At 71.4% G+C, this 55,040-nt stretch carries 58 protein-coding genes and 1 pseudogene (2 of these 59 cut by a window edge); 27 read left to right on the forward strand and 32 right to left on the reverse strand.

Annotated elements, in window-relative coordinates:
- Positions 1 to 1,108 carry the 3' portion of a Tol-Pal system beta propeller repeat protein TolB gene (gene tolB / locus R3F55_12175; GenBank protein ID MEZ5668169.1) on the forward strand. 242 nt of this gene lie to the left of the window's left edge, so only the last 1,108 of its 1,350 coding nucleotides appear in the window; the start codon falls outside the window, past its left edge; it ends in the stop codon at positions 1,106 to 1,108.
- A gap of 36 nt (positions 1,109 to 1,144) precedes the next feature.
- Here tolB and R3F55_12180 read toward each other — a convergent pair whose 3' ends face one another.
- The 8 genes from R3F55_12180 to R3F55_12215 form a co-directional block, all read right to left on the reverse strand.
- Positions 1,145 to 1,447 (reverse strand): hypothetical protein, encoded by a 303-nt coding sequence (locus tag R3F55_12180; GenBank protein MEZ5668170.1) that lies wholly within the window; start codon positions 1,445 to 1,447, stop codon positions 1,145 to 1,147.
- A gap of 417 nt (positions 1,448 to 1,864) precedes the next feature.
- On the reverse strand, positions 1,865 to 2,287 hold the full coding sequence (locus tag R3F55_12185) for a hypothetical protein (protein MEZ5668171.1): 423 nt from the start codon (positions 2,285 to 2,287) through the stop codon (positions 1,865 to 1,867).
- A gap of 155 nt (positions 2,288 to 2,442) precedes the next feature.
- Positions 2,443 to 3,321 (reverse strand): ABC transporter ATP-binding protein, encoded by an 879-nt coding sequence (locus R3F55_12190; protein MEZ5668172.1) that lies wholly within the window; start codon positions 3,319 to 3,321, stop codon positions 2,443 to 2,445.
- Between the two features lie 118 nt (positions 3,322 to 3,439).
- Entirely contained in the window at positions 3,440 to 4,921 is a 1,482-nt protein-coding gene (locus tag R3F55_12195; GenBank protein ID MEZ5668173.1) for an MFS transporter, read from the reverse strand.
- A gap of 3 nt (positions 4,922 to 4,924) precedes the next feature.
- Complete coding sequence (locus R3F55_12200) at positions 4,925 to 5,548, reverse strand: TetR/AcrR family transcriptional regulator (protein MEZ5668174.1); 624 nt, start codon at positions 5,546 to 5,548, stop codon at positions 4,925 to 4,927.
- Between the two features lie 100 nt (positions 5,549 to 5,648).
- Positions 5,649 to 6,533, reverse strand: coding sequence for an ABC transporter permease (locus tag R3F55_12205; protein ID MEZ5668175.1), 885 nt, complete (start codon positions 6,531 to 6,533; stop codon positions 5,649 to 5,651).
- Positions 6,526 to 7,542, reverse strand: coding sequence for an ABC transporter permease (locus R3F55_12210; GenBank protein MEZ5668176.1), 1,017 nt, complete (start codon positions 7,540 to 7,542; stop codon positions 6,526 to 6,528). The genes R3F55_12205 and R3F55_12210 overlap by 8 nt, the downstream gene beginning before the upstream one ends.
- A 907-nt stretch (positions 7,543 to 8,449) precedes the next feature.
- Positions 8,450 to 8,674, reverse strand: a complete 225-nt coding sequence (locus R3F55_12215) for a DUF465 domain-containing protein (GenBank protein MEZ5668177.1) — start codon at positions 8,672 to 8,674, stop codon at positions 8,450 to 8,452.
- A gap of 229 nt (positions 8,675 to 8,903) precedes the next feature.
- On the opposite strand from R3F55_12215, the gene R3F55_12220 reads away from it, so the two are divergent.
- Together R3F55_12220 and R3F55_12225 are read left to right on the forward strand one after the other, a co-directional pair.
- A complete protein-coding gene (locus R3F55_12220; protein MEZ5668178.1) occupies positions 8,904 to 10,001 on the forward strand; it encodes an ATP-dependent 6-phosphofructokinase in 1,098 nt (365 codons plus the stop codon).
- Between the two features lie 20 nt (positions 10,002 to 10,021).
- Positions 10,022 to 10,501 carry a TIGR02444 family protein gene (locus tag R3F55_12225; GenBank protein ID MEZ5668179.1) on the forward strand — a complete coding sequence of 160 codons (480 nt, stop codon included), beginning with the start codon at positions 10,022 to 10,024 and terminating at the stop codon, positions 10,499 to 10,501.
- On the opposite strand, the gene R3F55_12230 is transcribed toward R3F55_12225, so the two are convergent.
- Together R3F55_12230 and R3F55_12235 are read right to left on the reverse strand one after the other, a co-directional pair.
- The gene (locus R3F55_12230) at positions 10,498 to 11,448 is read right to left on the reverse strand and encodes a hypothetical protein (protein ID MEZ5668180.1); all 951 of its coding nucleotides are present in this window, start codon (positions 11,446 to 11,448) and stop codon (positions 10,498 to 10,500) included. The genes R3F55_12225 and R3F55_12230 overlap by 4 nt on opposite strands.
- 139 nt (positions 11,449 to 11,587) lie before the next feature.
- Positions 11,588 to 11,965: an acyl-CoA thioesterase gene (locus tag R3F55_12235; GenBank protein ID MEZ5668181.1), complete on the reverse strand. Its 378-nt coding sequence runs from the start codon at positions 11,963 to 11,965 to the stop codon at positions 11,588 to 11,590.
- Positions 11,966 to 12,092: 127 nt separating this feature from the next.
- On the opposite strand from R3F55_12235, the gene R3F55_12240 reads away from it, so the two are divergent.
- The 4 genes from R3F55_12240 (at position 12,093) to R3F55_12255 (ending at position 14,521) form a co-directional block, all read left to right on the forward strand.
- Positions 12,093 to 13,034 carry a sugar kinase gene (locus R3F55_12240; protein ID MEZ5668182.1) on the forward strand — a complete coding sequence of 314 codons (942 nt, stop codon included), beginning with the start codon at positions 12,093 to 12,095 and terminating at the stop codon, positions 13,032 to 13,034.
- Between the two features lie 113 nt (positions 13,035 to 13,147).
- A complete protein-coding gene (locus R3F55_12245; GenBank protein ID MEZ5668183.1) occupies positions 13,148 to 13,672 on the forward strand; it encodes a hypothetical protein in 525 nt (174 codons plus the stop codon).
- Positions 13,669 to 14,103, forward strand: coding sequence for a hypothetical protein (locus R3F55_12250; protein ID MEZ5668184.1), 435 nt, complete (start codon positions 13,669 to 13,671; stop codon positions 14,101 to 14,103). Before R3F55_12245 ends, R3F55_12250 begins: the two co-directional genes overlap by 4 nt.
- Before the next feature lie 115 nt (positions 14,104 to 14,218).
- Positions 14,219 to 14,521 (forward strand): hypothetical protein, encoded by a 303-nt coding sequence (locus tag R3F55_12255; protein MEZ5668185.1) that lies wholly within the window; start codon positions 14,219 to 14,221, stop codon positions 14,519 to 14,521.
- A 50-nt stretch (positions 14,522 to 14,571) separates the two neighbouring features.
- Here the strand turns inward: R3F55_12255 and R3F55_12260 are convergent, their stop codons facing one another.
- The 4 genes from R3F55_12260 to R3F55_12275 form a co-directional block, all read right to left on the reverse strand.
- Positions 14,572 to 15,888, reverse strand: coding sequence for a calcium-binding protein (locus R3F55_12260; GenBank protein MEZ5668186.1), 1,317 nt, complete (start codon positions 15,886 to 15,888; stop codon positions 14,572 to 14,574).
- 139 nt (positions 15,889 to 16,027) lie between these two features.
- Entirely contained in the window at positions 16,028 to 16,969 is a 942-nt protein-coding gene (locus tag R3F55_12265) for a phosphatidate cytidylyltransferase (GenBank protein ID MEZ5668187.1), read from the reverse strand.
- Positions 16,966 to 17,595, reverse strand: a complete 630-nt coding sequence (locus R3F55_12270) for a lysophospholipid acyltransferase family protein (GenBank protein ID MEZ5668188.1) — start codon at positions 17,593 to 17,595, stop codon at positions 16,966 to 16,968. The genes R3F55_12265 and R3F55_12270 overlap by 4 nt, the downstream gene beginning before the upstream one ends.
- A complete protein-coding gene (locus R3F55_12275) occupies positions 17,583 to 18,236 on the reverse strand; it encodes a CDP-alcohol phosphatidyltransferase family protein (GenBank protein MEZ5668189.1) in 654 nt (217 codons plus the stop codon). Before R3F55_12275 ends, R3F55_12270 begins: the two co-directional genes overlap by 13 nt.
- Before the next feature lie 549 nt (positions 18,237 to 18,785).
- On the opposite strand from R3F55_12275, the gene R3F55_12280 reads away from it, so the two are divergent.
- On the forward strand, positions 18,786 to 21,059 hold the full coding sequence (locus R3F55_12280; protein ID MEZ5668190.1) for a transglutaminase domain-containing protein: 2,274 nt from the start codon (positions 18,786 to 18,788) through the stop codon (positions 21,057 to 21,059).
- An 18-nt stretch (positions 21,060 to 21,077) separates the two neighbouring features.
- Here the strand turns inward: R3F55_12280 and pyk are convergent, their stop codons facing one another.
- The 3 genes from pyk to hyi all read right to left on the reverse strand — a co-directional run bounded on the left by pyk (position 21,078) and on the right by hyi (position 24,700).
- The gene (gene pyk / locus R3F55_12285) at positions 21,078 to 22,505 is read right to left on the reverse strand and encodes a pyruvate kinase (GenBank protein MEZ5668191.1); all 1,428 of its coding nucleotides are present in this window, start codon (positions 22,503 to 22,505) and stop codon (positions 21,078 to 21,080) included.
- A 114-nt stretch (positions 22,506 to 22,619) separates the two neighbouring features.
- Entirely contained in the window at positions 22,620 to 23,918 is a 1,299-nt protein-coding gene (locus R3F55_12290) for a glycerate kinase (protein MEZ5668192.1), read from the reverse strand.
- A gap of 5 nt (positions 23,919 to 23,923) precedes the next feature.
- A complete protein-coding gene (hyi, locus tag R3F55_12295; protein ID MEZ5668193.1) occupies positions 23,924 to 24,700 on the reverse strand; it encodes a hydroxypyruvate isomerase in 777 nt (258 codons plus the stop codon).
- 124 nt (positions 24,701 to 24,824) lie between these two features.
- Between hyi and R3F55_12300 the strand changes: the two genes are divergently transcribed.
- Positions 24,825 to 25,649 (forward strand): N-formylglutamate amidohydrolase, encoded by an 825-nt coding sequence (locus tag R3F55_12300; GenBank protein MEZ5668194.1) that lies wholly within the window; start codon positions 24,825 to 24,827, stop codon positions 25,647 to 25,649.
- Positions 25,650 to 25,652: 3 nt separating this feature from the next.
- Entirely contained in the window at positions 25,653 to 26,783 is a 1,131-nt protein-coding gene (locus tag R3F55_12305) for a carboxylate-amine ligase (protein ID MEZ5668195.1), read from the forward strand.
- Between the two features lie 8 nt (positions 26,784 to 26,791).
- Here R3F55_12305 and R3F55_12310 read toward each other — a convergent pair whose 3' ends face one another.
- Entirely contained in the window at positions 26,792 to 27,034 is a 243-nt protein-coding gene (locus R3F55_12310) for a hypothetical protein (protein ID MEZ5668196.1), read from the reverse strand.
- Positions 27,035 to 27,265: 231 nt separating this feature from the next.
- Here R3F55_12310 and R3F55_12315 point away from each other — a divergent pair, with 231 nt between their 5' ends.
- From R3F55_12315 to R3F55_12335, 5 genes are all read left to right on the forward strand, one after another.
- Complete coding sequence (locus R3F55_12315) at positions 27,266 to 27,565, forward strand: DUF1244 domain-containing protein (GenBank protein MEZ5668197.1); 300 nt, start codon at positions 27,266 to 27,268, stop codon at positions 27,563 to 27,565.
- A 118-nt stretch (positions 27,566 to 27,683) separates the two neighbouring features.
- Positions 27,684 to 27,926 carry a DUF2312 domain-containing protein gene (locus tag R3F55_12320; GenBank protein ID MEZ5668198.1) on the forward strand — a complete coding sequence of 81 codons (243 nt, stop codon included), beginning with the start codon at positions 27,684 to 27,686 and terminating at the stop codon, positions 27,924 to 27,926.
- Positions 27,927 to 28,099: 173 nt separating this feature from the next.
- The gene (locus tag R3F55_12325) at positions 28,100 to 28,585 is read left to right on the forward strand and encodes a disulfide bond formation protein B (protein MEZ5668199.1); all 486 of its coding nucleotides are present in this window, start codon (positions 28,100 to 28,102) and stop codon (positions 28,583 to 28,585) included.
- Positions 28,582 to 29,172, forward strand: a complete 591-nt coding sequence (locus R3F55_12330; protein MEZ5668200.1) for a demethoxyubiquinone hydroxylase family protein — start codon at positions 28,582 to 28,584, stop codon at positions 29,170 to 29,172. The genes R3F55_12325 and R3F55_12330 overlap by 4 nt, the downstream gene beginning before the upstream one ends.
- Before the next feature lie 10 nt (positions 29,173 to 29,182).
- Entirely contained in the window at positions 29,183 to 30,160 is a 978-nt protein-coding gene (locus R3F55_12335; protein MEZ5668201.1) for a 2-dehydropantoate 2-reductase, read from the forward strand.
- Between the two features lie 25 nt (positions 30,161 to 30,185).
- Here the strand turns inward: R3F55_12335 and R3F55_12340 are convergent, their stop codons facing one another.
- The 6 genes from R3F55_12340 to R3F55_12365 form a co-directional block, all read right to left on the reverse strand.
- The gene (locus R3F55_12340) at positions 30,186 to 31,130 is read right to left on the reverse strand and encodes a DMT family transporter (protein ID MEZ5668202.1); all 945 of its coding nucleotides are present in this window, start codon (positions 31,128 to 31,130) and stop codon (positions 30,186 to 30,188) included.
- The gene (locus R3F55_12345; protein MEZ5668203.1) at positions 31,127 to 32,059 is read right to left on the reverse strand and encodes a DMT family transporter; all 933 of its coding nucleotides are present in this window, start codon (positions 32,057 to 32,059) and stop codon (positions 31,127 to 31,129) included. The genes R3F55_12340 and R3F55_12345 overlap by 4 nt, the downstream gene beginning before the upstream one ends.
- A 141-nt stretch (positions 32,060 to 32,200) precedes the next feature.
- On the reverse strand, positions 32,201 to 32,776 hold the full coding sequence (locus tag R3F55_12350) for an HNH endonuclease (GenBank protein ID MEZ5668204.1): 576 nt from the start codon (positions 32,774 to 32,776) through the stop codon (positions 32,201 to 32,203).
- A 163-nt stretch (positions 32,777 to 32,939) separates the two neighbouring features.
- Positions 32,940 to 33,773 carry a trypsin-like serine protease gene (locus R3F55_12355; GenBank protein MEZ5668205.1) on the reverse strand — a complete coding sequence of 278 codons (834 nt, stop codon included), beginning with the start codon at positions 33,771 to 33,773 and terminating at the stop codon, positions 32,940 to 32,942.
- 3 nt (positions 33,774 to 33,776) lie between these two features.
- On the reverse strand, positions 33,777 to 34,433 hold the full coding sequence (locus R3F55_12360; GenBank protein ID MEZ5668206.1) for an alpha/beta fold hydrolase: 657 nt from the start codon (positions 34,431 to 34,433) through the stop codon (positions 33,777 to 33,779).
- Positions 34,434 to 34,437: 4 nt separating this feature from the next.
- Entirely contained in the window at positions 34,438 to 35,190 is a 753-nt protein-coding gene (locus R3F55_12365) for a DNA-3-methyladenine glycosylase 2 family protein (protein ID MEZ5668207.1), read from the reverse strand.
- Positions 35,191 to 35,310: 120 nt separating this feature from the next.
- Here R3F55_12365 and gluQRS point away from each other — a divergent pair, with 120 nt between their 5' ends.
- Positions 35,311 to 36,192 (forward strand): tRNA glutamyl-Q(34) synthetase GluQRS, encoded by an 882-nt coding sequence (gene gluQRS, locus R3F55_12370; GenBank protein ID MEZ5668208.1) that lies wholly within the window; start codon positions 35,311 to 35,313, stop codon positions 36,190 to 36,192.
- On the opposite strand, the gene R3F55_12375 is transcribed toward gluQRS, so the two are convergent.
- On the reverse strand, positions 36,171 to 36,737 hold the full coding sequence (locus R3F55_12375) for a DUF2889 domain-containing protein (protein MEZ5668209.1): 567 nt from the start codon (positions 36,735 to 36,737) through the stop codon (positions 36,171 to 36,173). The two genes, gluQRS and R3F55_12375, sit on opposite strands and share 22 nt — an antisense overlap.
- An 88-nt stretch (positions 36,738 to 36,825) precedes the next feature.
- The gene (locus R3F55_12380) at positions 36,826 to 37,614 is read right to left on the reverse strand and encodes a SprT family zinc-dependent metalloprotease (GenBank protein MEZ5668210.1); all 789 of its coding nucleotides are present in this window, start codon (positions 37,612 to 37,614) and stop codon (positions 36,826 to 36,828) included.
- A gap of 102 nt (positions 37,615 to 37,716) precedes the next feature.
- Here R3F55_12380 and R3F55_12385 point away from each other — a divergent pair, with 102 nt between their 5' ends.
- The 6 genes from R3F55_12385 to metE all read left to right on the forward strand — a co-directional run bounded on the left by R3F55_12385 (position 37,717) and on the right by metE (position 45,359).
- The gene (locus R3F55_12385) at positions 37,717 to 38,676 is read left to right on the forward strand and encodes a DMT family transporter (GenBank protein MEZ5668211.1); all 960 of its coding nucleotides are present in this window, start codon (positions 37,717 to 37,719) and stop codon (positions 38,674 to 38,676) included.
- Complete coding sequence (locus tag R3F55_12390) at positions 38,673 to 40,202, forward strand: glycosyltransferase family 39 protein (GenBank protein ID MEZ5668212.1); 1,530 nt, start codon at positions 38,673 to 38,675, stop codon at positions 40,200 to 40,202. The genes R3F55_12385 and R3F55_12390 overlap by 4 nt, the downstream gene beginning before the upstream one ends.
- Before the next feature lie 258 nt (positions 40,203 to 40,460).
- Positions 40,461 to 41,150, forward strand: coding sequence for a PAS domain-containing protein (locus R3F55_12395; protein ID MEZ5668213.1), 690 nt, complete (start codon positions 40,461 to 40,463; stop codon positions 41,148 to 41,150).
- Positions 41,135 to 42,118 (forward strand): metalloregulator ArsR/SmtB family transcription factor, encoded by a 984-nt coding sequence (locus tag R3F55_12400; GenBank protein MEZ5668214.1) that lies wholly within the window; start codon positions 41,135 to 41,137, stop codon positions 42,116 to 42,118. The genes R3F55_12395 and R3F55_12400 overlap by 16 nt, the downstream gene beginning before the upstream one ends.
- Before the next feature lie 7 nt (positions 42,119 to 42,125).
- The gene (gene metF, locus R3F55_12405; GenBank protein MEZ5668215.1) at positions 42,126 to 43,046 is read left to right on the forward strand and encodes a methylenetetrahydrofolate reductase [NAD(P)H]; all 921 of its coding nucleotides are present in this window, start codon (positions 42,126 to 42,128) and stop codon (positions 43,044 to 43,046) included.
- Positions 43,047 to 43,070: 24 nt separating this feature from the next.
- On the forward strand, positions 43,071 to 45,359 hold the full coding sequence (gene metE, locus R3F55_12410; GenBank protein MEZ5668216.1) for a 5-methyltetrahydropteroyltriglutamate--homocysteine S-methyltransferase: 2,289 nt from the start codon (positions 43,071 to 43,073) through the stop codon (positions 45,357 to 45,359).
- Positions 45,360 to 45,363: 4 nt separating this feature from the next.
- On the opposite strand, the gene R3F55_12415 is transcribed toward metE, so the two are convergent.
- The 5 genes from R3F55_12415 to R3F55_12435 form a co-directional block, all read right to left on the reverse strand.
- Positions 45,364 to 45,858 (reverse strand): class I SAM-dependent methyltransferase, encoded by a 495-nt coding sequence (locus R3F55_12415; protein ID MEZ5668217.1) that lies wholly within the window; start codon positions 45,856 to 45,858, stop codon positions 45,364 to 45,366.
- Positions 45,855 to 46,346, reverse strand: a complete 492-nt coding sequence (locus R3F55_12420) for a class I SAM-dependent methyltransferase (GenBank protein MEZ5668218.1) — start codon at positions 46,344 to 46,346, stop codon at positions 45,855 to 45,857. The genes R3F55_12415 and R3F55_12420 overlap by 4 nt, the downstream gene beginning before the upstream one ends.
- The gene (locus R3F55_12425; GenBank protein ID MEZ5668219.1) at positions 46,343 to 46,816 is read right to left on the reverse strand and encodes a Crp/Fnr family transcriptional regulator; all 474 of its coding nucleotides are present in this window, start codon (positions 46,814 to 46,816) and stop codon (positions 46,343 to 46,345) included. Before R3F55_12425 ends, R3F55_12420 begins: the two co-directional genes overlap by 4 nt.
- Before the next feature lie 52 nt (positions 46,817 to 46,868).
- On the reverse strand, positions 46,869 to 49,526 hold the full coding sequence (locus R3F55_12430; protein MEZ5668220.1) for an ABC transporter ATP-binding protein: 2,658 nt from the start codon (positions 49,524 to 49,526) through the stop codon (positions 46,869 to 46,871).
- A 229-nt stretch (positions 49,527 to 49,755) separates the two neighbouring features.
- Complete coding sequence (locus R3F55_12435; GenBank protein MEZ5668221.1) at positions 49,756 to 50,097, reverse strand: hypothetical protein; 342 nt, start codon at positions 50,095 to 50,097, stop codon at positions 49,756 to 49,758.
- 185 nt (positions 50,098 to 50,282) lie between these two features.
- On the opposite strand from R3F55_12435, the gene R3F55_12440 reads away from it, so the two are divergent.
- On the forward strand, positions 50,283 to 50,408 hold the full coding sequence (locus R3F55_12440) for a hypothetical protein (GenBank protein ID MEZ5668222.1): 126 nt from the start codon (positions 50,283 to 50,285) through the stop codon (positions 50,406 to 50,408).
- Between the two features lie 19 nt (positions 50,409 to 50,427).
- Here R3F55_12440 and R3F55_12445 read toward each other — a convergent pair whose 3' ends face one another.
- Positions 50,428 to 50,823, reverse strand: a complete 396-nt coding sequence (locus R3F55_12445) for a hypothetical protein (GenBank protein MEZ5668223.1) — start codon at positions 50,821 to 50,823, stop codon at positions 50,428 to 50,430.
- 149 nt (positions 50,824 to 50,972) lie between these two features.
- On the opposite strand from R3F55_12445, the pseudogene R3F55_12450 reads away from it, so the two are divergent.
- The 4 genes and pseudogenes from R3F55_12450 to R3F55_12465 form a co-directional block, all read left to right on the forward strand.
- A pseudogene (locus R3F55_12450) lies at positions 50,973 to 52,225 on the forward strand (glycosyltransferase).
- Positions 52,225 to 53,364, forward strand: coding sequence for a glycosyltransferase family 4 protein (locus R3F55_12455; protein ID MEZ5668224.1), 1,140 nt, complete (start codon positions 52,225 to 52,227; stop codon positions 53,362 to 53,364). Before R3F55_12450 ends, R3F55_12455 begins: the two are co-directional and overlap by 1 nt.
- A 53-nt stretch (positions 53,365 to 53,417) precedes the next feature.
- Entirely contained in the window at positions 53,418 to 54,038 is a 621-nt protein-coding gene (locus R3F55_12460; GenBank protein ID MEZ5668225.1) for a histidine phosphatase family protein, read from the forward strand.
- Between the two features lie 9 nt (positions 54,039 to 54,047).
- On the forward strand, positions 54,048 to 55,040 hold the 5' portion of the coding sequence (locus tag R3F55_12465) for a glycosyltransferase (GenBank protein MEZ5668226.1). It continues 141 nt past the right edge of the window; only the first 993 of its 1,134 coding nucleotides appear in the window; it begins with the start codon at positions 54,048 to 54,050; the stop codon falls past the right edge of the window.

Here is a 55,040-nt window from a genome sequence, read left to right on the forward strand (position 1 = left end):
CGCCCCGATCGACCAGGGCCGTTTTCCGCAGCAGCCCGACGCGCTGCAGCTGACCCCCAATTTCAGTGCCTGGCAGGGCATCAACGCCCAGGCGCTGGTCAGCGGCGCCGCGACCATCCAGGGCGACGGCCAGCTCGGCGTCGAGTTCCGGCTGTGGGACGTGTTCGGCGGCGACCAGCTGGCCGGCTTCGCCTATACCACCGAGCCCGACAACTGGCGCCGCATCGCCCACATCATCGCGGATGCGATCTACAAGCGGCTGACCGGCGAGGAAGGCTATTTCGATTCGCGGGTGGTGTTCATCTCGGAGTCCGGTCCGGCGTCGAACCGGATCAAGCGGCTGGCGATCATGGACCAGGACGGCGCCAACCTGCGCATGCTGACCGACGGCAGCTATCTGGTGCTGACGCCGCGCTTCTCGCCGTCGACGCAGGACATCACCTACGTCGCCTATATCAACAACCAGCCGCGCGTGTACCTGTTCAATATCGACAGCGGGGCGCAGGAGATCCTGGGCAACTTCCCCGGCATGACCTTCGCGCCGCGGTTCACGCCGAACGGCCAGTCGGTGCTGCTCAGCATCGCCCAGGGCGGCAACAGCGAGATCTATCAGCTGTCGCTGGCCGGCCGCCAGCTGAACAGGCTGACCAACCATCCGGCCATCGACACCGCGCCGTCGATGAGCCCGGACGGCAGCCGCATCGTGTTCGAATCCGACCGGTCCGGCTCGCAGCAGCTCTATGTGATGGGTGCCGGCGGCGGCGATGCCCAGCGGATCAGCTTCGGCGACGGGCGCTATGCCACGCCGGTGTGGTCGCCGCGCGGCGACCTGATCGCCTTCACCAAGATCCTGGGCGGCACCTTCTATATCGGCGTGATGCGGCCGGACGGCAGCGGCGAGCGCCTGCTGGCCGACGGCTATCTGGTGGAAAGCCCGACCTGGGCGCCGAACGGGCGGGTGCTGATGTACTACACCCAGGGCCCGACCAGCTCCAGCGGCGCCACCTCCAGTGCGATCTACAGCGTCGACGTGACCGGACGCAACGTGCAGCGGATCAACACCGGCGGCGACGGGTCCGACCCCGCCTGGTCGCCGCTGCTGCCCTAGTCTCGCGGGCCCGGCGGCCGCACGGTCGCCGGGCCGCTACTGCACGAAGTTGGCCTCTTCGCCGATGTCGACCTGAAGCGCGATCGTCTTGCCGTGGATCGCCGGCAGCTTGCGGGCATTGCGCGGCAGCGGGATGTTCAGCTCCAGGCAGAACTTGACCAGCAGGCGCAGCACCTGGGCGCGGTCGAGGGTGAAGCTGAACTCGCCGCCGCCGGCCTGCTTGGTCCGGCGGCAGATCACGACCAGGCCGGCATCGCGCTCCGGCGTGATCGACACGAAATCCTCGACGTCGTCCAGTTGCGAGCCGCCGCGCAGGAACGAGCGCGTGGCGTCGTGCATCTCGGATTCGCTCAAAATGATTCGGCGCAATTCGGTTGGCATGAAAGGCTCTTGTCATTCGCCCGAAGCGGGGGGTTGCGGACGGCAGATAGACGCAATTGATAAGTCAGGCGGTCGGCCTACCCCATGATAGAAAGCGGCTACACCGATGACTCGAAACGATATTTCTTGTTCCCGTTGCATATCTGCAACAACATTCACGTGTTTCGGCCATGCGCAGGGCCTTTCACCCGAGGCGATAGTCGCGCATACGAATGTACACTTCTTGGGCGGAAATGATGGGTCGGGCGGTAGCTCCGGCCGGCGAGATCGGCGAAGCGGCCGTCATCGGGCTTGTCCGCCAGCGCTCTGCCGCGCGTCGGGGCCGGGCCGGCCGGCTGGACGTGTGCGGTGTCGAGTCCGGTCCGCGCGGCGCGGTCAGATCAGGGTGGAGTTGTCTTCGATCTCGACCGGCGCGGCGGAGGCGGGCAGGTCGCGCAGGGCCTGGGTGCGGCCGTCAAAGTCCGCGGTCTCCGGGCCGCCGAGATTGACCTGCAGCGCGATCGAGCCAGACGCCGGCACCGCCTTCTTGCGGGCGCTGCGCGCGAGCGGGATGTTGTTCTCGAGGCAGAAGCGGATCAGCAGCGCGGTGGCGTGCTCGACCGACAAGAGCACGCTGGTCTCGCGCTCGGCGCCGCCGTCGCGCCGAACAACGCGCGCCGCGATCGACCCGTCGCGGTTGCCGCTGACGGCGATGGTCGAGACGATGCCGAACTCGTCGTGATTCGCCCGCAGATACGAACGCACCGCGACCAGGAACTCATCCGGCTCGAGGATGATCCGCCTCAGTTCGATCGCCATCGATACGCTCCCTTCGTCAGCCGGAAACTGCTAGGCCAAAGGAGTTGAGGAACCGTGAAACCCGCTGATCGCGCACGATAAATACCGCATCGCGCGACCGTTGCGAAACCAACGATTCAGCTGTCGGGCGCCTGGCCTCGCGACCGGCGAAGCCGCTATGCCGACCGGTCGGCCGCGGAGCGGTCGCCGGCTCGCGCCTCGGCCCACAATTGTGCATTCAGGGCGGCCGGGACCGGTACCAGCGCCTCGGCCGGGCGGTCGTAGCGCGGCGTCGCGGCCAGCAGGGCGCGGGTATAGGGGTGGCCGGGCCGTTCGATCACGTCGCGGATGCCGCCCGTTTCCACCACCCGGCCGGCGTGCAGCACGACCACGCGGTCGCACAGCTTGGCGACCACGCCCAGGTCGTGGGTGATGAACAGCACCCCGGCGCCGGTCTCGCGCTGCATGTCGCGCACCAGCCGCAGCACCTGGCGCTGCACCGTCACGTCGAGCGCGGTGGTCGGTTCGTCGGCGATGATCAGCTTGGGGGTGCAGGCGAAGGCGATGGCGATGAGGACGCGTTGGCGCATGCCGCCGCTGAGCTCGTGCGGATACTGCCGCAGCACCCGGTCGGGCGCCGCGATATGGACCGCCTCCAGCAGGGCGCGGGCGCGGGCGCGGGCCGCCGCGCGGCCGAGCGCGGTGTGCAGCCGCATGACGTCGGTCATCTGCGCCTCGATCCGCAGCACCGGGTTCAGGGCGGTCATCGGGTCCTGCGGGATCAGGGCGATGTCGCGGCCGAGCAGCGCCCGGCGGCGGCGGTCGGCGATGGCGAGCAGATCGGTTTCGAAGAAGCGCACGCGGCCGGCGACCACGCGCGCCCGTCGCGGCGCCTCCCCCCGCACGATGCGCCCGATCATCGACTTGCCGGCGCCGGACTCGCCGACCAGGCCGACCACCTCGCCGGGCGCGACCGCCAGGGACACGCCGCGCAGGATGCGCGTCGCGTGCGCGCCGCGGCCGATGTCGAATGTCAGCTTCTCGATATGCAGCATGCCGGTTCGCCGTTCGCGCGGGCCGGTACCGGCGCCGCCGCGGCCATCATCCCAGGTGCGGGCCGCGGCATCAATCCGGGGCCGCGCCGGGCACGCTGCCGTACCCGGCGGCGCGGTGTCAGGCCTCCTGCGGCGCGGGTTGCGGCGGCGCGGCGCGGGCGTGGCGCGCCAGGGCCAGCGACAGGATGGCGAGCAGGACCAGCACCGTCGGAAAGGCGACGAACTGCATGGCGAAGGCATTGGTCAGCGCGCCGACGAAGGCGGCGTGATCGGGCGCCTGGCCCAGGCTGGAGAAGAAGATCTCGCCCGCGATGGCCACGCCCAGTGCCATGCCGATCTGCTGGAACGACTGCAGTGCGCCGGAGCCCGAGCCGGCGTCGCGGGGCGGGATCGTCATCAGCACGGTCTGGAACATCGGCCCTATGGTCGAGCCCATGCCGAGCCCGATCACCAGCAGCGCCGGCGCCAGGTGCCAGTGGTCGACCGTGTCGACGACGCCGCCGACCAGCGTGCGCAGCCAGACGAAGCCGGCGAGCGCGATCATGGCGCCGATTGCCACGCGCGGCCGCAGCGCGCGGGATCCGAGCCGGCCGTTGACCAGCGAGGCGAGGAAAATGCCGACCGGCATCGGTGTCGTGGTGTAGCCGGACTCGAAGGCCGAGAAGCCGAAGCCCGACTGCAGGAAGATCGCGAAGACCAGGAAGAAGCCCGGCATCGAGGCGAACATCGTCATCGTCATCGTGGTGCCGACCAGATAGGCCGGGTTGCGGATCAGGCCGAACGGCAGCAGCTGGGGCCGGTCGCGGCGCAGCTGGCGGCGCTGCCACAACAGGAACAGGCCGGCGGCCGGGGCCGCCAGCGCCAGCATGACGAACACCCAGGCCGGCCAGCCCAGCTCGCGGCCCTCGATCAGCGGGAACAACAGGCACAGGACGACCGCGATCGCCATCGGGATGCCGATCCAGTCGATGCCGATGCCGCGGTGGCCGGCGAGCGACGGGATCAGCCGCAGGCCGGCGACGACCGCAAGCGCGCCGATCGGCAGGTTGACCAGGAAGATCGGCCGCCAGTCGAGCCCGAACAGGTCGGCGTTGATCAGCAGGCCGCCGACCAGCGGCCCGGCGACCGCGGCGAGACCGGCGTTGAGGCCGAACAGCGAGAAGGCGGCGCCGCGTTCCTTGGCGGTGAACAGCACCTGCACCAGCGCTAGCGTCTGCGGCATCATCATCGCCGCCGACAGGCCCTGCAGCACGCGGGCGGCGATCAGCCAGCCGATGGAGGGGGCGGCGCCGCAGAGGCCGGAGCAGACCGTGAAGCCGGCGATGCCGGCGAGAAACACCGTCTTGCGCCCCAGCATGTCGCCGAGCCGGCCGAACGGCAGCAGTCCGACCGCGAAGGCGAGCACATAGGCCGCGACGATCCACTCGAGGTCCGCCGGCGACGCCCCGAGATTGCGCTGCAGCGTGGGCAGGGCGACGTTGACGATGGTCACGTCGACCAGGTTCATGAACGCGGCCAGCAGCAGGATGAACATCGCCGCCCAGCGGCGGGGATGCGGCTGCTCCGGCAGGCTGGGCGCCGCGTGCGCATGCTGTGTCATGGTCTACCTGTCGTTGTCCGGCCGGGTCGGGTTGCATACCGAGCGGACCAGCTCGTCGGCGAGCGCCGCGAACTGGTCGCGCGAAGGACCGCCGAAGTGCCGCGCGCTGGCGAGCGCGCCGGTGATGATCTGCGCCATCAGCGCCGGGTCCATGTCGGCGCGGAACAGGCCGCCGTTGCGGCCCTCCGCCAGGATGTCGGCGAACTGCTGCTGCCAGCGCATCCGCATGCGCAAGACGATCTCGCGCACCTGCGGGTCGCGCTTGGAGCGGGCGATGAGCTCGCCGAACACGAACATCACCTCCGGCCGGTCGAACAGCAGCTCGGCGTAGTCGGCGAATTCGGCTCGCAGGCGGCCGACGGCGTCGAGGCCGTCGCGCGGCCGCGCCAGGTGCTGCTGGTGGAAGTCCACCTTCAGCGAATGGGCGACCAGCTCGATCAGCGCCTGCTTGGTCGGCACGTGATAGTGCAGCGTCGCCACGTTGATGCCGACCCGCTCGGCGATGTCGCGCGTGCGCAGGCCCTCGAAGCCCTTTTCCAAGATCAGTGCGCGCGCGGCTGCCGCGATCGCGCGCCGCCGGTCCTCGCTGCTTTCCCGCCGGCCGGCGGCGTCACTGGTCGGAGTCATGGTTCGACTGCCCCTCAATCAATCATTTGATTGAGGTAAGCTGCCGCGTGCGTCAAGCGGAATCTCGGATGCAGGGTCGTGGGAGGAGAGGCGCGTCGCCTCAGCGCCGCAGCACGGGGTCCAATGCGTTGCGCAGGCCGTCGCCCAGCATGTTGAGGGCGATGACGGTGAGCGCGACGCAGGCCATCGGCAGCGCCATCAGCCACCAGGCCTGGTTCACGTTGGCGCGGCCCTCGGCGATCATGCCGCCCCAGGTCGGCGCGTCGCCGGAGACGGAAAGGCCGACGAAGCTGAGAATCGCCTCGACCACAACGGCGATGCCCATCTCCAGGGTCAGCAGCACGATCAGCAGGGGCAGGACGTTGGGCAGCACCTCGCCCAGCATGATGCGCCAGCGCGCCAGGCCCATGGTCCGCGCGGCGGTGACATAGTCCTGGGCGCGCTGAACCATGACCTCGGCGCGGACCACCCGGCAGAAGCGGGTCCAGTCGACGATCACGATCGCGATGATCACCGCCTGCAGGCCGGCGCCGATCACGGCGACCAGCACCACCGACAGCAGTACCGGCGGGAACGCCATCCAGATGTCGACCAGGCGCGAGATGGCCATGTCGGCCTTGCCGCCGTAGAAGCCCGCGACGAGGCCGAGCAGGGTGCCGAGCACGCAGGCCAGGCTGGCCGCCAGCAGCGCCACCACCAGCGCAATGCGCGCGCCATAGATCAGCCGGGAGAGGATGTCGCGGCCCAGGCTGTCGGTGCCGAGCAGGTAGCCGGGGTCGGCCAGGTCGTCCCAGAACGGCGGCAGGAAGAAATACAGCAGGTCCTGCTCGACCGGATCGCGCGGCGCCAGCCACGGCGCGAGCAGCGCGCACAGCGCCAGCGCGCACAGCACGACGGCGCCGAACAGCACCCGCGGGCTCGCCGCCAGCGCGCGCCAGGTCGCCGCATGGGGGGCACGCACGGGCGCGAGCGCCGTATCAGCCATGGCGCAGCCGCGGGTTCAGCAGCGCATAGCTCAGGTCGACCAGCAGGTTGACCAGGATGAACAGCACCGCGAAGGTCAGCACGACGCCCTGGATCAGCGGCAGGTCGCGGTTGATCACGGCATCGATGGCCAGCCCGCCGACGCCGGGATAGGTGAAGATCTTCTCGACCAGCACCGTGCCGCCGACCAGGAAGGTGAACTGCACCCCGGTCAGGGTCACGGTGGGGATCAGCGCATTGCGCAGCGCCTGGCCGACGACGATGCCCCAGCGCGTGTGGCCCTTGACCCGCGCCAGCACGACATAGTCCTGCGCCAGCGCCTCCACGACCGCGCCCTTGAGCACGCGGGCGATCACCGCGACCAGCGGCAGCGCCAGCGCGATCGACGGCAGCACCAGGTGGGAGAGGATGTCGCCGACCACGTCGAAGCGCCCGCGCACCAGATACTCGAACAGCAGGAAGCCGGTGGCGGGCTGCAGCTCCAGCTTCGGGTCGACCCGCAAGGAGATCGGCAGGTTGAAATTGTCGACCATCAGCACGCCGACCACCAGGATCAGCAGCAGGCCCCACAGGAAATCCGGGATCGCCTGCACGACCGCGATGATGCCGTCGATCGCCGCCTCGACCGGCCCGCGGAAATAGGCGCCGGCGATGGCCAGCCCGCCGCCGGAGAGGATGGCGAGCAGGATCGCGACGATGCAGAGCTCGAGCGTGGCCGGCAGGGCGCCGAGCACCAGCCCAAGCACGTCGCCGCGCAGGCTGATCGAGGTGCCGAAGTCGCCCCGCGCCACCTCGCCGACCCAGATGAAGAACTGGCTGGCGATGTCGCGGTCCAGGCCGTACAGCGCCCTCAGGCGGGCGACGTCGGCCTCGCTGGCGCCCGGCGGCGTCATCATCGCGATCGGGTCGCCGGGCACCACCCGCAGCACCACGAAGGCGATCACGGCGACGCCGAGCAGGGTCGGCACTGCCAGCAGCAGGCGGTTCAGCAGAAAGTGCAGGGATGCCATCGCGCCGGCGAGCCTAGCCGGTGCATCGCGCTTGGCAAGCGGGGAAAGAAGGCGCCCGGAGCGCCATCGCTGGCGGTCCGGGCGAGGTGACGCCGATCGCGGGCCGGTCGAGGCGTGGACCGGCCCGGCGGTTGTGGCCGGCATTGCGCGGACGGCGGGTGCAGGTCCGCCCGCGCACAGGCGGAAGCCGGCCGGGCAACGCCGAGGCTGGCGCCGGCATCGGCGCCGCGCTGTGGCCTGTCGCACAGATCAATCGAAGGTGATGGCGCCCGCACCCGAAAAAAAGGCCGCCCGGGTGGGGCGGCCAGAGAGGCGTTCGGAGGGAGGAGCATTGGAAGCTCACCACGGTATCTGGGGTGCGGCCCGCCGTTTCGCTGTGACCGTCGGCACAGCGCTGTGACGGGCCGCACGCGGGCCGGCGCCGGCCAAAAAAAACCGCCGCCCGTTGGGGCGGCCGAAGAGGTGTTCGGAGGGAGGAGCATGACGATGCTCGCTGCGGTATCTGGGGTGCGTGCGACGGCTGTGCCGTGATCGGCGCCACAGCCCGGTGACGGCGGACACACCGGGCGGCGCGCGAAAAAAAGGGCCGCCCGGGTGGGGCGGCCCAAAAGGCTGTTCGGAGGGAGGAGCATGACGATGCTCGTGAAGTCATATGGGACCGCATGGGCCTGACCGGTGTGACGGCCGGCACAGGACGCGCATTTCGCGCGGGCAACGCGGATCGGCCAAAAAAAGCCGCCCGAAAATGCGGGCGGCGAAAGGTGTTCGGAGGGAGGAGCATGACGATGCTCCACACTGAACATGGGATCAGTAATGCTAGTCTGGCGCGATCCGCGCGATTGCGCTGTGGCGAAAGCCACAGGTCGCGATTCGACTTCGCGAAGGCCCGCTGACCGCTGAGCGCCGGTCAGGCAATGATGTCGGGATAGCGCCCGCTCTCCAGCCGCGAGATCTCGTCTCGCAGCTTGAGCTTGCGCCGTTTCAGCCGCTGCACCTCGAGCTGGTTGATCGCACCGGCCTCGGCCAGGCGGGCAATGGCGTCGTCGAGCACGCGATGCTCCCGCCGCAGGATGGCGAGCCTTTCCTCAGGCGTCTGCGCCGGGTCCTGCGGGTCGTCGGGCGAGTCGGCCATCGGCCGCGATGCTCCCTGTTCGCGTCCGTCCCCGGTCCCCGCCGACCGGGCCCGTGTCAGCGATCACTTGACGGCGGGCCGCACACGCGGCACGTGAACGTCGGCGGCGGCGGGCCGGCACCGGCGCGTGGCCGCCAGCTTATGGCGGGCCGGGCCGGCGCGCAACGCCGGCCAGCGGCCCGGCCGGGCGGTGACGGGCCGGTGCGGCACGGCAGGAAATGGGGCGGCGATGACCAAGCGGATCGGAATTCTCACCAGCGGCGGCGACTGTGCCGGCCTGAATGCCGTGATCCGCGCCGTCGTCTCGCGCGCCGTCGGGACCTATGGCTGGCAGGTGCTCGGCATCACCCAGGGCACCCGCGGCATGATGGAACGCCCGGTGGCCTACAAGCGGCTGGAACTGGCGGATTTCTCCGGCCACATCATGCGCATGGGCGGCACCATCCTCGGCACCACCAACAAGGGCGACCCCTTCGCCTATCCGATGCCGGACGGCAGCCGCAAGGACCGCGCCGACGAGGTGTGCGCCGGCTATCGCGAACTCGGGCTCGATGCGATCATCGTGATCGGCGGCGACGGCTCGATGGCGATCCTGCGCAAGCTGGCCCAGCGCGGCGGCTGGAACATGGTCGCGATCCCGAAGACCATCGACAACGACGTCGGCCTCACCGAGGTGTCGATCGGCTATGCCACCGCGGTCGACGTCGCCACCGAGGCGCTGGACCGGCTGCAGCCCACCGCGGCCAGCCACGACCGGGTGATGGTGCTGGAGGTGATGGGCCGCGACGCCGGCCATATCGCGCTCAGCGCCGGCATCTCCGGCGGCGCCGACGTGATCCTGATCCCCGAAATTCCGTACAGGGTCGAGCAGGTGGCGGAGCACATCAAGGCGATCCGCCGCCGCGGCCGCAATTTCGCGCTGGTGGTCTGCGCCGAGAGCGCGCGCACCGAGACCGGCGAGAAGGTGACCATCACCCAGTCGCAGGGCGAGGTGCGCTATGGCGGCGTCGGCCAGTATCTGGGCGCCAGGATCGCGGAGATGACCGGCGCCGAGACGCGGGTGACGGTGCTCGGCCATGTCCAGCGCGGCGGCCAGCCCAGCTCCAGCGACCGCCTGATCGCCTCGGCATTCGGCGTGCATGCGGTCGACCTGATCGCCGAGGGCAGGTACGACCGCATGGTGGCGTGGCAGAACCGGCGGGTGGTCGACGTGCCGATCACCGAGGCGATCGAGAGCTACCAGGCGGTCGATCCGACCGGCGACATGCTCAAGACCGCGCGCGGGCTGGGCATCTATGTCGGCAACGAGGCGCGGGCCGGGACCTGAGCCGGGCGGCAACGGCGGCGATGACCGATGACGGCGCGGCGGACCTGTGGGCGTTCTGCCTGCGCGTCTACGCGGCGCCCGGCGTCGCCGACGCCTGCCTGCGGCTGCAGGACGAGGCGGGCGCCGACATCCCGCTGCTGCTCGCCGCATTGTGGTCGGCGACGGAAGGGCCGGGTGCGCTCGACGCGGCGGCGCTGGCCGCGCACGATGCCCATGTCGCGCCGTGGCGCGACAACGTGGTCCGGCCGCTGCGCCGGGCCCGGCGCTGGATGAAGGGCGCAGGCCATGCCGGCCATCGGCTGCGCGATCGCGTCAAGGCCGACGAACTGGCGGCGGAGCGGCATCAGCTGGCGATGATCGCGGCCTGGCTGGGCGGCGCCGGCGTCGATGCGTCGGCCGGCGCGGACGCACCGCTCGAAGCCCTGGCCCGCTGGCTGGGCCGCGACGGATCGCGGGCCGACCCGGCCGACCTCGCCCTGGTCGCTGCGGCCGCCGGCTAGCCTTCCAGGGCGGCGTTGTAGGCGACGTAGACGGCTTCCGCCTGGCCGGCGGCCTCGGCGAAGCGTTCGACGCGATCGACCAGCTCGATGAAGCTCTTCGGGGTGTCGTCGTCGAGGGCCTGGGCCAACGCAGCGTGGGCGATCTCGAGCCGGCGCAGGGCCTCGGACGGGTCGCTGGCGCGCAGGGCGTCGAGGTTGTTGGACAGCGCCACCGCCAGCTCGCCGGCGGCATAGCGGTCGCCGGCCCCGGTGCGGTTGAACAGGGCGATGGTCGCCTCGATCTCCTGCGGTCCGCGGGCCAGCCGTGCGGCGTGGGCGGCGGCGACGTCGGCCGCCAGCGCTGCGGCGAGCTGCGCGACCGCGGGATCGGTGCCGGCGACGACCGCGCGCAGCGCCTCGATGCGCGCGAGGTCGCCATAGACCCCGGCCAGCAGGTCGCCGACCATGGTCACCGCCTCGGCCGGGCGTGGCATTGCGGCGGCACCGGGCAGCGCCTCGGCCGCCGCCGCCAGCGTGCGGCCCCGATACTCGGCGTCGAAAGCGGCGGCACGCAGCGGATCGCCGTCCTCGGCCTCGAGCACGGCCTGCAGTGCGCCGACATAGGCCGTCAGCGCGTCCATCGCCGCACGACGCTGGGCCGCCTGCGCCGCATCGACGGCGAAACCGGCCTGGGCCTTGGCCCAGATCTCGGCACAGCGGCCGGACGACGGATCGATCAGCGACCGGTCGAGGGCGTCGCCGGACATCACCGCCGCAGCAAGGCAGGCCTGCCGCCGCGAATCCGGCGTGTCCTCGAACGGGCTGATCACGTCCTCGACCACCGCGGCGGTCTGGCCGGTGGCCGTGTTCAGCGTCGCCAATGGCTCGGCGTATTTCGTCGGGTCGGTGCAGGCGGCCAGCGCAAGCGCCGCGACCACGGCCGCCGTCCCCGGTGCAAGCTGTGTCATGGTGTCCCCACGCATCAGACCGTTGCCGTGCACGCTACCAGCGGGTGATGTACAAATCCTAATACACCGGCCCGGGCACCGACACTTCAAGTGAATTATGGCGTGGGCATGATCGGATGCCCGGCTGCACCGCCGGCGGCTACGGTCCGGGCAGGCGGATGGCCTTGCCGGCCTCGTCGACGGCGACCAGGGCAAAGCGGCCGCTGGCGCAGGAGGTGCGCGCGCCGGTCAGCAGGTCCTCGGCAACCAGCTCCGCCTCGACGGTGACGGTCGATCCGGACGCCTCCACCACGCGACCGATCAGCTCCACCAGCCGGCCCTGCGGCGCCGGCGCGGTGAAGGCGATGTCGGTGCTGGCCCGCAGCACCAGGCGGGCGCGGGTATGGCGGGTGGCGGCGACGAAGGCGATCCGCGCCAGTGCCGCCAGCTCGTCGCCGGCGAACATCGTGCCGTAGTGATTGGTCGTACGCGGGAACACCAGGTCGACGGAGCGCACTTCGGTCAGGGCTTGGCTCATACGGCACGTCCTGCGGTCGCGGTGGCGGGTAGGGCGCTGACAGCGGCCGCCAAACTGCCTAAGGTCGCGCCGCATAACAAGGGGCTGCGGACAGTGTGCGCGGCCCCGCATCCGCACCGGAACGACCATGGCCGAACCGCCGCTCCGCCTCGCCTGCATCGGCGAGTGCATGATCGAACTGACCGCCCGCGACGCCCGCACGCTGGACCTGCGCTTCGGCGGCGACACGCTCAACACCGCAGTCTATGCCGCGCGCCGGCTGCGGCAGGCCGGCCGCTTCGCGCAGGTCGACTATGTCACCGCCCTGGGCGACGACCCCTATTCCGACTGGATGGTGCAGAGCTGGGCGGACGAAGGGGTAGGCACCGGCACGGTGCTGCGCCTGCCCGGCCGGCTGCCGGGGCTGTACATGATCCGCACCGACGACAGGGGCGAGCGGACCTTCCACTACTGGCGCTCGGCTGCGGCGGCGCGCGACCTGTTGCGGGCGCCGCGGATGGCGGATATCGCCCGCGACCTCCGCGCCTACGACATGATCTATCTGTCCGGCATCACGCTGTCGATCTTCGACGCCGAGTCGCGCGCCATGCTGTTCGACCTGCTGGACGACGTCAGGCGCGTCGGGGCGCTGGTCGCCTTCGACGCCAACTTCCGCCCGCGCGGCTGGCCCGACGTGGAGGAGGCGCGCAAGACCATGGCGGCGGCCTGGCGGCGGACCGACATCGGGCTGCCGACGTTCGGCGACGAGCAGATGCTGTTCGGCGATGCGGACCCCGACGCCACCATCGCGCGGCTGCAGATGCTTGGCGTCCGCGAGGTGGTGGTCAAGCGCGACCGCGCTCCGTGCGTGATCGACCGCGCCGGCATGCGCTGGGAGATTCCTGCGGAATCGGTGGCCAAACCTGTGGACACCACCGCGGCCGGCGACAGCTTCAACGGCGCCTATCTGTCTGCCCGGCTGTGCGATGCGCTGCCGGCCGATGCCGCCCATGCCGGCCATCGCGTGGCGGCGGCGGTGATCCAGCATCCGGGCGCGATCATCCCGCTGGCGGCGATGCCGGCCACCTGAACCGCCGCCCCGCCGACGCAAGGGCTTGCGTACGGGAACCGTCCGCCGCACCATCCGTTTACTAACGTCGGACTCGGCCCGAGCCGCGGCCGCACAGGCGGGAGCTTTGACGGATGGCCTCCATCGGATCGACGGCCCTCGGCATCGCCGGCCTCGGCTTCGCGCTGACGATGGCCGGGTGCCAGGCCGCGCGCGGCCCCTCGGACGGCACCGGCCGGCAGGCCGGCGCGACCGCCGCCGTCGCGACCGGCGTGCCGCCGGCCACCCCGGCGTCCTGCACCGCCGACCTCGGCGCGCCGGCCGAGATCGGCGACGGCGGCCTGCAGCTCGTCGAGCGCCTGCGCGGCGAGACGCCGGGCTCCGAGCCCTTCGTGACCGCCGCCCTGCTGGCCGGCGCGCGTGCCGCCGCCGCGGGCACGTGGGAGCGCGCCTATGCCTTCTGCGCCCTGGTGCCGGACAGCGCGGCCTACGACCAGACCAAGGAGGCCGGACTGTGCCGCGCGCGTGCGGCGCTCGCGCTGGACGACGCCCATCTTCCGTGCGCGCTGGCGCTGGCCGGCCAGTGGGCGGCCGAGCAGGGCCGCATCGGCCTCGGTCTTGCCACCCCTGCGGCGGCGGAGGAGCCGCCGGCCAGTTGATCCGGGTCAACGCGACGCCGCGCCATCGCGTCCATCTTGTGCCGATCGATCTACGCTTGGCGGCGCGGCAATGGGGGGCGGCGATGCGGGCCGATGGACTGAGTTCGAACGCGATCCGGGCGATGCTGGTCGCCGCGCTGGTCGGCGCGGGCGGCGCGACGGCGCTGGCCCAGGGCAATCCGGAGTTGGCGCAGCCGCTGGTGGAGACGCGCTGCGCCGCCTGCCATGAGGTGCCTGGAATGGCGCCGCCGGCCGTGGCCGCACCGGACCACGGGCCGTCTTTCCTGGAGATCGCGGCCGACACGCAGACCTACTCGCGGGCGTGGCTGACCAGCTTTCTGCGGCGGCCGCACTACCCGATGACGACTTTCATCCTGACACCGGTCGAGGTGGACAATATCGTCTCGTTCATCCTGCAACTGCGGGACTGACGGAACCGGTGTCACGGCGGAGGAGGCGACGATGAATGCGGTCGGAGCGATTGCAGCGCGTGACACGGTGCGAGCGGCGGCGACCGCTCGCCGCGCGGCTCGGGCGGGCCTGGCGTTGGCCGCCATCGCCTTGCTGGCCGGCCCGGCCCGGGCGGAGGGCGATGTCGAGGCGGCACGCCCGATCATCGCCGATCGCTGCACGGTGTGCCATCACGTGCCCGGCTATCCGGCGCCGCAATACACCGCCGGCGGTGCCGCCGCCAGCTTCCAGGACATCGCCGACGGCAGCCAGTACGACACGCCGGAGAAGCTGACCGCCTTCCTGCACCAGCCGCACTTCATCATCCCGGGCTTCAGCCTGTCCGACGAGGACATCGACAACCTCGTCGCCTTCATCGTCGCGCTGCGGCACGAATAGACGCGGCCGGCCCCGCCGGGCGGCAGGGCCGGCCGCAGCGATCCTGAAGGTCAGAGCACGAAGTCGTTCAGCGGGTCGAGCTGGCCGCCGCTGACGCCCTGCAGGAAGACGCTGTTGTCGCCGATGGTGATCAGCGTGCCGGCCATGTTGTTGGTGATGACCAGGTCGGCATAGCCGATGCCCAGGGCCGAGAAGTCGAGCTGGTCCGCGCCCGGCTTGAAATCCTTGACGATGTCGTGGCCGAACGCGCCCTCGAACAGGAAGGTGTCGTTGCCGAAGCCGCCGATCAGCATGTCGTCGCCCAGCGCGCCGTTCAGCTCGTCGTCGCCGGCGGCGCCGTCCAGCGTGTTGTCCAGCTCGTTGCCGGTCAGGAAATCGGCGTAGCCGGAACCCTCGACATTCTCGAACTCGCCGATCAGGTCGCCCTGGGCGTCGCCGCCGGCGGCGGCGTTGTAGCAGGCGTCGGCCGGCGCCAGGCAGACGAAGACGCCGCCGGACGAGCCCGCATAGGACACGGTATCGATGCCATCGCCGCCGAGCAGCAGGTCGGCGCCGGCGCCGCCGTTGATCCAGTCGTTGCCATCGCCGCCCCAGGCATAGTCGTCGCCGTCGCCGGCATAGATGGTGTCGTCGCCGTAGAGCGGCACGGTGACCACCAGCCCGTTGGCGGTCTCGTAGCTGTACCAGCCGTCACCGACGATGTAGTCGTTGCCGTCGCCGCCCCAGATCCAGTCGTCCTCGCCGCCGCCCCAGATCTGGTCGCCCTCGCTGCCGCCGTCGATGAAGTCGTTGCCGAAGCCGCCGTACAGCCAGTCGATGCCGCTGCCGCCGAACAGGAAGTCGTCGCCGTCTCGGCCCTCCAGCTTGTCGTCGCCGGCCTGGCCGTTGATGGTGTCGTCGCCGTCGCCGGCAAAGACCCAGTCGTTACCCTCGCCCATGTCGATGAAGTCGTTGCCGGCGCCGACCTCCTCCAGCGTCCAAAACCGGTCGTCGCCGGCACCGCCATAGGCGGTGTCGTTGCCGGCGTCGCCATAGAGATGGTCGTTGCCCTCGCCGCCGTAGAGCAGGTCGTCGCCGTCGCCGCCATAGAGCAGGTCGTCGCCCGCCTCGCCATACAGGGTGTCGTAGCCGGCGTCGCCGCTGATCAGGTCCTTGCCGTTGCCGCCATAGGCGCGGTCGTCGCCGTTGCCGCCGCTGACATGGTCGTCGCCTTCGCCGCCCTCGAGCAGGTCGTCGCCGTCCCAGCCGTAGATGTTGTCGTTGCCGCCGAGGCCGCGGATGTAGTCCCCCTTCGATGTACCTGGCAGGTGCTCGGCGGCCTCCGTGCCGGTGATCGGGTTGAGGATCTTCAGTCGGATGATGGGCATTTTCCGTTTGCTCCGTTCGGGCGCCATGAGCGGCTCCGATTGCGCAGAAGTCGCTGGCGCATGAACGGCGGTTCATGTTCCGGAGAAAAATGTCCGGGCGGCCGCGGCAGGCGTGGCGCCGCCCCCGGCTTTGCGGCGGTCAGGTGAAGAAATAGCGGGTGACGTGAAAAAACAGCGGCGCGGCGAAGGCGATCGAATCGACCCGGTCGAGCATGCCGCCGTGACCGCCGATCATCTGGCCCCAGTCCTTGACCCCGAGGTCGCGCTTGATCGCCGACAGCACCAGGCTGCCGAAGAAACCGGCGACCACGATCACCGTGCTCATCGCGGCCGACTGCAGCGGCGAAAACGGCGTGACGAACCACAGACCGGTGCCGCAGGCGATGGCGAGCGCGCCGCCGCCGATCAGGCCCTCGACGGTCTTCGACGGGCTGAGCCGCGGCGCCACCGGCCTGCGGCCGAACAGCTTGCCGACCACATACTGGAACACGTCGCTGAGTTGCACGACGACGACCAGATACAGCAGCAGCATGGCCGGCGGTGCGTTGTGGCCGGGGACGACCAGGATCAGCAGCGCGGCGGCATGGCTGATGGCATAGACGGCCAGCATCAGCCCCCATTGCATGACGGCGCTGCGGGCCAGGAACTGCCGGGTGTCGCCGCCGACCGCGGACGCGACCGGCAGCGCCAGGAACACGTAGACCGGGATGAAGATCGCGAACAGCCCGTACCAGCCGGCGGCGATCAGGACATACTGCGCCGGGATCACGACGAAGAACGACAGGAACAGCGTGACGCGGTCGCCCGGCCGGGTGCGGATCAGGGTCAGGAACTCGCGCAGCGCCAGGAACGAGATCAGCGCGAACAGGACCATGGTCGCGGTCGTGCCGGCGGCCAGCACCGCCGCGAAGATCGCCGCCATGATCCACCACGAGCGGATCCGGTCGTTCAGGTTCTGCACCGTGGCCCGTGCCTGTGGGGTGACGACGGCGCGCCTCAGCGTCGCGCCGACGGCGGATGCCAGCGCCAGCAGCGCGACGATGCCGCCGGCCAGCCAGACGAACGACCCGTCCAGTGTCATCGGCCATGCTCCGTCGCTTCGTGCGGTTCGGCGAGCCCGGCCAGTGCCGCGCGGGCGCGTTCCAGGAAGGCCGGCTTGGTCTCCCCCGGCATCAGTGCCAAAGGCGCGCCCACCGTCAGCGTGCACAGCAGCGGCACCAGCAGCAGGCTGCCTTTCGGCAGCACGCGATGCAGGTTCTCCACATGCACCGGCACCAGCTCCACATGCGGGAACCGGCGGGCCAGGTGGAACAGCCCGCCGCGGAACGGGGCGATGGCGCCCTCGCCGCGGGTGCCCTCGGGAAACAGGATCAGCGACTCGCCGGCGGCAAGCGCGCGGGCGGGCAGGTCCAGCGGATCGGCGGCGCCGTGCGGTTTGCGCTCGACGAGCACCGCGCCGAGGCAGCGCTCGGCAAGGAAACGCCGGGCGGGGCTGCGGGACCAGTAGTCGCGGGCCGCGACCGGATGGGTCCGGTCGCGATCGCCGCGCGGCAGCGCCGCCAGGATGACCAGCGTGTCGAGGTGGCTGCTGTGGTTGGCGAAGTAGATGCGGGCGGCATCGGACGGCCCGCAACCCTGCCAGCGCGCGTGGGCGCCGACCAGCAGGCGCACCAGGCCCAGCAGCAGCGCGCGGATCAGCCGCGGCATGACAGTGCCGCGGCCAGAGTCCGCGTCCGGGTGGCGCAGGTGACCAGGCTGCCCAGGCCAATAACGCCGACCGCCACCGCCAGGCCGTGCTGCGTGCCGGTCAGCGCGGTCTCGGCCGCCGCGGCGAGCAGCCCGGCGGTGAGCGCGGCCATGCGCCGCGGCTTGGACATGATGCCACCGAAATCCTGGGCAAAGCCGAGCGAGCCGCCGAGCATCCGCAGATAGGCGGTCAGTGCGGCCGCCAGGGCGCCGGCCCAGCCCAGCCACGGCACCCCTGCCGCGTAGCCGGCCGCCACGATCAGCAGGCTGTCGGCGATCCGGTCGGGGATCTCGTTATAGAGTGTGCCGAGGGCGCTTGCCTTGCCGCCCTCGATGGCGACCATGCCGTCGAGCAGGTTGCACAGCAACCGCAGCTGCACCATGGCGGCGGCCAGCGTCAGTCCGACCCATCCGCCCCACAGCGTCAGGGCTGCGCCGCCGCCGGCGAAGACGACCGACGCGAGCGAGATCTGGTTCGGCGTGACGCTGCTGGCGGCCAGCCGGGCTGCCAGGAGGCGCGCCCACCCGGTCGAGCGGCTGGCAAGCGGCCTGCGAGCCGCTTCGGTGCCGGCGCGGCCGCTCGCGTCCGTGCTCGCCTTCATCGGGTACCTCCCTGGTTGACTGGGCGTTAAATGAACATCGTTCATATATGGTTGTCCCGAACGCGAGTCGGTAGAGGTGGGGAAGCAGCACGCAAGGCCACGCAGGGCGGTCGGAGAACGAAGACCCCGGCCGGTTTGATCGTTGCATTGCCCGCGCGTTGCAGGAACGCCGAGGAATCATCGCTCTCGCTGCCGGTGCTGGCGCACGAGACCGGACCGCGGTGCGATGTCGGGGACATTGTCAATTTTACGTTCATGCGAGAGGCGAGGCAACCAGCGGCTCCGGTGGCGCATGTGTCGCCGGCACCGACCGGCCGGTTCATCCGGTCCGACGCCGTCGCGACGCGTCGGTTTGACGGACGACACGCGGCCGGTCGGTCGTGTCGCATCGGCGGCGATGTGAATTCATTTGTCAGCGCGCCAGCGGCGGGCTGTCATCGGCCGGCGGCAGGCAACGCGATGAACCGAACCGGCCCGCCGCGCGACCCATGCCATGGCATTGTCTTGGTGCCCGCCGTCGTGCGGGCGCGCGGGAGTGGAGACCGCCCTATGCACCCCAGCCGAAGCTCGTTGCATCTTTGCCGCCGTGCCGGCGGCGCGGCGCTCGCCCTGGCCCTGTGGCCGCTGGCGGCGCCGGCGGCCGAACTGACCTTTCCCGGCATGGCTGGCGACGTCGTCGTCGATCTGCCGGCACTGCCGGCGCCGCCGACCGGCGAGATCGATCTCGCCCGGGTCCGCGACCGCGCCTTCGCGGTGGCCGACCTGTTCCCGGCCGCGGAGCACGATCTCGACCTGCTGGCGGAGAGCCTGGGCGGCGACCCGGCCGCCGCCTTCGCCTTTGTCCGCGACCGAATCGGACTTGACCCCTATGACGGTGCGCTGCGCGGTGCCGAAGGCACGCTGGCGGCGGGCGCCGGCGGCAGTGCCGACCGGGCGCTGCTGCTGGCGTCGCTGCTGCAGGCGCAGGGCGTCGCGGTCCGTTTTGCCGTCGGCACGCTCGACCCCGCCGGGACCGAGCGCGTGCACGCGGCTGCGCTGAACGGTGGCATTGCCGGCCGGCTGGATGCGGAAGCGCAGGCGGCCGTCGTCTCCCTGGCCGGGCTGTCGCCGGCGGCGCTGGACCGGCTCGACGCGCGCGCCCGGCGCGACCTCGGCTGGCTGTGGCCGGCGGTCGGCGCGCACCTCGGCGATCCGTCCGCGGCGCTCGCCGCGCTGCCCGCCCGCCATGTCTGGGTGCAGGCGATGATCGACGGCGCGTGGACCGATCTCGATCCCACCCTGCCGGACGCCGCCCCCGGGACCGCTCTGGCCGCGCCGGAAGCGACCTACGACGCGCTGCCCGACGACATGTGGCACCGGGTCACCGTCGCCGTGGTCGCCGAGTCGCTGGCCGACGGCGCGCTTGTCGAGCAGACCTTGCTGGCGGTGCCGCTGGCCGCGGCCGATGCCGCCGCCGGACAGGTGTTCCTGGTGTTCTCGCCGGCGGTCGGCGGCGGCGTGTCGGGGCTGGCCGGCGGGCTGATGGGCGCAATGGGCGAGGCGCCGAGCTACGTGCCGACGCTGGTGCGCGGCGAGCTGGTCGAGAGCGGCGAGCCGGTGCCGGCGCTGCCGGCCGCACAGGACGACGCCCAGGCCTTCTTCTTCGGCGACGAGGCCGAGACCGGACCGGAACTGACCGCGCTCTATGTCGACGTGACGGTGGCGGTGCCGGGCCTGCCTGCGGAAACGCGGCGGCGCGTCCTGCTGGACCGGGTCGCGCCCGATGTCCGCCAGGGCGGTTCCGTCGATGCCGCGTGGCTGGCGGAAACGCACATGGGCCTGGACGGCCCCCGCATCTTCGAGACCATCCACCAGATCGCGGTGTCGGTCGGCGGTGCCGATCCCTATCGGACCGCCGTCGGCATGGGCCTGGCGGTGGCGGCGCTTGGCGACGGCATGGCCAGCGAACAGGCGATGGGCGAGCTGTCGCTGCCCGCGATGCTGTGGCCGGTCGGCGCGCTGAACCAGGCGACGGTGCTGGCCAGCGAACGGCTGTCGGTCGCGGCGGCCAACGACCGTGCCGACCTGCGGCTGTTCGTCGGTGCGCCGCGCGTGTTCCTGTTCTCGTTCGCGCCGGTGCCGGTCGGCGACGGCGTCGGGGCCGGGCTTGCCATAGACCTGCTGCACGATTCGGTCGCGGCGGTGGCGGCCGAGGGGGTCGCGCCGATCGACGTGGCCCAGCGGCGGTTGTGGTACGGCGTGGTGCAATCCGCGCTGGAGACCACGCTCGCCGAACTGCGCTCCGGCGGATCGGCTCCGGATGCGACGACTGTCGCCAGCACCAGCAATGCCATGTCGCCCGACCTGGCGGCGATCGCGCCGGCCGACGCCGCGGCCGTCGCCGCCGATGCGCCAGCCGCCCTGCGCGACGCCCTCGCCGACGGCGACGTCGTGGTGGTCGCCGATGGCGGTACGACGGCGTCGACCCAGACCTGGTGGACGCTCGACCCGGCCAGCGGCGACATCCGCGCGGTGCTCGATCCTGGCCTCGGCGGTGCGACCGGCGGCGGCTGGCGGCCGGGCGGGCCCTATGTCAACGCCTCGCCGGGCGGCGACCGGATCATCGTCGACCCGCGCACCGGCCGGAACATCGGAATCTCGCGCGGCGGTCGCGACTACATGTTCCGCAATCGGCCGCCAGCCGACACCTGCCGCGGCGGCCCCGAGTACCAGATCATCCTGGGTTGCGTGTCGATCCCGGCCAGTATGGCAGTCGGCACTGCCTACGCGCTCATTGTGTCCGAGATCGTACTCTTCGCCGCGCTGACGATCCTCCAGCTCTGACGCGTCGAGGGTCGGACGCTACAGGTGGCCGGCGTCGACCCAGGCGATCCGCAGCACGTTGGTGGCGCCGGGCGTGCCGAACGGCACCCCGGCCGTCACCACCAGCCGGTCGCCGATCGTTGCGAACTCGTCCTGCGCCGCCATCCGGCAGGCCTTGTCGACCATGTCGGTGAAATTCTCGACGTCGGCGGTGTAGTCGCAGTGCACGCCCCAGGCGATGGCCAGCCGCCGCGCCGTCTCCAGCTTCGAGGTCAGGCACACGATCGGCGCCGCCGGGCGTTCGCGCGCGGCCCTCAGCGTGGTCGACCCGGTGGTGGTGTAGGTGACGATGCAGCGGGCGTTGATCGTCTCCGCCACCTGGGCCGCGGCCGCGGTGATCGCGTCGGCCGAGGTCCGGTCCGGCGTCGGGTGCGACGCCTGCATCAGCATGCGGTACTGCTCGTCGGCCTCGGTTCGGCGGATGATGCGGTTCATCATCGTGACGGCCTCGTGCGGGTACTTGCCCGCCGCGGTCTCGGCCGAAAGCATCACAGCGTCGGCGCCGTCGAACACCGCCGTCGCGACGTCCGAGGCCTCGGCGCGGGTCGGCGACGGGGAACTGACCATCGAATCCAGCATCTGGGTCGCCACCACCACCGGCTTGCCGGCGGCGCGGCAGCGGCGCACGATCCGTTTCTGGATGCCGGGCACGTCCTCGGGCGGCAGCTCGACGCCCAGGTCGCCGCGGGCGACCATGACCGCGTCGGCCAGCTCGATGATCTCGTCGAGGCGGTCGATCGCCGCCGGCTTCTCCAGCTTCACCAGCACGCCGGCGCGGCCGCCGATCAGCTTGCGGGCGTCGGCGACGTCGTCCGGCGTCTGCACGAAGCTGAGCGCGATCCAGTCGCAGCCAAGCGACAGCGCATAGTCCAGGTCGCGACGGTCCTTCGGCGTCAGCGACGACAGCGGCAGCACCACGTTGGGCACGTTGACGCCCTTGCGCTCCGACAGCGGCCCGCCTGTCACCACCTCGGTCTCGGCAAAGCCGGGATCGGCCCTGGTGACGCGCAGCCGCAGCTTGCCGTCGTCGAGCAGCAGGTCGGTGCCGACCTCCAGCGCCTGCAGGATTTCGGGATGGGGCAGCGGCGCGCGGCCGCTGTCGCCGGGCGTCTTGTCGAGGTCGAGGCGGAATGCCTGCCCCGGCTCCAGCACGATCGGGCCGTCCTTGAAGGTGCCGATCCGCAGCTTGGGGCCCTGCATATCCGCCATGATCGCGATCGGCCGCCCGGTGTCGGCCTCGACCTTGCGGATCATGTCGTAGCGCGCCTTGTGGTCCTCGTGCGCGCCGTGGCTGAAGTTCAGCCGGAACACGTCGACGCCGGCCGCGAACAGCTCGGCGATGGTGGCCGCATCGCTGCTCGACGGTCCGATGGTCGCGATGATCTTGGCGCAGCGTCTGCGTCGCATGTCGAATACCCCAGACGTTTCCCGGGCCGGCCCTTTGCCGGCATTCGCGTTTCTTGCCGCTCTCCGGCGGCTGGCGGCAGTGCGGCCGGTGCGCCGGCACTCCCGCACACAACATCAAACCGGCAGGATCAGCAAGGCGCGAAAATCGTTAACGTTGGTGCGCGTCGGTCCGGTGACGACCAGAGCATCGAGCGCGGCGAAGGCGTCGTGCGACAGATGGGCGGCGAGCAGGGCCCGGGCGTCGAGGCCCGCGGCGGCCAGCCGGGCGAGCCCGTCGGGTGCGACGACGGCGCCGGCATGCGGCCCGGTGCCGTCGATGCCGTCGGTGTCGGCGGCGAGCGCATGGACGCCCTGCGCGCCGGCCAGCGCCAGCATCAGCGCCAGCGCGAATTCCGAGTTGCGGCCGCCCCGGCTCTCGCCGGTGCCTCTGCCGACCGTGACCGTGGTCTCGCCGCCGGACAGCAGCACGCAGGGCGGCGCCAGCGGCCCCCGCTCAGGCCCGACCCCGCCTGCCACGCCGCGCGCCAGCGCGGCCAGCACGCGGGCGGTCTCGCGCGCCTCGCCCTCGATCACGTCGCTCAGCACCCACGGCGCGACGCCGGCCGCCCTGGCCACGTCGGCCGCGGCCGCCAGCGCCAGCGCGGGCGTGGCGACGATGCGGGTCTCGGCGCGGGCGAAGGCCGGGTCATCGGGCTTCGGGCTCTCGTTGGCCGGATCGACCAGGGCGGCGCCGATCGCGGCCGGCGGGTCGATGCCGTACTTGGCCAGCACGTCGCGGGCATCTTCCAGCGTGGTCGGGTCCGGCACGGTCGGGCCGGAGGCAATCACCGCCGGGTCGTCGCCGGGCACGTCGGAAATGGCGAGGGTCAGTACCCGGGCGGGCGCCGCGGCGGCGGCCAGGCGGCCGCCCTTGATCGCCGACACGTGCTTGCGCACCGTGTTGATCTCGCCGATCGCGGCTCCGCTGTCGAGCAGGGCCTTGTTCAGCGCCTGCTTGTCGGCGAAGCCGATCCCGGCCGCCGGCCGGGTCAGCAGGGCCGAGCCGCCGCCGGAGATCAGGCACAGCACCAGGTCGTCCGGCCCGGCATCGCGCGCCAGCGCCAGGATGCGGCCCGCCGCCGCCAGGCCGGCGTCGTCCGGCACCGGATGGGCGGCCTCGACGATTTCGATGCGGTCGCATGGGGCGCCGTGGCCGTAGCGTGTGACCACCAGGCCCTCCAGCGGATGCGCCGGGTCGGCCGGCCAGGCGGCCTCCACCGCCTGGGCCATCACCGCCGAGGCCTTGCCGGCGCCGAGGACGATGGTGCGCCCGCGCGGCCGCGGCGGCAGCTGCGGCGGCACGCAACGCATCGGGTCGGCGGCGGCGACCGCCGCATCGAACATCCGGCGCAGTAGGACGGCGGGATCGGCCATCGCGGTCAGAGATAGGGCCGGGCCCAGCCCAGCCCGGCCGCCGTGTCGCCCGCCGGGCGGTACTCGCAGCCGATCCAGCCGGAATAGCCGAGCCGGTCGATCTGCGGCAGCAGATAGCCGTAGTTGATCTCGCCGGTGCCGGGCTCGTGCCGGCCTGGAGTATCGGCCAGCTGCATGTGGCCGATCATCGGCAGGATGCGCTCGATGGTCGGTGCCAGGTCGCCCTCCATGATCTGCATGTGATAGATGTCGTACTGGAACCTGGCGTTGGTCGCGCCGACCCGCTCCAGTATGTCGATGGCCTGGGCCGAGGTGTTGAGGAAGAAGCCCGGGATGTCGCGGCCGTTGATCGCCTCGATCACCACCGTGATGCCTTCCTTGGCGCATTCGGCCGCGGCGAAGCTGATGTTCTCCACATAGGTCTCGGTCAGCACCCGCCGGTCGGCGCCGGCCGGCGCGATGCCGGCCATCGCGTGCACCGTCCTGCAGCCCAGGACCTTGGCATAGGCGATGGCCTGGCCGACCCCGTCCTGGAACGCGCCGCGCTTGTCGGGCAGGCAGCCGTAACCGCGCTCGCCGGCGTCCCAGTCGCCGGGCGGCATGTTGAACAGGGCCTGGGTCAGGTTGTTCGCCGCCAGCCGCTCGGCGATCTGTTCGGCCGGCCAGGCGTAAGGGAACAGGAACTCGACGCCCTTGAACCCTGCCTTGGCCGCGGCGGCGAAGCGGTCGAGGAACTCCACCTCGTTGAACAGCATCGACAGGTTGGCGGCAAGGCGCGGCATGGTTTCCCCCGGTGGGTTGGCGTTGTGCTTGCGGTCGGTTGTACGGCGCCCCGCCCCGCGCCGACAAGCCGCATGGGCCGCGCGCCGGTTGCCCGCCGACGGCGCTTCCCATTACACAGGGGGCATGGACCACGGCCATCCAGCCCCTGCATGCGGCAACCCGGCGCCGACCGGCGCGCCGCCGAGCCTGCTCGGCCCCGACGACCCGCCGCCGCTGAGTTGGCTGAACCGGGATTCGCGGCGGGCGCTGCTGATCGTCTGCGACCATGCCAGCAATGCGATGCCGCGCGCGCTCGGCGATCTCGGCCTCAGTGCGGCGCAGCGCGTCGACCATATCGCCTGGGACCCCGGCGCCGGCGCGGTGACGCGGCTGCTGTCGGACGCCCTGAAGGCGCCGGCCGTGCTTGCCGGTTATTCCCGGCTGGTGATCGACTGCAACCGCGCGCCCGACGACCCGACGGCGATCCCGCAGATCAGCGACGGCGTGATCGTGCCCGGCAACCGCGGGCTCGGCGACGGCGACCGCACGGCGCGCGAGGCGGCCTGCCACCGGCCCTATCACCGGGCGATCGAGGACTGGCTCGAACGGGCGCTGGCCGACCACGAGACCGTCGCCATGTTCGCGGTGCACAGCTTCACGCCGTCGCTGCGCGACGGCATCACGCGGCCATGGGACGCCGGCGTGCTGTGGACCGACGACGCCCGCATCCCGGTACCGCTGATGCAGGCGTTGCGCGACGAGCCCGGCATCCTGGTCGGCGACAACGAGCCCTACACCGCCCACGACCGCTTCGGCTTCACCATCGACGTCCATGCCGAGCCGCGCGGCCTGCCCAACGCGCTGATCGAGATCCGCCAGGACCGTCTTGCCGATGCGGCCGGCGTCCAGGCCTGGGCCGCGCGCCTGGCGCGCGCGCTCGACCCGATCCTGCACCGGCTGGGGATCTGAGCGATGACCGAGCAGGGCGTCACGCTGGGCATCGAGGAGGAATATCTCCTCGTCGACCGCGAAAGCCGCGACCTGCTGTCCGACCCGCCGCCGGCGCTGTTCAAGGCCTGCGAGCAGCGCCTCGCCAGCCAGGTGACCCCGGAGTTCCTGCGCGCACAGATCGAGGTCGGCACGCCGGTCTGCCGCTCGCTGACCGAGGCGCGCCAGCAGCTGACCCATCTGCGGCGCAGCGTGTGCGAGGTGGCGGAGGAGCACGGCGCCGCGATCATCGCCGCGTCGACCCATCCCTTCGCCCATTGGACGCGGCAGCGCCACACCGACAAGGAACGCTACAACACCCTGGCGCGCGATATCGGCGCGCCGGCGCGCCGGCTGCTGATCTGCGGCATGCACGTCCATGTCGGTATCGCGGACGACGACCTCAGGATCGAGCTCGCCAACCAGGTCGGCTATTTCCTGCCGCACCTGCTGGCCCTGTCGACCTCGTCGCCGTTCTGGGAGGGCATCGACACCGGCCTGATGTCCTACCGGCTGAGCGTGTTCGACGAGCTGCCGCGCACCGGCCTGCCGGAGCGCTTCGAATCCTACGGCGAATACCAGCGCCACGTGCAGATGCTGGTCAACGCCGGCATCATCGAGGATGCGACCAAGATCTGGTGGGACGTACGCCCCAGCGCCCGGTTCCCGACGCTGGAGATGCGCATCTCCGACATGTGTACGCGCCTGGACGACGCCATGTGCGTCGCGGCGCTGTACGTCTGCGTGATCGCGATGCTGATCCGGCTGCGCCGCGCCAACCAGCGCTGGCGGGCCTATGCGAACATGCTGGTCGCGGAAAACCGCTGGCGGGCCCAGCGCTATGGCGTCGACGAGGGCCTGATCGACTTCGGTCGCGGCCGGATCGTGCCCTACCCCGAGCTGCTGGGCGAGATCGTCGACCTGATCCGGCCGGAGGCCGAGCGGCTCGGCTGCCTGAGCGACGTGGAGCACGCCCGCACGATCGTGGCGCGCGGCACCAGCGCCCACAATCAGCGCCGCATCCACCAGCAGGCGCTGGCGGCGGGCGCGTCCGAGGCGGAAGCGCTAGCGGCGGTGGTCGACTGGCTGGTGTCCGAAACCCGGCCGAAGGGCTGACCGGCCGGTCACTCGGCCGGTGCCGCCTCGGTGGTGTCCGCCTCGGCCTCGTCGCCGGTCCGCACCGGGGTGTCGGTGACCGAGCCGACGCCGGCGTCCGGCTGGAGGTTGTTGCCGTAGGCCGGCCCGGTCGGCTGCGCGCCGCGCCAGTTGCCGTCGCGATCGAAGAACAGCGGGATGCAGCCGCCGAGCGCGGCCGCGAGCAGGCCGATGGCGGCGAGGCGAAGGGCGGTGGCACAGGCATTGGTCATCGAGCGGGTCCCCGGCGCTGTCTTTTTCGTTTCGGGTGCGCCCGGCCGACCGAATCGCCATGCGGGCACGCGAAGGAAAATCCGGCCGGGACGCTAGCACGAATGCCGAAGCGGGAGCGAGAGCGATGTCCGCTGCGGCGCAGCGGCGGCTTGACCCGGACGGGCCCCCGGTACCAAGTCTAGCCGTGAGCCAACGCCAGCAAGCCATGGAGGATCGCAAGCATGGCCGAGATCGACGCCGCCGCCCGCACCGAACTGGAGGCGGCCGCCTTCCGTCGCCTGGTCCAGCACCTGCGCGACAATCCCGAGGTTCAGAACATCGACCTGATGAACCTGGCCGGGTTCTGTCGGAACTGCCTGTCGAAATGGTACAAGGCCGCCGCCGAGGAACAGGGGCTGGCGCTCGATTACGAGGCCGCACGCCAGATCGTCTACGGCATGCCCTATGCCGAGTGGAAGGCAAAGCACCAGACCGAGGCGACGCCGGAACAGAAGGCGGCGTTCGACGTGGCGATCACCAAGGCGCACTGAGCGCGAACCGGCGCTTGCGTGCGGCGGCGGCCGGCGGGTAACGTCCGCGCCGCCGCGGCGGGCTCCGATGAGTCCGGCCCGCCGCCGGCTCTCGACAACAGCGACCAGGGAGTGGGCGATGACGGACGTCGGCGGGATCGCGGCCGAACAGCTGCGCAGCTATATCGAGCGGATCGAGCGGCTGGAGGAGGAGCGGACCGGCCTCGGCGCCGACATCCGCGAGGTCTATGCCGAGGCCAAGGGCAATGGCTTCGACCCGAAGATCATGCGCCAGATCGTCCGCCTGCGGAAGATGGACCCGGCCGACAGGCAGGAGATGGAAGCGCTCCTCGACGTCTACCGGCAGGCGCTGGCGGTCTGACGGTCCCGTTTCCGCCGCAATCGGCGGCCATTCAGACCATGAAGCAGCTGACCAGCACGAAGGCCAGCACGCTCAGGATCACGAACGACAGAAGATAGGGCACGGGGCCGCCTCATGTTGCAGCGCAGGACGCAGATAAGGCCGGCCGCGGCCGCAACGCAAGGGCGCGCACGGTGAACCGCGGCTGGCTGGCGCCGGGGTTCGTCGCCCTGGTCAGCGCGGGCATGCTGCTCGGCGCGCTCGGCTTCCAGTATCTCGGCGAACTGCCGCCCTGCCCGCTGTGCCACCTGCAGCGCTATCCCTACATCGCCACGCTGGCGCTCGGCCTGGCCGGGCTGGCCGTGGCCGGTCGGCTGCGCGCCGCGCTCGTGCTGCTGTCGGCGATCGGCTTCGCGGTCACCGGCGGCATCGGCGCCTATCATGCCGGCGTGGAATACGGCTGGTGGGCCGGTCCGGACTCCTGCACCGGCACCGCCGGCCTCGACGCGACCTCGATCGAGGATCTCCGTGCCGCGCTCGAGGGAGCGCCGGTGGTGCGCTGCGACGATGTCGCCTGGTCGCTCGCCGGCATCTCGATGGCCGGCTACAATACGCTGATCGCCGCCGGCATGACGCTGTTCTGTGCGGTCGCCGGCCTGCTGCTGTGGAGGCGCCGATGAGCCACGAGCCGACGACGGCCGACGATCGGGCTGCGGCGCGCCCGCCGCGGCCGGGCCCGCTGCCGGGCGACCTGTCGCGCGAGGCGCTGATCGAGCGGATGGTCCGCGTCGACCATGCCGGCGAATACGGCGCGCGGCGGATCTACGAGGGCCAGCTCGCGGTGCTTGGCAAGAGCCCGGTCGGCGACACCATCCGGCGCATGTGGGCGCAGGAGGCAGAGCACCTGAAGACGTTCGACCGTCTGGTGGTCGAGCGGCGGGTGCGGCCGACGTTGCTGCACCCGCTGTGGCACGTCGCCGGCTTTGCGCTGGGTGCCGCCAGTGCCGCGCTCGGCACGCGCGCCGCGATGGCGGTGACGGTGGCGGTCGAGGAGGTGATCGACGAGCACTACGGCCGCCAGGCCGAGGCACTGGGCGAGGCCGACCCGGAACTGAAGGAAACCGTCGAGCGGTTCCGCGTCGACGAGGCGGAGCACCGCGACACCGGCCTGGAGCACGGCGCCACCCAGGCGCCGGCCTATCCGCTGATGAGCGCGCTGGTCAAGGCCGGCTCGCGCGCGGCGATCTGGCTGTCCGAGCGGATCTAGGCCCGCGCCGGTGCGGATCTGTGTGTTCGGCGCCGGCGCGGTCGGCGGGCATTTCGCGACCCGGCTGGCCGCCGCCGGTCACGACGTCTGCGTCGTCGTGCGCGGCGACACGCTGGCGGCAGTGCGGGCCAACGGCCTGACGCTCCGCGCCGGCGGCGACGAAATCCGGGCGCGGGTGCGGGCCTCGGACCGGGCGGCGGAGCTGGGCCCGCAGGACCTGGTGATCTGCACCACCAAATCGATGGGGCTTGCCGGCTTCGCGGCGCAGGCGGCGGACCTGCTGGGCCCCGAGACGCCGGTGGTGTTCGCCCAGAACGGCATTCCGTGGTGGTACGATATCGGTCTCGGCGCGGCGCGTCCGCGGCCGCCGGATCTGTCGGTGCTCGACCCCGGCGGCGCCTGCCGGCGGGCGATCGCGGCGGAGCGCATCGTCGGCGGCGTGATCTATTCGGCCAACGAGGCGATTGCGCCCGGCGTCATCGCCAACAACTCGCCGCAGCGCAACATCCTGCGCGTCGGCGAGGCCGACGACCGGCCCAGTGCGCGTGTCGCCGGGTTGCGTGCGACGCTGCAGGCCGCGGGCATCGCCTCGCCGGACGAGCCCGACATCCGCGTCGCGCTGTGGCGCAAGCTGATCGTCAACATGACCGCGTCGATCCTGTGCCTGCTCACCGGCCACAAGGCGACCGTGGTGCGCGACGACCCGCGGATCGGGCCGGTATTCCTGCGGCTGGCGCGCGAGGCGCTGGCGATCGCGGCGGCGCACGGTATCGACCTCGGCGACTACGATCCGGCGGCGCACCGGCAGACGGTGCCGGACCACGTCCCGTCGATCCGGCAGGACTACAACCGCGGCAAGCCGCTGGAACTGGACGCGCTGCTGATGGTGCCGGTGGCATTCGGACAGGCCGCCGGCCTGGACACGCCCTGCCTCGACATGCTGGCGGCGCTGGCGCAGCGGATGCGGCTGGACATGGCCCCGGCCTGAACCGGGCGGGCGGCCGGCGGGCGGCTCAGACGTGGCCCGGGCGGCGGGCGCGCGCCAGCGTGCGTTGCCCGGCGGCGGCCAGCCTGCGCTCGCGGTAGAAGGTGTAGACGCCCGAGCCGATGATGATTGCCGAGCCGATCAGGGTCCAATGGTCGGGCAGGTCGCCGAACACCAGATAGCCATAGCCGGTGCCCCACAGCAGCATGGTGTATTGCACCGGCGCCACCACCACCGCCTGGGCCACCTGCAGCGCCTTGATCACCAGGAATTCGCCGGCCGCGGCGCCGGCGGCGATGCTGGCCATCAGCAGCACCTGCAGCCCGCTGTCGGGCGCCTGCCAGACGAAGGGCAGCGGCAGCGCCAGCAGCACGGCGCCGGCGATGGCAGAGAAGGCCATGGTGGTGATGATGTCGTCGCTGTCGCTGAGCAGGCGGGTGATCACCTGGCGGCCGGCGAACATGGTCGACGCGATCAGGACCAGCAGCGCGGCCGGATGGATGACGCCCAGACCGGGCCTGACCACGATCATCGCGCCGGCGAAACCCACCGCCACCGCGGTCCAGCGGCGCAGCCCGACCGGCTCGCCCAGGAAGATCGCACCCAGGATGGTTACCGCCAGCGGCGCGACGAAGCTGACCGCCACCGCATCGGCCAGCGGCACGAAGCGCACCGAGAAGATGAACAGGATCGACGAAGAGATCGCCAGCAACGCGCGCAGCAGCTGCAGCAGCGGGCGGGCGGTACGCAGCAGGCCGCGGCCGCGCAGGACCAGGATGAACAGGATCGGCACGATCATGCCGGACTGACGGGCCCAGGCGACCTGCAGGGCGGGCAGCTCCTGCACCAGATACTTGGTCTGGGCGTCGACCGCGGAGAACAGGAACATCCCCGCCAGCATGAAGGCGATTCCCCGCGCGCTCTCGGACCGCCGTGCCTGGTGCGCGGCCGTCCGCGCTGCTGCGTTCGTCAATGACCTCTGCCTCGTGCGCCCCGCCCGTCGGCCGCGGCGAGCCGGCGTTCACGATAGAACGTATAGGCGGTGGACGCGACGATGATGGCAGCGCCGGCCACGGTCCAGCCGTCCGGCAGGTCGCCGAACACGGCATAGCCGTAGACCGTGCCCCAGATCAGCAGCGTGTACTGGGTCGGCGCCACCACCACGGCCTCGGCCACCTCCAGCGCCTTGATCGCCAGATATTCACCGACCGCCCCCAGCGCGGCGATGGCGGCGAGCAGGCCGATGGCCAGCGCGGAGCTCGGCGTCTGCCAGACGAACGGCAGCGGCAGCGACAGCGCCACCACCCCGGCGATCGCGGTATAGGCCATCGTCGTCATGTTGCCGTCGCGATCGCCGAGCAGCCGGGTGATGACCTGGCGACCGGCGAACATCGAGGCGGCGACCAGCACCAGCAGCGCCGCGGGGTGGACGACGCCCATGCCGGGCCGGACGACGATGATCGCGCCGACGAAGCCGACCGCGACGGCGGTCCAGCGGCGGATGCCGACGGTCTCGCCCAGCAATGTCGCGCCGAGGATGGTCACGACCAGCGGGGCGATGAAACTGACCGCCAGCGCGTCGGCCAGCGGCACGAAGCGGATCGCGAAGATGAACAGCACCGACGAGCCGATGGTCAGCAGCCCGCGCACGCATTGCAGCAGCGGCCGCGTCGTCTGCAGCAGCGTGCGCCCGCGCAGCAGCAGCAGCGGCATCACGCCCAGCAGCAGGCCCAGTTGCCGGGTCCAGGCCACCTGCAGCACCGGCAGCTCCTGGACCAGGTATTTCGACATCGTGTCGATGGTGGAGAAGACCAGGAAGCAGCACGCCATGTAGGCGATGCCCAGGCCGCTGTCCTTGCGCCGCCCACCCGGCGCCGTCGCCTGCGCCGATCCTTGCGCCAATTCGTCGAATCCGCCCCCGGCGGCGGACGACACCGTGCCGACCGGACCCGCGCCCGCATAGCAATCCGAAACGTTACGATGAAATGCAAGCGGCAGCGGCGCATGGCAAGGTTGCGCGCGCCGCATGGATCGGGCGGACGCCTAGTCGGTGTCCAGCTCGGTATCCCAGTAGAGGAAGTCGTTCCAGCTGTCGTGCAGGAAGTTCGGCGGATAGCAGCGGCCGTGGTGCTGCAGCATGTGGTGGCTGGGCTGGATCGGCTCGTTCAGCACCGACATGCCGCTGTCGTTCAGCATCCGGTTGCCCTTCTTCAGGTTGCAGGCCGAACAGGCGGTGACCACGTTGGACCAGGTCGTCAGCCCGCCGCGTGAGCGCGGCACCACGTGATCGAAGGTCAACTCCTGCGACGGGAAGGCGTCGCCGCAATACTGACAGGTGAAGTGGTCGCGCAGGAACACGTTGAATCTGGTGAAGGCCGGCCTGCGCGCGGCCGGCACATATTCCTTCAACGCGATGACGCTGGGCAGCCGCATCTCGAAGGTCGGCGACCGCACCGTGTGGGCATATTCGGAGACGACGTTGACCCGGTCGAGGAACACGGCCTTGACCGAATCCTGCCAGGACCACAGCGACAGCGGATAATAGCTGAGCGGACGAAAATCCGCGTTCAGGACCAACGCTGGGCTTTCTGCCGGCGTCAAGGCCACGTCCTCCGCCATCACCGCTTGGTACGGCGCGCCGAGGCCGATACGGCCCCTCGGCGCCGCGGCATGAGGATTAGCGCATCCGATTCGCCGGCACAACATGTTGTGTCGCCGCCGACACGTTCTTCATTGATCTGTCACGCCCCGCCCCGCCCCGCCCCGCGCCGCGGCGCGGCGGTCACGGGTGGCCGGCCGTCGCTTCCCGCCAGGCGGCGACGAAGGCGCGCGAATCCACCGCCAGCGTGGTGGTCGGCCAGCCAGCGGCGTCGACCATCGTCGCGCTGATCACGCCGACCACGCTGAGGACGCCGTCGACGCTGGCCAGCAGCGGCGCTCCCGAATCGCCGACAGTGATGTCGCAATCGGTCAGGATCACGCCGTCCGCGAAACTTTCCAGCACGCGGCAACCGCGATGGGCCGTCACCGCATCGGGCCGGTCGATGCTGAACCCGGCCTCGGTGAGGATCGGCGCGTCCGTGGCAAGATCGCGTTCGGCGAGCGCCGCAACCGGCAGGGTCCCGAAAAAGGCGCCGACGGCCTGTTCGAGCACAATGAACGCGTAATCGTAGCCGTCGTCGTCGGCGATCAGGCCGTGGCGGATGTTGTCGTAGCGCGGCGGCAGCAGCGCCTCGGTCGCCCGCACGTGGATCACCGAGCCGCCCGGTGCGCCGATGGCGAACTCGACGATGGGGTCAAGCGCGTCGCTGTCCGGGCCGGCGAACAGGCAATGGGCGGCGGTCAGCACCAGCCGCGGTCCGACCAGGCTTCCGGTGCAGTAGCTGCCGCTGGCGAAGTCGAGCCGGCCGATCGCACGCCATGGCCAGTCGACCGGGTCCACCGGCGTACGGTCGTCGGCACCCAGCACGCCGAACAGCGCGTCGCCGCCGGCCGCTGGCGCGGACAGGCAGGTGCCGTCGGCCGTGCGACGGCAATCGCCTGCGGCCACGGGCGCCGGCGGCACGGCCAGCGCCAGGGCCAGCCCAAGCGCCGCGTGCAGGGGCCACGTGCGCAAGGCTCAGCCCAGATGCCGGGCCAGGAATTCGCCGCCGAGGCGCAGGCCGACGGGGTCGATGCCGTGGCCGAGGCCGGGCCGGACCTCGGTGCGGACGTCGAAGCCGGCCTGGCCGAGCACGTTGCCGGCGTTGATCGAGGCCTGCACCGGCACCACGTCGTCGGCATCGCCGTGGACCAGCAGGACCGGCGGCTTCGACGGCGCCCGCTCGAGCTCGGTCGCGGCGAACAGCGCGCCCGAGTAGCCGACCACGGCGGCGCAGGCGCGCGGCCGCTGCGGCGCGGCGTACAGTGCCATCATCGTGCCCTGGCTGAAACCGACCAGGGCGAGCCTGTCGTCGGACAGCCCGTGAGCGGCGAGCTGCCGGTCGACATAGGCATCGAGGATCGGCTGGGCGACCTGGATGCCGGCCAGGATCGCGGCCGCCGTCCGCTCCTGCAGGCTGAACCACTGGAAGCCCATCGGCGACATGTCGCTGGCGAACGGGGCGTGCGGCGAGGCGAAGGCGGCATTGGGCAGAAGCGGCGCCCATTGCTCGGCAAGGCCGATCAGGTCGTGGCCGTCGGCGCCGATGCCGTGCAGCAGCACGACCAGCGCATCGGGCTGCCCGCCCGATGCGGGGGCCAGCGCGGGTCCTTCCAGGTCGATCGGTGCGGCCATGCTGCTATTCCCTTGCTGCTGGAGCCTGCGCGGAAGGGCCGTCGGCAAACTGCTTCTGACCGCCGGTCGCGTGGTAGTAATGCCAAAGGAACATGGCGACGTTGCCGCGCCACGGCCGCCACGGCGCGGCGATGCGTTCCATCTCCGGCCGTTTCGGCCGCGCGTCGAGGCGCTTGATGCGCTGCACCGCGACCGCCAGCGCCAGATCCTCCGCCGGCCAGGCGTCGCGGCGGCCCAGCGCGAACAGCAGATAGACCTCGGCGCTCCAGCGGCCGAAGCCCTTCAGCGCGGTGATCGCGGCGACGATGGTCTCGTCGTCCTGGCGCGGGAACCGGTCGGGCGCCAGCGTGCCGGCCGCAATCGCTTCGGCCAGGCCGCGGGCATAGGCCCGCTTCTGCCGGCTCAGCCCGAGCGCCTCGGGTGCGCGGTCGAGGACGTCGAGCAGCGTGTCGGCATCGAGCGGGTCCACCGCGTCCCGGATGCGCTGCCAGATCGATCGCGCGGCGGCGGCCGAGACCTGCTGGCCGACGACGATGCGCAGCAGGCCGGCGAGGCCGTCCTCGCTGGTCCGCAGCGCGGGCGGCGGCCCGGCCAGGACATGGGCGGCGGCGAGGTCGGGGTCGCGGGCGCAAACCTCGGCCAGGCCGGCGTGCAGATCCGCCTCGCTCAGGCGCGGGATAGCGGCCGGCGAATGCGCCCGGCGGCGTCGGGAGGTCTGTGCGACAAAGGACGATTCGACAGGCGCGGAAACAGACACGCACAAGGTGTAAACAGAAGCCGGGCTGCGGCGCAACGGTCGCCATTCCGGCGCCCGAGACGACCGCAGCGAGGATGCCGAACCGATGAACCGCGACGACCGGACCGGGCCGACCGATCGATGACAGCCGTGACCCGCTTCGCGCCGAGTCCGACCAACCACCTGCACCTCGGCCACGCCTACAGCGCGTGGTTCGCCTGGACAGCCGCCGGCACCGCCGCGGGCGGCCGTTTCCTGCTGCGGATCGAGGACATCGACACGCTGCGCTGCAAGCCGGCGTTCGAGGCCGCGATCCTGGAGGACCTCGCCTGGCTCGGCCTTGCCTGGGATGGCCCGGTCGTGCGCCAGTCCGCGCGGCTGGCGCTCTATCGCGACGCGCTCGGCCGGCTGCTGGACGACCGCCTCGCCTATCCCTGCTTCTGCTCGCGCAGCGACATCGCGCGCGAAATCGCCGAATCCGGCGGCGCGCCGCATCTGGATGCCATGGGCGCGGTGCTCTTTCGGGGTACCGGGGGGGGTCTTGCGCCGGCCGCGCGCGAAGACCGCGCCGCATCCGGCGTGCCCTACGCGATCAGGCTCGACGCCGACGCCGTGCTGGCGCGGCACGGCCCGCTGTGCTGGACCGACGACGGCGAAAGCGACGCCGCCGGCACGCACGCGGTTTCGGCGGCCGTCTTGGGCGATGTCGTCATCGCCCGGCGCGACGTGCCGGCCAGCTATCACCTGGCCGTGGCGATCGACGACGCCGCCCAGGGCGTCACGCTAGTCACCCGCGGCGCGGACCTGGCGCCGGCCAGCCACATCCACCGCATGCTGCAGGCCGCGCTCGGGCTGCCGGTGCCGACCTGGCGCCATCACCGGCTGATCGCCGGCGCGGACGGCCACAGGCTGGCCAAGCGCAACAACCCGCTGACCCTGCGCATGATCCGCGAGGGCGGGGCGTCGCCGGCGCAGGTCTGGGCGCGCCTCGGAGTCGCGGATTATCCGCCGCCGCCGGTGTAGTGCTCCGGCCAGATCTCCTTCACCACCGGGCCGTCGGCACGCAGGGCGTGGCAGGTGCCGACCGGCGTCTTTTCCAGCGGTACCGGCGCGCGGTCGCCCTTCTGCCGGCGTTCGCGCTCGCGCAGCGGAAAGATCGTCTGGAACGCGGTTGTCGCGATCGGGCCCAGCAGCTCGACCAGATGGGTGCAGCCCTGCACGCCGCCGAGCATCTGCTTCACCTTGGCGTTCCAGCCCGGCGCGATGGCCAGGCCGACCAGTTGCGTGAAGCGCGGCGCGATCGACGGGCACACCGGGAAGGGCGCGGCATCCGTCGCCGCCTCGACGCCGCGCACGACCAGGTCGTCGTCCACCGTCAGCCGTAGCCACATTTCGTGCACCGGCTCGCCGGGCTCGAGGGTGCCGCGCGACGTGCTGTCGAAGGCATAGGCCTTGGTGTCGACCAGATGCCCCTCGACGTCCCACAGCCCGTCGGCCCGGCGATAACCGCGGCAGGTGACGCTGCGGACGTGGATCGGGTCGCGGGTGACCGGTTCGGACAGCGGCATGGCGGCGCCTCGGGTTCGCGTCTGACGGGGACGGGTCGGAATGACGATGGTAGGGCGGCCGGTCGCGGAATGCGACTCGTTCGCCGGCTCAGGCGCGGAAACGCACCGCGTGCAGGGCGCCGCCGTGGCGGCGCAGCCAGCCGCGGGCGCGCTGCACCACCCGTTCCGGCGGCACGCCGGGCAGCATGTCGGCGTGGTTGCCGAGCAGGCCGGCGCAGGTGCGCCAGAAGGCGGCGCCGTGGTTCATGTGGCGCAGGTGGGCGACCTCGTGGGCGGTGACGTAGTCCAGCACCCACGGCGGCGCCACGATCAGCCGCCAGCAGAAGCTGAGCGCGCCCGCCGAGGAACAGCTTCCCCAGCGCGAGACGGTGTCGCGCACGGTGACCCGGACCGGCGCGGTTCCGATCAGCCGGGCCTTGGCCGGGGCCAGCGTCGCCAGCCGCTGCCGGGCTTCGGCACGCAGCCAGTCCTCCAGCCGGCGCGGCAGATGCTCGGCGGCGCCGCGCACGTGCAGCCCGCCGTCGTGTCGCCAGACCACCCGCTCGCCGGCGGGGCCCCGCGCCTCGGCATCGGTGCGATGGATCACCCGGTGATCGACTCCCTCCAGCGGCACGATGCTGCCGTGCCGCACCAGGTCGGTCGCCGGCAGGCGGATCATCTGGCGCGCGATCCAGCCGACATGGCGTACGGCGAAGGCGCCGGCCTCGGCCAGGGCCATCCGCGCCGGCACCACCCGCTCGATTCCCTTCGCGCCGGCGCGAAGGCACAGCCGGCGCGCCCGCGCGCTGCGCCGCCAGCGCAGCACCAGCGGCCCGGCACCGGCGGCGACCTTGAGGACGCCGTCATGCTCGAATGCGACTCGCTGGCCAGGGCTCATGGCCACAGGGGTAGCCTGTCCGGCCGGGATGGTGAAGCCCGGAAGGCGCCGTCCGCCTCACATCGCTTGGCGACGGCCCGCCCGACGGGATAGGGTCCGGCGGTGACTCAACCCGCAGCCTCAGTCTCCCTCCCGCCGGCCGCGGCCGCCGGCAGCCTGGCCCGGCGCCTGCTGCCGGTCGCCATGCTGCTGTTCCTCGGCGGCATGTGGGGTCTCGCCTTCTCGCTGGCCAAGATCGGGCGCACCGGCGGCATCCCGCCGATGTCCTACACCTTCTGGCAGGCGCTCGGCGGCGGCACGATCCTGCTGTGCGTCTGTCTGGCGCGGGGCATGCGGCCCCGGCTGGGGTGGCCGTTCCTGCGCTATTACCTGTTCGCCGGCATCGTCGGCTTCGCGGCGCCGAACGCCAACATGGTGGTGGTGCTCAACTTCGTTCCGGCCGGCGTGATGGCGGTGGTGATGCCGCTGGTGCCGGTGCTGACCTATCTGCTGGCGATCGGGTTGAGGATGGAGCGCTTCGCCGCGGTGCGCGCGGCCGGGGTCGCCTTCGGACTGGCGGGCGCGATGCTGATCCTGCTGCCCAGCGCCAGCCTGCCGTCGCCGGAGATGGCCGGGTGGGTCGCCGTCGGCCTGATCACGCCGGTCCTCTACGCCGTCGGCAATATCGGGATGGCGCGCTGGCGTCCGCAGGGGCCGGGCGGTCATTCGCTGGCGCTGGCCTGCGGCATGACGCTGGCCGGCAGCCTGGCCATGGCCTGCGCGATGGCGGTCACCGGCCAGTTCTACCTGCCCGGTCAGGATGGCTGGCAGCTGCGCGATTGGGCGATGTCCGGGCAGATCGCGATCACCGCGGTCGCCTTCGTCGTGTTCTTCGAGCTGCTGCGCATGGTCGGTCCGGTGGTGGCCGGCGTCGTCGCCTTCGTCATCACCTGCGCCGGCATCCTGTGGGGCATGGCGATCTTCGGCGAGACCCACTCCGCCTGGGTGTGGGCGGCGGTGGCGCTCGTCCTGGTCGGCCTGGTGCTGGTCAACCGTCCGGCGCGGGCGGCGGGCGGCGGATGACGGCGGCGATCGAGCCGGGGCTGGCCGGCGGCGCCGCGGCGCGGGAGACGACCGGGGGCGCGCTGCTGTGGCGCCGTGCGCTGTGGATCGTCGCCGGCCTGACGCTGCTGCGCTGGCTCGTCCTGGCGCTGTCGCCGCTGGAACTGCATGGCGACGAGGCGCAATACTGGACCTGGTCGCAGGATCTGGACTTCGGCTACTTCACCAAGCCGCCGCTGATCGCGTGGCTGATCGCGGCGACCACGACGCTGTTCGGCGACGCGCCGTTCGGCGTGCGTTTCGCCGCACCGTTGTGCCACGCGATCGCGGCGCTGTTCATCGGCCTGGCCGGCCGCGCCCTGCTGGCAGGCGGCGACGGCGGCGGACGCGACCGCGCGAGCCGGATCGGCGGGCTGGCGATGCTGGCCTATGCGACGATGCCGGCGGTCTCGTTCTCCAGCCTGATCATGTCGACGGACGCGCCGCTGCTGGCGTTCTGGGCGGTCGCGCTGTGGGCGTTCGTCCGGCTGCTGCAGACCCGCGCGATCGGTTGGGCGCTGCTGTGCGGTCTCGCCGTCGCGGTCGGGCTCAATGCCAAATACGCGATGGGCTATTTCCTGCTCTGCGCCGCTCTCGCCGGCCTGTTGCTACGCGACGCGCGCTGGCTGTGGCGCAGCGTGCGCTGGCCGGTGCTGGCCGTGGTCGGTCTGGCCGGGCTGATCCCCAATCTGGTGTGGAACATGGCCAATGGCTGGGCCACCGTCGGCCACACCGCGGAGAATGCCAACTGGCAGGGGCCGCTGCTGCACCTGGACAAGGGGCTGGAATTCGCGGCGAGCCAGTTCGGCGTGTTCGGGCCGATCCTGTTTGCCGTGCTGCTGGTGCTGTTCTGGCAATGGGCGCGCGGCCGGGCCGGCGCGGACCTTCGCCTCTGGCTGTGGTTCGCCGCACCCGTGCTGGCGCTGATCGCGGTGCAGGCCTTCCTGTCGCGGGCCAACGCCAACTGGGCCGCGACCGCATACGCCAGCGCCAGCATCGCCGTCATGATCTGGCTGGCCGCGCCGCACCGGCGCCGCTGGCTGTGCGCCTCGTTCGGCCTGCATGCCGTGGTGGCCGGCGGGCTCTATCTGTTCGTCGTGCTGGCCAACGTCATGCCGTGGCCGTCCGGACGCGATCCGTTCGGCGCGCTGCGCGGCTGGGACGAAGCGGGTCGCGCCGTCGCGGACGCCCTGGCGCAGGACGCCGCGGGCGGCTCCGGGCGGCTGGTGCTGTCCGACGACCGCATGCTGCTGGCCTCGCTGCTCTATGCCACCCGCGGCTCGGACCTGCGCTTCGCGGCCTGGGACGCCGACGGCGTGCCCGGCAACCACTACGAATTGGCGATTCCCTACGACAAGGCTGCACGACCGCCGGCGCTTCTTGTCAGCGAATACCCGGACCGCGTGGACATAACCGGGAATTTTTCAACCGTGGGTGAACAAATCACGGTGAATATTCGGATTGGCGAAGGAATGGAGCGAGTATTGTACCTGACGATGCTCAATTAGGACGACGCGAGGTAATACTGTCGGGATACGCCCGCTGCGATGCATGAACACACCATGGCGTGTACGGCGGCGTCAATTTAGGTAGCAGCGCGAACTGCAAACTGCATCGAATCTATGTTAAAATTGACTTGCATCGGCGCGGCAATGCGCGGATTAAGATTTGCTAATCTGATGGAAACCGCATAGATTATCGAGGCACGAAATCCAGAAAGCCGGTTCCGGCAAGACAAATCCTATTATTGGTGCACAGATTAGATCATGCCGAGCGATGATATCACGCGGATATCGGTTGCTGGTCGCGTGTTGCGAGACGCGACCGAATTTGCCGCGCTTCCGCCCAAATACAAGGCAGTCTACGAGCTGCTGATGTCGCGCGCTCGTCCCGGCATGTTGCCCGGGCGTCAGCATTTCACGCCGCTCGACTTGCCGGGCCTGCTCGGCTACGTCAATCTGGTCGACGTTGTCCGCGACGGCGGCCGGCTGCGCTTCCGCTTCCGCCTGCACGGCACCAAGCAGACCGAGATGGCCGGCCGCGACATCACCGGCCGCTTCGTCGAGGACGCGGTCATGCCCGGCTTCATCGAGCGGCTCAACCGCAACATGACGCTGGTGGCGCAGACCCGGTGCCCGGTCTACGACCGGTTCGCGTTGCCCCACCCCGACCGGACCTATATCGACAGCGAGCGGGTCTACTACCCGCTGGCCGCGGACGGTGCGACCGTCGACATGATCTTCATCCTGAACGGTACCCCGGCCTCGAATAGCGCCCGGTTCCGTGCGCCGTCCTGCGCGCGGCCTCGCCAATCCTCCACACGCGTTTCGCAAGGTTCGTCGCCAGCCCGGCCGGCGGGGCGGCCGTTAGCGACTTCGCAATATGTCGTTGCACATATATGCAGATATCTTTATGAAGCGCACATGCGAGGGCGAGCGACATGGACCGGTTGCTGACCGCGATCAAGGCGGCGGCGGAGCCGACCCGGCTGCGACTGCTGGCGCTGTGCGGCCACGCCGAGCTGTCGGTGACCGAGCTGACCCAGATCCTGGGCCAGAGCCAGCCGCGCGTCTCGCGCCACCTGAAGCTGCTGTGCGACGCCGGCCTGCTCGACCGGTCGCGCGAGGGCACCTGGGCGTTCTTCCGCCTGGCCGACGAGGGGCCGATGGCCGATCTCGCCCGCACGCTGATCGACGCGATCCCCGGCGAGGACGCGGTGCTGACGCTGGACCTGGAGCGGCTGGATGCGGTCAAGCGCCAGCGCGACGAGACCGCGGCGCGCTATTTCCGCGAGAAGGCGGCGCGCTGGCACGAGATCCGGTCGCTGCACGTGCCCGAGCGCGAAGTCGAAGAGGCGCTGCTGGACCTGCTGCCGCCGCGGGTCGCCGACCTGCTCGACATCGGCACCGGCACCGGGCGCATGCTGGAGCTGATGGCGCCGCGGGTGGCGCACGCGCTGGGCATCGACGCGTCGCGCGAGATGCTGGCGATCGCCCGCAACAATCTCGACAAGGCCGGCCACGCCCACTGCCGGGTGCGCCAGGCCGACATGTACCAGCTGCCGCTGGCTGCCGAGAGCTTCGATGCGATCGTGATCCACCAGGTACTGCACTATGCCGAAAGCCCCGGCGCGGTGCTGGCCGAGGCGGCGCGGGTACTGCGGCCGGGCGGCACGCTGCTGATCGTCGATCTGGACCTGCACGACCACGAGGCGCTGCGCAGCGAGCACAACCATCGCCGGCTCGGCATCGATCCGGCCGACATGAGCCGCTGGCTCGACCGCGCCGGACTGGTCTGCCTGGAGGAACGCCCGCTGGCCGGCGCGCCGCTGACGGTCATCGTCTGGCACATCGCCAAGCCGGCGCGGGCGGCGGCGACACCCGGCACCGCGGACTTGCCGGGCGGGGAGAGGGACAATGGCTGAGATGACGATGGACCGCCCGACCTCGGCGCCGCAGCCGCGCGCGACCCCGCGGCCGGGCGGCTGCCCGCGGGTCAGCTTCGAGTATTTCCCGCCGAAGACGGAAGCGGCGGAAGAGGATCTGTGGCAGACCGCCAAGCGGCTGGCGCGGCTGTCGCCCGCCTTCGTCTCCGTCACCTACGGCGCCGGCGGCTCGACCCGCGAGCGTACCCACCGCACGGTCAAGCGCATCCAGTCCGAGCTCGGCGTGCCGACCGCGGCGCACCTGACCTGCGTCGGCGCGCGCCGCGAGGAGATCGATGCGATCGCGCGGGAATACTGGGATGCCGGCATCCGCCACATCGTTGCCCTGCGCGGCGACCCGCCGGCAGGCGCGGGCGGACCGCAACCCTATGCACCGCATCCCGGCGGCTATGCCTATGCGGCCGATCTCGTCGCCGGACTGCGGGCGATCGCCGATTTCGAGCTCTCGGTCGCGGCCTATCCGGAGATGCACCCGGAAGCGCGCTCGGCCGCGGACGACCTCGACAACCTGAAACGCAAGGTCGATGCCGGGGCAACCCGCGCCATCACCCAGTTCTTCTTCGACCCGGGCGCCTTCCTTCGCTTCCGCGACCGCGCCGCGGCGGCCGGCATCGCCGCGCCGGTGGTGCCGGGCATCCTGCCGATCACCAATTTCGCCCGGGCCAGCACCTTCGCGGCGGCCTGCGGCGCGTCGATACCGGAACGCTTCGCCGCGCTGTTCGACGGCCTCGACGACGAGCCGGAGACCCGGCAGCTGGTCGCGGCCTCGGTGGCCGCGGAGCAATGCCTGGCGCTGGCCGGCGAAGGCGTCGGCGACTTCCACTTCTACACGCTGAACCGGGCGGATCTGACCGTCGCGATCTGCCGCATGCTCGGCCTGCAGCCGGCGCAGCCGACCGCCCACTGACACCCACTCGCAATCCGGAGATCCATGATGGTCAAGGCCGCGAATCTCGGCTTCCCGCGCGTCGGCGCGCACCGCGAACTGAAAAAGGCGGTGGAGGCCTATTGGCGCGGCGACGGCGACGCGGCGGCGTTGCAGCAGACCGCCCGCGCGCTGCGAGCGCGGCACTGGCGCCTGCAGGCGGACGCCGGCATCACCATCGTCCCGTCGAACGACTTCTCCCTCTACGACCACGTGCTCGACGCGACGGTCACCTTCGGCGCGGTGCCGGCCCGCTTCGCCGGCGCGGGCGCGAGCGCGCTCGACCGCAAGTTCGCCATGGCGCGCGGCACCGGCGACGTTCCGGCCATGGAGATGACCAAGTGGTTCGACACCAACTATCACTACATCGTGCCCGAGCTGGATGCAGACCAGCAGTTCGCGCTGGCTGACGAGGCGCCGCTCGACGCCTGGCGCGAGGCCAAGGCGCTCGGCATCGAGACCCGCCCGGTGCTGGTCGGCCCGGTCACCTTCCTGTCGCTGGCCAAGGCCAAGGACGGCAGCGCGCCGATCGCGCTGATCGACCGGCTGCTGCCGGTCTATCGTGCGCTGCTGGCCAAGCTCGCCGCTGCCGGAGTCGCCGCGGTCCAGATCGACGAGCCGATCCTCGCCACCGACCTCAGCGCCGCCCAGCGCGACGCCTTCGCGCACGCCTATCGCGCGCTTGCCGCCGAGAACCGTGCCATCACGGTCGCCGCCTATTTCGGCGCGCTGGGCGACAACCTGCCGCTGGCCCTCGGCCTGCCGGTCCAGGGCCTGCACCTGGACCTGGTGCGCGGGGCCGACGACCTGGAGCCGGCGCTCGCCGGCGCGCCGGACGGGCTGACGCTGTCGCTCGGCCTGGTCGAGGGCCGCAACATCTGGCGCACCGATCTGACCAGAGCGCTGGCACAGGTCGAGCGCGCGGTGGCACGTCTCGACGCCGACCGCGTCGTGGTGGCGCCGTCGTGCTCGCTGCTGCACTGCCCGGTCGACCTCGCTCACGAGACCGATCTCGACGCCGAGTTGAAGAGCTGGCTCGCCTTCGCGACGCAGAAGCTGGACGAGGTCGCCGCGCTGGCGCAGGCGGCAGGGCAGGGCCGCGCCGCGGCCGCGGCGGCCTTCGATGCCAGCGACGCGGCCGCCGCCGCGCGCACCGGGTCGCCGCGGGTACACCGGGATGCGGTCCAGGCCCGGCTTGCCGCTGTCGATGCCGGCATGAGCCGGCGGTCGACGCCGTTCGCGGCACGGCGCAAGGCGCAGGCCCAGGCTTTCGAGCTGCCGCCGCTGCCGACCACGACCATCGGCTCGTTCCCGCAGACCGCCGACGTGCGCAAGGCGCGCGCCGCGCATCGCCGCGGCGAGCTCGGCGACGCCGAGTACCAGGCCTTCCTCGAGCGGAAGACCGACGATTGCATCCGCCGCCAGGAAGACATCGGCATCGACGTGCTGGTCCACGGCGAGTTCGAACGCAACGACATGGTCGAGTATTTCGGCGAGCAGCTCGACGGCTTCGCCTTCACCCGCAACGGCTGGGTGCAGTCCTACGGCTCGCGCTGCGTCAAGCCGCCGGTGATCTTCGGCGACGTCGCCCGGCCGCAGCCGATGACGGTGCGCTGGTCGGCCTATGCGCAAAGCCGCACGGAAAAGCTGATGAAAGGCATGCTGACCGGCCCGGTCACCATCCTGCAATGGTCGTTCGTGCGCGACGACCAGCCGCGCGCAGACACCTGCCGCCAGATCGCGCTGGCCATCCGCGACGAGGTGGTCGACCTCGAGGCCGCCGGCATCCGGCTGATCCAGATCGACGAGCCGGCCCTGCGCGAGGGCCTGCCGCTGCGCCACCGCGCCTGGCAGGCCTATCTCGACTGGGCGACCGAATGCTTCCGCCTGTCGGCCTCCGGCGTGCGCGACGAGACCCAGATCCACACCCACATGTGCTACTCGGAGTTCAACGACATCATCGCGTCGATCGCGGCGCTCGACGCCGACGTGATCTCGATCGAGACCTCGCGCAGCGACATGGAGCTGCTCGATGCCTTCACCCGCTTCAACTATCCGGCCGAGATCGGGCCCGGCGTCTACGACATCCATTCGCCGCGCGTGCCCGACCAGGCGGAAATGGGTGCGCTGATCGACAAAGCGCTGCAGGTGCTGAAGCCGGAGCAGCTGTGGATCAACCCGGATTGCGGGCTGAAGACCCGCGACTGGCCCGAGGTCGAGGCCGCGCTGCGGCGCATGACGGCGGCGGCGCAGGAGGCACGGGCGCGCCTGCCCCAGCGGGTCGCCGCAGAATAGCGGCTCAGCCCAGCCGGTAGCGGTAATAGGGCCAGGCGGTCGCGGGCGCGTCGGCCGGCACCAGCGCCGGGGACGGCATCGGCCGGTCGCTGAGCAGCAGCCCGGCCGGCGCGAGCAGATCGGCCAGCCACGGCGCGATCGCCGATGCCAGCCGCCGGTCGGCCGCCCGGTCGTCGCTGCCGATGTCGGCATGGATCAGCGCGGCCCGCGCCAGCGACCCGGCCGCGGCCGGCAGCGTGTCGCGGAAATCGCCCAGAACCAGATCGGCGGCCGGCGGATGCAGGTCCGCCGGGGCGTGCAGCGAGCCGTCGAACACCAGGATGCGGCGGTCGGGCAGGCGCCGGCGCAGGTGATCGTAAGTGCGGCCCTTGCCCAGCCCGATCTCCAGCACCGGGCCGGGCACGGCCGCGATCCGGGCTGCGGCGTCGTCCAGGTGCGCGCGCTGCGCCGCCAGCCGGGCGATCATCGCCTGCAGGCGCGAACCGTGCGCGGCGCTCACGCGGCGACGCGATGGATGTGGTAGCGGCCGGCGGCCACCGTGGCGGGAAGGGCGACGGCCTGCCAGCCCGGGTGGTCCAGAGGCTGGTCGGACAGCACCAGCGCACCGGGCCGGAGCAGCGGCGCCAGCGCGGCCGACAGCCGCCGCGCCACCGCCGCGTCGGCCGTGTCCTTGCCGCTGCCGAAGTCGCAATGCGCCAGCATCGCGGTCCGGCCCAGCCGGCGCGCAGCCTCGGGCAGCGTCTCGAAGAAGTCGCCGAGGAACAGGTGATCGTCGTCGGGCGTGCTGTCCGGGTGCGAGCGCACCTGGCGGTCGAACACATAGATCGCGGCAGCGGGAAACCGGGTGCGCAGGTGGTCGTAGGTGCGCCCGTTGCCGAGCCCGAGCTCGAGGATGCAGCCGGTCTCGCCCGCCAGCATCGCCGCTGCCGCGTCGATGCAGTCGCGCTGCGCCTCCAGCCGCCGGATGGCGCTCTCCAGCCGGCTCATGACCCCGCGTTGCCGGCGGCGGCCTGGCGGTTCATCACCTCGCGCAGGTTGGCGGTGGTCAGCTCCAGCCGGTGGGCGAGCTCGCGCATGATCTCGACCGCCATCTGCGGGAACTCGGTGATCAGGCGGAAGAACAGGTCCTTGGAGATGCGCAGGGTGACGACGTCGCTGTCGGCGATCACGGTCGCCGTGCGCGGCACGTCGCACAGGATGGCGATCTCGCCGACGAAATCGTTGCGGCCCAGCGTGGCCACCCGGATCGGACCGCTCGGGCTGTCGACCTCGACCGCGGCTGCGCCGTCGATGATGATATAGGCGGCGTCGCCGGGATCGCCCTGGCGGAACAGCGCCTGCCCGCGGTCGAAGGACAGCCGCTCGCTGGTGAACGCCAGCAGCTTGAGCTTGGATGGCTCCAGCTTGGCGAACAGCGGAATCCTGCGCAGCAGTTCGACTTCCTCTTGCAGGCTCATGCCACCCCCTCCTTGGCCGGTCGTTGCCGGCCGCTGTGCCGCGTCGTTCGGGTCAGTCCGACCGGATCAGGTCGTGCAGCACTTTCCCCTCGACATTCAGGTCGTCATAGCGGCCCCGGTCGACCACGCGTCCGTCGGCCATGACCAGCACTTGGTCGAACAGCTTGGCCTGTTGCGGCCGCGACAACACCCAGATCAGCCCACGGCCGGCCCGGTCGTCAAGCACCGCCTCCAGCAATCTGGCCTGGCTGGCGCCGTCCAGCGCGCCGGTGGCCTGGTTCAGGATCATCAGCGCCGGCCGCTTGATCAGCGCGCGGGCGACCGCCAGCTTCTGTCGCTGGGCGGAGTTGAGCCGGCTGCCGGCGATGCCGACCTCGTAGCCCAGGCCGACCTCCAGCACGCTGTCGCGCAGGCCGCGCGCATCCAGCACCCCACCGATCAGCGCGCTGACCCGGTTGGCGGCGTCGGGCTGGTCGTAGGCCACCTTGCCGAACAGGATGTTGTCCTGGATGGTGGCGGCGGACGCGAACCGGTCGGGCTCGTAGAACTCGACCCGGTCCTTCAGCGCCTCCGGCAGGTTGTCGCGGAACAGGTTGCGGGCGGCAAGCACCCGGCCCTGCATTTCCTCGGTGATCAGGCCAAGGCGGTGGCGGGCGGGAATCAGCTTGAACGGCAGCGACAGCAGCCGCTGCCGGTCGGCGTCGGGCAGGCCGTCCAGCGACCCGCGCGACGCCCGGCCCAGGATGGCCTGGTATTCCGGCAACTCCTCGGACCCGATGAAGCTGAACTGCTCGAAGAACTCGTGGCCCGGCGGCAGGTCGGCGAACAGCTCGACCATGGTCTCGGCCACCTTGGCGCCGGTCTGCAGGAATGCCTCGGCCAGGCCGCTCTCGCGCAACACCCAGTCGACATAGTCGTTCTCGGCCAGCCGCTCCAGGTCGAAGCTGTCGCCGACCGGGTTGCCGAACAGCAGGTTCTCCGCCACGGTCGCGTTGGAGTTGTAGCGGCCGCGGTCGAACGGCTCGATCAGCCGGGCATTGTCCGGGTCGCTCTTCAGCTTGGCGCGCACGGCCTCGCGCGCCGCCATCATGTCCTGGGCGATGTCGCTCTGCTTCTCGGGGTCGATGTGGCCGCGCAGGCCGAGCTGGTAGATGTCGCGGTCGAGATCGACCTTGTGCAGCGCGGCCAGCATCTCGCGCACCAGCCCGTCATGGTCGTCGGCGCCCGCGGCCTGCCGGTCGATCCAGTCGGCATGCAGGTCGAACGGCGAGTTGCCGGCCTCGATCGCCTCGTCGATCCAGGCGCGGCGCTCCTCGTCGATCGGCGTGCCGTCCGGCGTCATCGGCCGGTGCCGCAGCCCGTAGGTCAGATTGTTCTCGACCGTGGCGGAGAACAGATAGGCGTTGCTGCCGACATAGGCGATCTGGCGGCCGGTCACCATCTCCGGCAGGGTCGTCGCCGCGAGGTCGCCGAAACGCATGTCGCCGCTGGTCGGGTTCAGCAGCCGCGCCAGGATCTGCGCCAGCTCGTCCTTGCCGCTGCTGCCGTCGCCGACGATGGCGACATGCCTGTCCAGCGCGATCTCGACCGTGACCCCGTCCAGCCGCCGCGAGCCATCGTCGTCGACCAGGCCCAGGTTGCTCAGGCGGATCGGCCCCGCCAACTGCGGCAGTTCGCCGTCGTCGCCGTCCTGCAACGCCGGCTCCAGCAGGCCGGGCGGCTCGAACTGCTCGATCACCTGGTTGTACTTGATCGCGGAATCGGCCTGCAGCTGGTAGAAGTCGAGCAGCTCCTTCCACGGACCGGACAGGTCCTTGTAGGCGGCCAGCACCGCGACCAGCGCGCCGAAGCTGAGGCTGCCCTCGATCACCAGCCAGCCGCCGACCGCATAGAAGAAGAACGGGGTCAGCTGGCCGATGAAGTTGTTGAGGAACTTGATGAAGTATTTCAGCTTGAAGATGCGGTAGCGGATGTCGAAGATCGTGCCGAGCCGGTCCGACACGTCGGTCCGCTCCAGCGCCGAGGTGTCGTTGGCATGCACCTCGCCGACGCCGGCGATGGTCTCGCCGATCCGGTCGGCCAGCTTGCGCACGGTGCGCACCCGCTGCTTGGCCAGCATGTTGACCTTGAACTGCAGCTTGGGGATCAGCCAGGCCTGGGCCGGGTAGAACATGATCGCCAGCGCGCCGAGCAGCCAGTCCTGGATCAGCATGAAGCCGAGCAGGGTCAGCAGATAGCCGCCCTGGAAGATCGGGGTCACGAAGGCGGCGCCCATGAAGCCGCCGATCTGCTCGACCTCCGACGTGATCATCGGAATGATCTCGCCGGAGCTGACCTTGCGGAAATGCGGCAGCGGGAAGCGCAGCACGCGCGCATAGAGGTCGTAGCGCAGGCGGCGCAGCAGCCGTTCGCCGAGAAGGCCCTGGGCGACGTTGAGGTAGTATTTGATGCCGCCGTTGATCACCACCGTGATCAGAAACAGCACGCTCAACGCCATCAGATAGCTGATCTGGTCGAACTCGATCGTCCAGTCGATCAGCGGCACGGTCACCGTCGTCGGTTCGAAATTGCCGATGTCGTCGTTGACGATCGTCTTGGGCAGATCGAGCGAATAGTAAAGGACGGGGAAGGTAAGGACGGTGGCGATCAGCAATGCGATCTGACGGGCTTTGCTGTAGTGCCAGATGTAACGATAGATGCTGTGTTCCATGCCGGTCGCGCGCTGCTGCGGTGCGGCGTCACCATAGACGAGCCCGCCCGCCGCACAAAGTGCAACCCGTCACACGGCGCATCGCGGCTCGGCGGCAAACGCGCGGCGGCGGCATTCACGGCTTGGTGACGGGGCGGCCGCCATGCCATAGTGCCGGCGCCGGTGGGAGGCCCGGGGGGCAAAAATGGACGGCGTCGAGTCGATCCGTATCCTGATCTACAGCCACGACTCATTCGGCCTCGGCCACCTCAGGCGGTGCCGGGCGATCGCGCATGCGCTGGTCGAGCGCAACAAGAACATGAGCGTGCTGATCCTGTCGGGCTCGCCGATCATCGGCAGCTTCGACTTCCGCGCACGGGTGGACTTCGTCCGCATTCCCGGCGTGATCAAGCTGCGCAACGGCGAATACACCTCGCTGTCGCAGCTGGTCGACACCCAGCAGACGCTGGACATGCGCGAATCGATCATCCGGCACACCGCCGACATCTACGACCCGCACCTGATGCTGGTGGACAAGGAACCGCTGGGCCTGCGCGGCGAGGTCAAGCCGACGCTGGAGATGCTGCACCATCGCGGCTGCAAGCTGGTGCTCGGCCTGCGCGATGTGATGGACGATCCCAAGCTGCTGGTGCCGGAGTGGAAGCGCAAGGGCGTGCTGCCGTCGCTTGGAGCAGCTGTTCGACGAAATCTGGGTTACGGCATTCCGCAGATCTCGATCCGCTCGACGTCGCGGTCTCGCCAGCGGTGCGCGGCAAGATGCAGTTCACCGGCTACCTGCGCGGCGCGAACTGCCGACGATGCGGCACCGAGACCCATGAGCCGCCGCGCACCGCGCCCTATGTGCTGGTCACCACCGGCGGCGCGGCGACGGCGACGAGGTGATCGACTGGGTGCTGCGCGCCTACGAGGCCGAACCGGATCTGACGCGCCGAAGGCGGTATTCGTGCTGGGCCCGTTCATGCAGCCGGACCTGCGCGCCGGGTTCCAGGAGCGCGTCGCCCGGCTGCACGGCTTCGAGGCGATCACCTTCGACGCGCGCATCGAGGCGCTGATCAACGGCGCCCGTCGGCATCGTCGGGATGGGCGGGTACAATACCTTCTGCGAGGTGCTCTCATTCGACAAGCCGGCCGTGCTGGTGCCGCGCACCCGGCCGCGGATGGAGCAGTTCCTGCGCGCCGACCGGGCGCAGCGGCTCGGCATGGTGCGGATGCTGGCCAACGCCTCGGCCCGCGATCCCCGCGCGATGGCGGCTGCGATCCGGGCCCTGCCGGCGCAGACGCCGCCGTCGGCGGCCATGCGTCCCGGCATGCTCGACGGCCTCGACACGGTCAACGAACGCCTGCATCACCCTGCTCGGCATCGCGGAATATGTCGAGGAGGACGAGGCGATGCCCGCGGTGGCCAGGATCGGCGGCTGAAGCCCGCCCGTGGTGCGCGACGCTGGCATCCGCGGCCGCATCGCGGTCGTCGTCAAGGGCTATCCGCGGCTGTCGGAGACCTTCATCGCCCAGGAGATCCGCGGGCTGGAGCTGCGCGGCGTGCCGCTGGTGATCGTCTCGCTGCGCCATCCCTACGATCCCGACCGGCATCCGATCCATGACGAGATCGAGGCACCGGTGCTGTATCTGCCGGAGTATCTGGAGGACGACCGGCCGCGGGTGCGCCGCGCCTGGGCATGCGTGCGCGCGCTGCCTGGCTATGGCCGGGCCTGGTCCGACTTCCGCGCCGATCTCCGCCGCGACCGCACCGACAATCCGTCCGCCGTTTCGGCCAGGCGATGGTGACCGGCCGAGCTGCCGACGTCCGCCTGCTCTATGTCCACTACCTGCACACGCCGGCTTCGGTCGCCCGCTATGCGGCGCGCATCCGCGGCTTGCCCTGGGCGTGCTCGGCCCACGCCAAGGACATCTGGACCACGCCGGACTGGGAGGTCCGCGAGAAGCTGGGCGACTGCGACTGGCTGACCACGTGCACGCGGTTCGGCGCCGAACACCTGGCCCGGCTGTCGCCCGATCCCGCCAAGGTGTCGCTGACCTATCACGGGCTCGATTTCGCCCGGTTCCCGGCCTTCGCCGAGCCGCGGCCGGACCGGGACGGCGCCGACGCGGCGGCGCCGGTCCGGCTGCTCAGCGTCGGCCGGGCGGTGGCGAAGAAGGGCTTCGACGACCTGCTCGCCGCCCTGGCGCTGCTGCCGGCCGGCCTGCACTGGACCTGGACCCACATCGGCGGCGGCGCGCTGCGCGACACGCTGATGGCGCAGGCGGCGGCACTGGGTCTGGCCGACCGGATCGCCTGGCAGGGGGCGCGCAACCAGGCCGAGGTGATCGCGGCCTGTCGCGCGGCCGACCTGTTCGTGCTGCCGTCGAAGGTGGCGCCGGACGGCGACCGCGACGGCTTGCCGAACGTGCTGATGGAGGCGATGAGCCAGGGCCTCGCCTGTCTGGCCAGCCGCGTCTCCGCCATTCCCGAGCTGATCGAGGACGGCCGCACCGGCCGGCTGGTCGCGCCGGCCGACCCGCCGGCCCTCGCGGCGGCGCTGGACGCGCTGATCCGCGATCCGGCCTTGCGCGCGCGCCTCGGCGCGGCGGGCGACGCCCATGTCCGCGCCCGCTTCGACCACGGTGCCGGCCTCGATGCACTGGCCGCCCGCCTGCGTCCCTATCTGGCGGCCGGCGTGCAGGCGGTGGCAGAGGCCTGATGCGCATCGGCTTCTATGCACCGCTGAAGCCGCCGCATCATCCGGTGCCGTCCGGCGACCGGCTGGTGGCCCGCCTGCTGATGCGCGCCCTGGTTCTGGCCGGGCACAGCGTCGAGCTGATGGCGTCGGTGCGCACCTACTGCGCCACCCCCGGCCTGTTGCCGGAGGCGGAGCGCGCCGCCGCGGCCGCGTCGCGCCGGCTCGTGCGCATGCTTCCGGCGCGGCCGTTCGCGCAACGGCCGCAGGCCTGGCTGACCTATCACCTCTACTACAAGGCGCCGGACTGGATCGGCCCGGCCGTCGCGTCGGCGCTGGACATTCCCTATCTGGTGGCCGAGGCATCGTCGGCGCCGAAGCGTCTGGCCGGTCCGTGGGTGCATGGCGAGCGCGCGGTCGCCGCGGCGCTGGCGCGGGCCGATGCGGTGCTGTCGCTGAATCCGGCCGACGAGCCGGCGGTGTCCGCCCATCTCGACCGGCCCGACCGGATTCGGCCGCTGCTGCCGTTCCTGGACCTGGACGCGCCGCCCGCGCAGCCGGCGGATCGGGCGGCGAACCGGGCGGCGGTGGCCGCGCGCTACGGCCTGCCGGCCGACCGGCCCTGGCTGCTGGCGGTGGCGATGATGCGCGAGGGCGACAAGCTCGCCTCCTATCGCATGCTGGGCGAGGCGCTGGCCCGGCTGCAGGACCTGCGCTGGCACCTGGTTGCCGCCGGCGACGGCCCCGCCCGGACCGCGGTGGCGGCGGCGCTGGGCCCCCGCGCCAGCCTGGTCGGCGCGCTCGGGCCGGCGGCGCTCGCCGAGTTCTATGCCTGTGCCGACATCCTGGTATGGCCGGCCGTCAACGAGGCCTTCGGCATGGCGCTGCTCGAGGCGCGCGCCGCCGGCCTGCCGGTCGTTGCCGGCGACCAGGGCGGGGTCGCCACGATCGTCGAGCACGGCCGCAGCGGCCTGGTTGTGTCGCCGCCCGGCGCGGCCGGCATCGCCGGCGCGGTGCGCGAACTGCTGTCGGACGCCGGGCGCCGGCGGGCCATGGCGGACTATGCGCGGGCGACGACTGCCGCTAAACATGGCCTCGCCGCCGCCGCGGCCGTGCTGGACGACGCCCTGCGCTTCGTCCTGGCCCACCGGCGGCAAGCCTGAGACCAGCGAGCGCCGCCGCAACCCGGGAACGACGGGCGCGCGATGGAGACCCGATGACCCGTCTTGTGATCATCCGCCACGGACCGACGGCCTGGAATGCCGACAAGCGGCTGCAAGGCCACAGCGACATCCCGCTCAGCCCGGAGGGGCGGGCGATGGTGGCGACGTGGCGGCTGCCGGAGGGCCTCGAGCGGCTGCGCTGGGTATCGAGCCCGCTGCAGCGCGCGCTCGATACCGCGCGCATGCTCGGCGCGCCCGACGACATCGTGCTGGACCACCGGCTGCGCGAGATCGGCTATGGCGCCTGGGAGGGCATGACCTATGCCGAGGTCGCGGCCGACGTCGGCGAGGACCGGCTGCAGGCGATGCAGGACGCCGGCCTCGACTATGCCGCCCCGGGCGGCGAGAGCCGGCGCGGCTTCCACGACCGGCTGACCGGCTGGCTCGCCGACGTGGCCGTGGCCGGCGCGCCGACGCTGGCCTTCGCCCACCAGGGGGTGATCCGCGCGCTGGTCGCGCTGGCGCTGGACTGGGACTATGTCGGCGAGCCGCCGCCGGACTATGCCGGGCTGCGCATCCGCGCCGTCGCCCACGAATTCACGGTCGCCCCCGGCGGCGCGGTCGGCATCGTCCGGCTCAACCTGCCGCTCGGCGCCGGCGCGCGGTCGGACTAGCGCGCCGCCGTGGCCGGTCCGCCCCGCCTGCTGTTCCATGTCCAGCACCTGCTCGGCATCGGACATCTACGGCGGGCGGCGCTGCTGGCCCAGGGCCTGGTGCGCGGCGGCTTCGCCGTCACCGTCGCCCAGGGCGGCGAGCCGAGCGCGCCGTTCGGCTTCGGCGGCGCCGAGGTGGTGCAGCTGCCGCCGCTGCGCAGCGCCGGCAGCGACTTCGGCGGCCTGGTCGACGCGGCCGGCCGACCGCTCGACGCCGCCGGCGAGGCGGCGCGGCGCGATGCCCTGCTGGCGCTGTTCGACCGGGTCAAGCCAGACATCGTGCTGCTGGAGAGCTTTCCGTTCGGGCGCCGCCAGATGCGCTTCGAGCTGGTGCCGCTGCTGCAGCGGATTGCCGCGTCGCGGCCGCGGCCGCGGGTGGCGGTTTCGATCCGCGACATCCTGCAGCGGCGCAAGCCCGAGCGCGAGCGCGAGACCGCGGCCCTGGTCGCGGCGCATGTCGATCGCGTGCTGGTCCACGGCGATCCGTCGCTGGTCCGCCTGGAGGAGAGCTTCGGCGCCGCCGACCGGATCGCCGACCGCATCGCCTATACCGGCTATGTCGCGCCGCCCGCGCCGGCGCCGCGGCCGCGCGACGGCGTGATCGTGTCGGCCGGCGGCGGAGCGGTCGGCGCCGCGCTGCTGCGCGCCGCGCTGGACGCCCGCGCCATGCCGCGGCAGGGCGCGCTGCCGTGGACGCTGCTGACCGGGCCGAACCTGCCGGCGACGGATTTCGACCGGCTCTGCGCGGCGTCCGCGGCCGGCGTGACGGTCGCGCGCGCGGTGCCGGACCTGGCGGCGGCGCTGGCCGGGGCGGTCGTCTCGGTCAGCCAGGCGGGCTACAACACCGTGATGGATATCGCGGTCAGCGGCGTTCCGGCCGTCCTGGTCCCCTTCGCGGGCAGCGGCGAGACCGAGCAGCCGATGCGCGCCGCCCGGCTGGCGACGCTGGGCCTGGTCGCGGTG

The sequence above is a fragment of the Alphaproteobacteria bacterium genome, assembly GCA_041396705.1.
In the GTDB taxonomy this organism is placed as follows: domain Bacteria; phylum Pseudomonadota; class Alphaproteobacteria; order CALKHQ01; family CALKHQ01; genus CALKHQ01.

Coding starts and splice junctions, on each gene's coding strand:
- R3F55_12320 (MEZ5668198.1), top strand. CDS start 27,684: ATGACGGACGTCGGCGGGATCGCGGCCGAACAGCTGCGCAGCTATATC.
- R3F55_12210 (MEZ5668176.1), bottom strand. CDS start 7,542: ATGGCATCCCTGCACTTTCTGCTGAACCGCCTGCTGCTGGCAGTGCCG.
- R3F55_12425 (MEZ5668219.1), bottom strand. CDS start 46,816: ATGAGCCTGCAAGAGGAAGTCGAACTGCTGCGCAGGATTCCGCTGTTC.
- R3F55_12230 (MEZ5668180.1), bottom strand. CDS start 11,448: ATGACACAGCTTGCACCGGGGACGGCGGCCGTGGTCGCGGCGCTTGCG.
- R3F55_12390 (MEZ5668212.1), top strand. CDS start 38,673: ATGACGGCGGCGATCGAGCCGGGGCTGGCCGGCGGCGCCGCGGCGCGG.
- R3F55_12215 (MEZ5668177.1), bottom strand. CDS start 8,674: ATGGCCGACTCGCCCGACGACCCGCAGGACCCGGCGCAGACGCCTGAG.
- R3F55_12290 (MEZ5668192.1), bottom strand. CDS start 23,918: ATGGCCGATCCCGCCGTCCTACTGCGCCGGATGTTCGATGCGGCGGTC.
- R3F55_12225 (MEZ5668179.1), top strand. CDS start 10,022: ATGACCGATGACGGCGCGGCGGACCTGTGGGCGTTCTGCCTGCGCGTC.
- R3F55_12350 (MEZ5668204.1), bottom strand. CDS start 32,776: ATGGCGGAGGACGTGGCCTTGACGCCGGCAGAAAGCCCAGCGTTGGTC.
- R3F55_12420 (MEZ5668218.1), bottom strand. CDS start 46,346: ATGAGCCGGCTGGAGAGCGCCATCCGGCGGCTGGAGGCGCAGCGCGAC.
- R3F55_12360 (MEZ5668206.1), bottom strand. CDS start 34,433: ATGGCCGCACCGATCGACCTGGAAGGACCCGCGCTGGCCCCCGCATCG.
- R3F55_12445 (MEZ5668223.1), bottom strand. CDS start 50,823: ATGGCCGCCGACGGCGGCGTCTGCGCCGGCAGGGCCCGGATCGCAGCC.
- gluQRS (MEZ5668208.1), top strand. CDS start 35,311: ATGACAGCCGTGACCCGCTTCGCGCCGAGTCCGACCAACCACCTGCAC.
- R3F55_12275 (MEZ5668189.1), bottom strand. CDS start 18,236: ATGAAGGCGAGCACGGACGCGAGCGGCCGCGCCGGCACCGAAGCGGCT.
- R3F55_12300 (MEZ5668194.1), top strand. CDS start 24,825: ATGGACCACGGCCATCCAGCCCCTGCATGCGGCAACCCGGCGCCGACC.
- R3F55_12240 (MEZ5668182.1), top strand. CDS start 12,093: ATGGCCGAACCGCCGCTCCGCCTCGCCTGCATCGGCGAGTGCATGATC.
- R3F55_12310 (MEZ5668196.1), bottom strand. CDS start 27,034: ATGACCAATGCCTGTGCCACCGCCCTTCGCCTCGCCGCCATCGGCCTG.
- R3F55_12220 (MEZ5668178.1), top strand. CDS start 8,904: ATGACCAAGCGGATCGGAATTCTCACCAGCGGCGGCGACTGTGCCGGC.
- R3F55_12280 (MEZ5668190.1), top strand. CDS start 18,786: ATGCACCCCAGCCGAAGCTCGTTGCATCTTTGCCGCCGTGCCGGCGGC.
- R3F55_12205 (MEZ5668175.1), bottom strand. CDS start 6,533: ATGGCTGATACGGCGCTCGCGCCCGTGCGTGCCCCCCATGCGGCGACC.
- R3F55_12265 (MEZ5668187.1), bottom strand. CDS start 16,969: ATGACACTGGACGGGTCGTTCGTCTGGCTGGCCGGCGGCATCGTCGCG.
- R3F55_12430 (MEZ5668220.1), bottom strand. CDS start 49,526: ATGGAACACAGCATCTATCGTTACATCTGGCACTACAGCAAAGCCCGT.
- metE (MEZ5668216.1), top strand. CDS start 43,071: ATGATGGTCAAGGCCGCGAATCTCGGCTTCCCGCGCGTCGGCGCGCAC.
- R3F55_12440 (MEZ5668222.1), top strand. CDS start 50,283: ATGCAGTTCACCGGCTACCTGCGCGGCGCGAACTGCCGACGATGCGGC.
- R3F55_12200 (MEZ5668174.1), bottom strand. CDS start 5,548: ATGACTCCGACCAGTGACGCCGCCGGCCGGCGGGAAAGCAGCGAGGAC.
- pyk (MEZ5668191.1), bottom strand. CDS start 22,505: ATGCGACGCAGACGCTGCGCCAAGATCATCGCGACCATCGGACCGTCG.
- R3F55_12185 (MEZ5668171.1), bottom strand. CDS start 2,287: ATGGCGATCGAACTGAGGCGGATCATCCTCGAGCCGGATGAGTTCCTG.
- R3F55_12380 (MEZ5668210.1), bottom strand. CDS start 37,614: ATGAGCCCTGGCCAGCGAGTCGCATTCGAGCATGACGGCGTCCTCAAG.
- R3F55_12235 (MEZ5668181.1), bottom strand. CDS start 11,965: ATGAGCCAAGCCCTGACCGAAGTGCGCTCCGTCGACCTGGTGTTCCCG.
- R3F55_12180 (MEZ5668170.1), bottom strand. CDS start 1,447: ATGCACGACGCCACGCGCTCGTTCCTGCGCGGCGGCTCGCAACTGGAC.
- R3F55_12455 (MEZ5668224.1), top strand. CDS start 52,225: ATGCGCATCGGCTTCTATGCACCGCTGAAGCCGCCGCATCATCCGGTG.
- R3F55_12460 (MEZ5668225.1), top strand. CDS start 53,418: ATGACCCGTCTTGTGATCATCCGCCACGGACCGACGGCCTGGAATGCC.
- R3F55_12245 (MEZ5668183.1), top strand. CDS start 13,148: ATGGCCTCCATCGGATCGACGGCCCTCGGCATCGCCGGCCTCGGCTTC.
- R3F55_12190 (MEZ5668172.1), bottom strand. CDS start 3,321: ATGCTGCATATCGAGAAGCTGACATTCGACATCGGCCGCGGCGCGCAC.
- R3F55_12375 (MEZ5668209.1), bottom strand. CDS start 36,737: ATGCCGCTGTCCGAACCGGTCACCCGCGACCCGATCCACGTCCGCAGC.
- R3F55_12435 (MEZ5668221.1), bottom strand. CDS start 50,097: ATGGTGCAGCATCTCCAGCGTCGGCTTGACCTCGCCGCGCAGGCCCAG.
- R3F55_12395 (MEZ5668213.1), top strand. CDS start 40,461: ATGCCGAGCGATGATATCACGCGGATATCGGTTGCTGGTCGCGTGTTG.
- hyi (MEZ5668193.1), bottom strand. CDS start 24,700: ATGCCGCGCCTTGCCGCCAACCTGTCGATGCTGTTCAACGAGGTGGAG.
- R3F55_12260 (MEZ5668186.1), bottom strand. CDS start 15,888: ATGCCCATCATCCGACTGAAGATCCTCAACCCGATCACCGGCACGGAG.
- R3F55_12305 (MEZ5668195.1), top strand. CDS start 25,653: ATGACCGAGCAGGGCGTCACGCTGGGCATCGAGGAGGAATATCTCCTC.
- R3F55_12270 (MEZ5668188.1), bottom strand. CDS start 17,595: ATGCCGCGGCTGATCCGCGCGCTGCTGCTGGGCCTGGTGCGCCTGCTG.
- metF (MEZ5668215.1), top strand. CDS start 42,126: ATGGACCGCCCGACCTCGGCGCCGCAGCCGCGCGCGACCCCGCGGCCG.
- R3F55_12195 (MEZ5668173.1), bottom strand. CDS start 4,921: ATGACACAGCATGCGCACGCGGCGCCCAGCCTGCCGGAGCAGCCGCAT.
- R3F55_12330 (MEZ5668200.1), top strand. CDS start 28,582: ATGAGCCACGAGCCGACGACGGCCGACGATCGGGCTGCGGCGCGCCCG.
- R3F55_12400 (MEZ5668214.1), top strand. CDS start 41,135: ATGGACCGGTTGCTGACCGCGATCAAGGCGGCGGCGGAGCCGACCCGG.